This window comes from Pseudoalteromonas sp. 20-92, assembly GCF_030847595.1.
GTDB classification, from domain to species: domain Bacteria; phylum Pseudomonadota; class Gammaproteobacteria; order Enterobacterales; family Alteromonadaceae; genus Pseudoalteromonas; species Pseudoalteromonas fuliginea.
In genome coordinates, this window is record NZ_JANJGQ010000029.1 from 1 (window position 1) to 52,204 (window position 52,204).

Consider the following 52,204-nt stretch of genomic DNA (forward strand, 5'->3'; position numbering starts at 1 on the left):
AGGGATCACCGCTGTTAAAATTTGCGGTGGAAAGTGAGCTTTAGCGCTTGCTGTCCACCTCAGGGCGTGTTGTTAGGTATTTATTAACCTAAACCTATATGACTCTTCCAAGCTGGCTCATCATCAGTTGATTTATATAGTTTCAATATTTCTTCAAACCTAGAAAAGTTGTATAACTCATAACTCTCTACGATTCCTTCTGAAACTGCTTCTTTAGAAGCATCTACCGCAGGAGTTGAAAATTTGTCTGCTGTAGATACATAGATTAGGTTTTTACTTTTCTTTAGTAAAGCCGCCCCCAAAAACTCACGAATAAAACTAACTGATTCAGTTTTCTTCAATTTTTTCCTTCTCTTGACTTGAACTACATTCGGTTTTTCTGAATCAATAAAAAACAAATCAATTCCACCATCACCAGACTTACCCATATGAGTAACGTCACAGTCAAAATGTTCGGAAAAAACAGATTGTACTAATTTTTCCATATTTTGATCGTGAATATGAATTACATCTTCAAATTTATTAGACAAGTATGTTTCAAGAACCTGGATTGGAACGTCTTTTCCACTTAGATCATATTTTCTAAGCACCGCATTTTTGATTTCTACTGAAATTGCATCTATGTCTCCAGTAGTCTCTTTATTGATTGTAGTTCTCCACCAGCCACACGAACTACAAGTACTCACATTTTCTTTAATCTCATAAAAACCACCACTTAACCAGTCAGGCCGATCAAATGATTTATTTGTATATGCAATTGAAGTCGATATTTTACAGAATGGACAAATATCCTTTGGTGTGTTGTAAAATAAATGTCTATTGCTATTCATATTTTGGATTTCAGGGTCTCGATCCTGAAATCCATCTTCCTGGAGAAATTGACTATAATCTAAAATCTTCTTCATACTTTGCTAAATACCTAACAACTTTGTATCCGACATTTGTCGCTTTATAAACCGACAAATGTCCAAATATTACAAAGGTTCTAATTTAACCAGCTAATAAGGACTTGTAAACAACTAGTTAGCCGATATTTAAGTTTCCTTGATGTAGAAATACCCCAAAATGGTAGAGATCAGTAATATCGGACAAAAAAGTAATGAGCCATAAAAATAGGTGTAAGCGATATTATTAATAAGATAACTTACATTTTTCTCTAAGCTTTTGCCTTTAACCTAAAACAAAAAAGCCGCTGTTCATTACAAACAACGGCTTTCGAATTAAGATTTACAAGCTTCAAGCTTGCTTAACTTAAACTTGATTTTTATTGTTTACCAATTACTTCAAGTCCACCCATGTATGGGCGTAAAACCTCTGGCACAACAACTGTACCATCGGCTTGTTGGTAGTTTTCTAGTATCGCTACTAGTGTACGGCCAACGGCTAAGCCTGAACCATTTAGTGTATGTAGTAACTCTGGCTTTTTAACACCTTCACGACGAAAACGTGCTTGCATTCTACGCGCCTGAAAGTCAGCCATGTTTGAACATGATGAAATTTCGCGGTATGTGTCTTGCGCAGGTAACCATACTTCTAAATCGTATGTCTTAGCTGAGCCAAAGCCCATGTCGCCCATACATAAAATTACTTTACGGTACGGAAGTTCAAGCGCTTGTAGTATTTGCTCTGCGTGACCTGTTAACTCTTCAAGCGTTGCCATTGAGTCTTCTGGTTTTACAAGTTGTACAAGTTCAACTTTATCAAACTGGTGTTGACGAATTAAGCCACGTGTATCGCGGCCATAGCTGCCGGCTTCACTTCTGAAACACGGCGTGTGTGCAACTAAACGAATTGGTAAATCGCTTTCATCGTAAATTTCGTCACGGGCGCTGTTTGTAAGCGGTACTTCAGCTGTAGGAATTAAGCTAAAGCCGGCTTGTTGTTCGCCGTCGTCATTTACAAGGCCTAATGTGTGGAATAAATCGCCCGCAAATTTAGGTAGTTGGCTCGTGCCGTAAAGGCTTGCGCTATTTACTAGGTACGGTACATACATTTCTGTGTAGCCGTTTTTATCAGCGTGTGTATCTAGCATAAATTGCGTTAGTGCACGGTGCATACGCGCTACTTGGCCGCGCATTACTGTAAAGCGTGCGCCACTAATTTTAACGCCCATTTCAAAGTCTAAGCCGTTTAGGTCTTGGCCTACATCTACGTGGTCTTTTACTTCAAAATCGAATTTTTTAGGTGTGCCCCACGTTAAAATCTCAACGTTGTCGTCTTCGTCTTTACCCGCGGGTACTGACTCGTCTGGCAAGTTTGGAATTGCTAAAGCAATGTCGTTAATGGCGGCTAATACTTCATCTTGCTCAGTTTTAGCGGCATCTAGCTCACTGCCTAAGTTAGCCACTGCATCAAGTAGTGGCTGTGCGTCTTCGCCTTTAGCTTTGGCTTGACCAATTGCTTTTGCGCTTGCATTACGTTGACTTTGAAGTTCTTGCGTTTTTACTTGTAATGTTTTGCGTTTTTCTTCAAGTGCCGTTACCGTCGCTACATCGAGTTCGTAACCGCGCGCCGCTAAACGTGCTGCAGTTTGTTCGATGTCTTGACGTAAAAATTTAGAATCTAACATGTTAGTTTTTTAACCTTTTTGCATTACTAGCTGAAGGCCCAGCCAAGCCATAAAAATACACACCATCACGTTTAAGATGATATTGAGGGCCATTTTAATAAAGTGACCTTGTTGTAATAACAACAACGAGTCCATTGAGAATGTTGAAAAGGTGGTTAATGCACCTAAAAAGCCAATACCGATAAGGGTTTTGGCGGGGCTTGCGGTGATAATTTCTTTATCTATCAAACCGTACAAAATGCCCATTAACAATGAACCCAGAATATTAACCGTCAACGTGCCAAAAGGGAATCCCCTACCGAGGAGTTTTAGCATGCTTTCGCTAATAAAAAACCGTAAACACGCACCTGAGGCTCCGCCAAGGGCGATCATCATATAAAGTTTAATCATTTTCGTATCGTTTAAGTGGGCTTTGTGCATCGCGCTCTTTTAGGTAATCGAGTTTTTGTTTAATTTTTTGCTCAAGGCCGCGCTCGCTCGGTAAGTAATATTCTTTGCCCTCCATTTCAGGTGGTAAGTATTTTTCTCCTGCGGCAAATGCGCCTTCTTCGTTATGCGCATAACGGTACTCAGCGCCATACCCTAAGTCTTTCATTAAATTAGTTGGGGCATTACGTAAATGCTCTGGTACGGGATAACTTGGCTCGTTTTGAGCGTCTGCTTTTGCTTGATTAAACGCCATATACACCGCATTACTTTTAGGTGCACTGGCTAAATACAATGTGGCTTGTGCAATTGCACGCTCGCCCTCGCTTGGGCCTACTCGCTGAAATATATCCCACGCATTTAAGGCTACTTCCATCGCACGCGGATCGGCGTTACCTATGTCCTCTGTAGCTATGGCAAGTAAACGCCTTGCTACATACAAAGGGTCGCCGCCACCGGCTAAAATTCGGCAATACCAATACAACGCTCCGTCGGGGGAGCTACCTCGTACTGATTTATGAAAGGCCGATATTAAATCGTAAAACTCATCGCCGCCTTTATCGTATTTAGCTAAATGCGTTGGTAGCACTTGGCTAAGTACGTGCTCGTCTACGTTGTATTGACCGTTTTTCTCGGTTGTTAAATCAACCGCTTGTTCAAGTAAATTAAGTACTTTACGCGCATCGCCGCCACTTGCTTGGCACAGTGCCTGTTTGGCGTTGTCGGCAATAGTGATGTGCTTTTGGCTTAGCTGCTCGTCTTGTTTAAGTGCACGTTCTATTACGGTATATAAGTCGGTATCGGCAAGCGATTTTAAAACATACACGCGCGCACGCGACAATATAGCGTTGTTAAGGGCAAACGATGGGTTTTCTGTGGTTGCACCTACAAATATAAAGGTGCCGTCTTCTATGTGCGGTAAAAAGGCATCTTGTTGGGATTTATTAAAGCGATGAACTTCGTCAACAAACATAAGGGTGCGTTGGCCACGGCTTTCTAGGTTGTCCCGCGCTTGCGTTACGCTATCGCGTATATCTTTTACGCCTGCGGTTACCGCTGACATTTGAATAAGTGAGGCATCAGCATGGTTGGCAATTATTTGCGCAAGCGTTGTTTTACCAACACCGGGCGGGCCCCATAAAATTAAACTATGGCATCGCCCTGCGACAATAGCTTGATGCAGTGGTTTATCAGCGCTTAATAAATGCTGCTGACCAATGTATTCATCAAGCGTTGTAGGGCGCATACGCGCGGCAAGTGGGCGTACATCGGGCCCAAAATTAAAACCTAAATTACTCACCTTTACTCTGATCGTCTATTTCAACACCTTCAGGAGGCGTAAATTCAAAAGTGCTTTTATCAAGCGGCGCATTAACTTGTGCATCATTAAATGTAAATGACGATAGCTGCCCTGAATTGTCGGTAACTACTAATTTAGCAAGGCCTTGCTCATTACCTGCAAAGGTTATATCAAGTTGTTCTACTTGGCTTTCTACGCCTTTATTTGGTGTTACGCTAAAACCTGTATTTGTTGCAAGTACGCTGTACTTTTCCCATTGTGCTGGATCTTTTGAGGTAAGTAACACAAACGGTGTTGAATCGATTAAACCGCTGGTTTTCATAATTGTTACTTGTTCAGCAAAGCTGTCGAAGTAATAAGTTTTATCACCGTTTGATACAAATAACGTATCGTCTGGGTTTGTTTGCTGCCAGCGAATCATCATAGGCTGTTGAAGCGCTATTGTGCCCTCGCCTTGCATAACTGCTTGGCCTTCTTTGTCTGTTACTTGTTGTGCAAACTGCGCTTTAAAGCTTTTTAAAGTGGCAAGTTGGTCTTGTAATGCTTGGCTGTCGTCAGCAAAGCTTGGTGCGGCAAGTACGCTGCCTAATACTAATAATAAGGCGTTAACTTTTTTCATGAATTTGCTCCATTAGGCACTAATACATCGCGAGCACCGTTATGACCTGGTGAACTCACGATACCCGATGTTTCCATTTGTTCTACTAAACGTGCTGCGCGGTTATAGCCAACACGTAATTTACGTTGCACTGACGATACCGATACTTTGCCGGTTTCAATTACAAACGACACAGCTTCGTCGTATAACGGGTCTGATTCTTCATCTGCGTTTTCGCTAGCTTCACCTGGTAATAAAATATCTTCACTGGCATCACCATTGAGTATTTCATCAATATAATTTGGTTTAGCACGCGCTTTCCAATCGTTTACTACGGCATGTACTTCGTGGTCGTCTACAAATGCGCCGTGCACACGCTCTGGTACGCTAGTGCCTGGCGGTAAATAAAGCATGTCACCCATACCTAGTAAGTTTTCGGCGCCTTGTTGGTCAAGTATTGTCCGTGAATCTATTTTGCTCGATACCTGAAACGCCATACGTGTTGGGATATTAGCTTTAATTAAGCCGGTAATTACATCAACCGACGGACGCTGCGTAGCAAGCACTAAGTGAATGCCTGCCGCACGTGCCTTTTGGGCTATACGTGCAATAAGTTCTTCTACTTTTTTACCTACAATCATCATCATGTCGGCAAATTCGTCTATTACTACAACAATACTTGGTAATTTACCTAGCTCGTCGGGGCCTTCTTTCATGCCATCGGTGTCTTTAAATAATGGATCAAGAATTGGGTAACCCGCTTCATTGGCTTCAAGCACTTTTTGGTTGTAACCTTTTAAGTTACGCACACCCAATGCTGACATTAATTTATAACGACGTTCCATTTCACCTACACACCAACGCAGTGCGTTAGCGGCTTCTTTCATGTCGGTCACTACTTCACACAATAAATGCGGAATGCCTTCATATACTGAAAGCTCAAGCATTTTAGGGTCAATCATGATCATACGTACATCGTCAGGACCCGATTTGTACAGCAAGCTTACTATCATGACATTAACGCCCACTGATTTACCCGAACCGGTTGTACCGGCCACCAATAAGTGTGGCATTTTACCTAAATCAGCACATACCGGCTGACCGGCAATGTCTTTACCAAGCACCATGGTAAGTGGCGACGGATTTTGCTCAAATTTAGGGGCGTTTATTACTTCTGATAAACGAACTATTTCACGGTGTTTATTTGGAAGTTCAATACCAACATAGGTTTTACCTGGAATAACTTCTACAACACGTACACTAATTGCCGAAAGCGAACGGGCTAAATCTTTAGCCAAGCCCGTAATTTTAGACACTTTAATACCTGGCGCTAAATCTAGCTCAAAACGCGTAACAACGGGGCCTGGGTATACTGCTACTACGGTTGCTTGTACGTTAAAGTCGAGCAGCTTTGTCTCTACTAGGCGCGATACTGTATCGAGTTCTTCTTGCGAAATTGGGTTTTTAGCTTTGTCCGGTCTATCGAGTAAATCGAGTGACGGTAATGGCCCCGGTGGTGGCTCTTGCGTTAATAATTGCTCAAATTTTTCTTTTGCTGTTGGTGGTGGCTGATAGGCTGCTTTTGGCTTAGGCATTGGCCTTGCTGGTGATACAACCGTTGTAACTGGCTTTTCAGGTTCTACAACTTGGCTTTGATCAAGTGCATTTAATGCAGCAGCCGTGTCCATTGGCTCGTCGTCTATGGCGCTAAAGCCAATTTCTTGATCGAGTATATCGTCGAGTTCATCAAACGGCATAAAGTCATCACTAATTTGTGGCTCGCTAAATGGCGTTTGCGGTTTGTTAATTGCTTTTTGTTTATCTGCTTTTTTAGCCGATGTAGGCAGCTCTATTTGCTCTTTTATATCGTCTTCAAAATGGGCGTCTACTTCATCGTTATTATTTACTGTACCTGCAGCGTGTTCTCGGTGCATCCAGCCTTTTGCATACGACACGATAAAACGATAAAACCTAACCATTAAATCGCCAAGATAATCAACAAAATCAACCCACGATACACCCGTTAATAAGGTAAGCCCTGCAAAAAAGAAACACAGCAATAATATAGATGTACCGGTAAAGTTAAATGCAGGCATCATGGCTGATGCAATAACATCGCCCACTACCCCACCAGAAGAGAAGTTATAAATATCGTCAAAGTTGATACTGCTAATAGCGGTAGCTGAGGTAATAAATAAAGCAAAACCAATAACTCGCAGCGCTAAAGTAGTGTAATCAAGCTGTAAAATGCGGTGAGGTTGTTTAAATAACAAGTAGCCAAATAATTGAATGGCAGCAGGTACTAAATAAGCCAACCAACCAAAAGTAAGTAATAAAATGTCAGCTATCCATGCACCAGCTGTGCCCGTAATATTTTTTACGTTTCTAAATTCACCAGTTTGCGACCACGAAGGATCAACTGGATCAAAGCTGATTAAGGCACATAAAATAAATATTGCTGTAAAGGTACTGATAATCAGCCCTGTTTCTAATAGTCTTTGCACACCGTTTAGGCGCATAGTTCCCTATTCCTCTTTATTATTCTATTTTATTCACACTTACTTAGCAGTGAAATACCTTAGCAGGAAATGCAATTTGTTGCACTTTATCTTAACCTTGATGGCCTGATTATGAACACGTTTTTATAATTTAGGCAGATAAAAGCAAATGTCAGCCTATTATAAATACTGTTAAGCAATATACGGGCGAATAATTACACCTTCTTCACCTTTTACTTCTTCCATTACTACATAAGTACGGCTTTCACTTACATTTGGAAGTTTCAATAGTATGTCGCCTAATACGCCACGGTATTCTGACATATCATTTACGCGTGTTTTAAGTAAAAAGTCGAAATTACCCGACACCAAATGGCATTCTATAATTTCTTCATGCTTTTTTACAGCAGCACTGAACTCATCAAATACATCGGGTGATGTTTTGGTAATTGTTACCTCTACATACACCGATAAACCTTGCCCAAGCTTAGCAGGGTCGACCACTGCTTTGTAACCTAATATGTAACCTTCTCGTTCTAGTTTTTTTACCCGTTCGAGACAGGGCGTGGCGCTTAGGCCAACTCGTCTGGCCAGTTCAACATTGGAAAGGCGTCCATCATGTTGTAATTCCATCAAAATTTTCCGGTCAATTCTATCTAATAACTGATGCATAGTACCAACTAGTTTTTTATGCTGTTTATTTTTATTATTTAGATAATAACACTAGAACCCACTTTAAAAAAGGTGAGACACACTGGCTTATGATGAATATAATAGTGAAAAATGTTAATCCGTTCTTAATAAGGCAAATGTTATGATTATTGGTGTACCTAAAGAAATTAAAAACCATGAATACCGTGTAGGTATGGTTCCTGCGAGTGTTCGTGAATTAGTAAACCACGGTCACCAAGTGATTGTAGAAACTGATGCAGGCATGGGGATTGGTTTTACTAACGAAGACTACACACAAGCAGGTGCTGAAATTTTAGCAACTGCTGCTGATGTTTTCGCTAAAGCCGACATGATTGTAAAAGTAAAAGAGCCACAAGCTGTTGAACGTGCAATGTTGCGTGAAGACCAAATCCTTTTCACTTACTTACACCTTGCACCTGATCTTCCACAAACTGAAGACCTTGTAAAAAGCAAAGCTATTTGTATTGCATACGAAACTGTAACTGACTCTCGCGGTGGTTTACCGCTTCTTGCGCCTATGAGCGAAGTGGCTGGTCGTATGTCTATTCAAGCTGGTGCACAAGCGCTAGAAAAATCTAACCACGGTCGCGGCATGCTATTAGGTGGCGTACCAGGTGTTGAAGCAGCTAAAGTTGTTGTAATTGGCGGCGGCATGGTTGGTCGTAGCGCAGCTCAAATGGCTGTTGGCCTTGGTGCTGAAGTTGTGGTTCTTGATCGTAACATCGACGTATTACGTGCACTAGACGCGCAATTTGGTAATAAAGTAAAAGCTATTTACTCAACTGCTGATGCACTAGAAAAACACGTACTAGAAGCTGATTTAGTAATTGGTGGCGTACTAATCCCAGGTGCAGCTGCACCTAAACTAGTCACTGCAGAGCACATTAAAGCAATGAAACCTGGCTCTGCAATTGTTGACGTTGCAATCGACCAAGGTGGCTGTATTGCTACCTCTAAAGCAACGACGCATGCTGATCCTACTTTCATCGTTGATGAAGTTGTTCACTACTGTGTTGCTAACATGCCAGGTGCTGTTCCACGCACATCTACGTTTGCACTTAACAATGCAACATTGCCTTTCATCATTAACCTTGCAAATAAAGGTTATAAAAAGGCGCTACTAGATGACGCTCACTTCTTAAAAGGCTTAAACGTAATTAAAGGCCAAGTAACTTACAAAGAAGTAGCACAAGCGTTCAACATGGAATATGTTGACCCACGCACAGCGGTAGAAAACGCATAATTTAGCGTTTTGTAGTTAGGTTGGTATTAAGCAATGTAGCTACCTAACTACAACCCATAAAAAAAGCAGCTAATTAGCTGCTTTTTTTATATTTAAATTTCAGATTTAGATAAACTGGTTTAGATAAAACGCTTGATTATAAAATCTACTTTTACACGCTTAGCTTGGCCAAGTAGTTTTTTAACTGGCTGCGGGTAATCATCCATCGTTTCTAAATCATCTGGGCCTGTTAAACGGCGACAGTGTTGTAAAATTTCATGCTTTTCGTTATCAATGGCATCCATAATTGTTTGCTCTGGATCTTCTATTAAAATACCATTTTCGATATCAAGGCCCCATGCACGTGGATTTAAGTTATGCCCGCTCAGTAAATGTTTTGTTCTATCTGAACAAATACCTTTTAAATGAAACGAATTACTTCCATCTTTCCACAAATACACATTTAAATTGCCGTTATCGATATGGCGTTTTTGCGTTTTTACAAACTTATGCAAAATAGTTTCGTATAAATAAGGTAGTGCCCCTATTTTACTAAACGGCTCACTTGGCGGTAAATAAAAGTCATTTGCTGTTTTATCGCCTACCACAATAGTCACTTGTTTGCCTTGCTTTAATAAACGGCGCAGTGATCGCATAAGCGGCGCCGGAAAATTAAAGTATGGCGTATACAACACAAGCTCTTGCTCTGTGGTATCAAATAACGCTTTTATTAAACGATTTAATTCGTTATTACGACGGCCAAGCCCCAAAAATAAACGAATACCTAATGCTTGCGTATTTAGTTGCTCTGCTGCGTTATAACTGGCGGCCTTTAAATCACGCATTAATTGCTTTTGGTCAAGTTTGAAGTCGTGTAAACGTTTAAGCGGTCGTGTGTCTATGCGTGGCACAGCAACGGAGCTAATTAGCTTTGTCTCAATAAAATCAACCACTGAGTCACACAGCTCGCTCTGCGTTATTAAAAAGTAACGGTCGAGTCTGTAACGCTCGTTATACTGCAAATACACGTTGTTTAAGCTTGCGCCGCTGTAAAGTAAGGTATCGTCAATGACAAACCCCTTTAAATGCAATACGCCAAATAATTCTTTAGCTTTTACAGGTACGCCATAAACTTGTACGTTCGATTTAAACTTTTCTAAATCGTCACAGTATAAACTTGCATTGCCGTCAGACTTCTCTGCACCAATAAGACCACGTTGCGCACGATGAAAATCCACCAGCACTTTTATTTCAAGTGCTGGGTTTGTTAATGACACACGATGCAAAGCTTCTAAAATTTCGCGACCTGCTTCGTCATCTTGTAAATAAAGCGCTGTGATATAAATTCGTTTTTTTGCGCTACAGATCAAACGTAGCAATTGCGTTCGGTAATCTTGCGCATTGGTTAAGACGTTAACGTCTTTTGAAGTCAACCCGAATGCGGGTTTTTCCTGCCAAAATAACATAGTTGCCTATTCACTTGGGTCACATGATTTATCAGTGACAAATAAAATTAGGTAAAACATAACAAAAAAAATCAAAGTGGTCATGAATTAACGTTGTTTTGTTGCCTGTTAGTCTATTTATTGAGCTACTTTACTTTATTAAACGCAAAAGCCACAATCTCTAGTACACAATACTGCACAGCTTTTCGATTTGCTAAAAAAAATAATCTCGGATTTTGTTTACTTCTGCCTTGTTTTTCTTAGAATCGAGCGCATTAAAGACCGTATCAAACGTTTAGGAAAAAATAATGACTGAAGCAAAACATTGTAAGCTACTAATTTTAGGCTCTGGCCCAGCTGGTTATACTGCCGCAGTATATGCAGCACGTGCAAATTTAAACCCTGTTTTAATTACAGGCATTCAACAAGGTGGCCAATTAACAACCACGACTGAAGTTGAAAACTGGCCTGGTGATGCACACGGCTTAACAGGTCCTGCATTAATGGATCGTATGAAAGAGCACGCTGAACGCTTTGAAACTGAAATTGTGTTTGATCACATTAATAAAGTAGATGTATCTAAGCGCCCTTTCACACTAACTGGCGACCAAGGTACTTACACATGTGATGCGTTAATCATTGCAACGGGTGCGTCTGCTAAATACTTAGGCTTAGAGTCTGAAACTAATTTCCAAGGCCGTGGTGTTTCGGCATGTGCTACATGTGACGGCTTTTTCTATAGAGGTCAGAAAGTAGCGGTTGTTGGTGGTGGTAATACGGCGGTTGAAGAAGCGCTTTACTTATCTAACATTGCTGACGAAGTACATGTTATTCATCGTCGTGATAGTTTCCGCAGTGAAAAAATACTTGCTGACCGCCTTGCTGAAAAAGCAGCAAACGGTAACGTTGTAATGCATTACAACCGCACGCTTGACGAAGTATTAGGCGACCAAATGGGTGTAACAGGCGTTCGTATTAAAGATGCACACTCTGATGCAACTGAAGAACTAGATTTAGCCGGTGTATTTATTGCTATTGGCCATAAGCCAAATACAGATATGTTTGTTGGCCAACTAGAAATGAAAGATGGCTACTTAGTTGTAGAGTCTGGATTGAACGGTAACGCGACTCAAACAAGTGTAGAAGGCGTTTTTGCTGCTGGTGATGTGTCTGACCACATTTACCGTCAAGCAATCACATCAGCGGGTACTGGCTGTATGGCTGCCCTTGATGCAGAACGTTTCTTAGATAATTTATAAGCAATTAAATAAATTATTATAGGGCTGATTATTCAGCCCTTTTTTTATGCCTAAAATATAGTTACACTTTTACGATCAATTATAAGATAAGTACTGTATGAAAAATCAGCTATACCAATTAAGCGAAAACGATATAGCATTCCCCAATCCGGAATACGCATTAGAATCCCCTGATGGCTTACTCGCAATTGGCGGAGATTTAAGTTTACCTCGCCTAAGTAATGCCTACAAAAGCGGAATATTCCCTTGGTTTAGTGAAGATGAGTCTATTATGTGGTGGTCGCCGAGCGAACGCGGGATTTTTGAACTGGATGATTTTCATATAAGTAAGAGTCTGCGTAAGCATTTAAAAAAGCACCCTGTGAGAGTAACCATTAATAATGCCTTTGAAGAGGTGATAGAAGCATGTCGCGATCAACGCCTTGACACTGATGGTACCTGGATCACTTCTGACATGCTCAACGCTTACGTTAATGCACACAATGCGGGCATTGCTCATAGTTTAGAGGTGTGGAGTAACGGAGAGCTTGCAGGTGGCTTATACGGTATTATGCAAAATGGTGTATTTTGTGGCGAGTCGATGTTTCATCATCAAACCAATTGCTCTAAGCTTGCGATGTGGGCACTGGTAAATTGGCTTAAACGTCATAATGCGCATTTTATTGATTGCCAGTTAGAAAACCCTTATTTAATGACCCTCGGTGCACAAGTAATTCCTCGCTCAACATTTTTGACTAAACTAAAAGCTGCACATAGCTATATCGTTAACCCTATTATGTGGGAGCCACAAGAACTTGACGCAATCTATGAATGAACAACTTCCTGCACGTGTTGGTTTAACCCAAGAGTTTGACTGTAGTTATTTGCCCAACAGACAAGAACAACTTTTAGTTATTCTAGATCCTAGTTGCTACAGTACCGACAAATTTGAGTCATTATTAGGTTTGGGGTTTCGTCGCAGTGGTAACCAAATATACCGCCCGCATTGCCCAATATGCAGTGCATGTAATTCTGTACGTGTATTAGCACAAGACTTTATCCCCTCAAAATCGCAAAAACGTAAACTAAACAAAGCAAAAAGCCAGTTTGAAGTGAAATATTCGACGCAAGAGCGACCTGAGTACTATCCGCTTTATAGTAAGTACATAACAATGCGTCACCGGGATGGAAGTATGTATCCTCCTGAAAAAGAACAGTTTCAAAGCTTTTTACTTTGCAGTTGGCTCAAAATCACATTTATTGAACTATGGCACCAAGATACTTTAGTCGCAGTTGCCGTAACTGATTGTATGAATAGCGCTATTTCTGCAATCTATACCTTTTTCGACCCCGATTTTGAACACTATAGTTTAGGCTCTGTGATGATATTAGAGCAGCTTAGATTTGCAAAAGAGCAAAATAAGCAATACGTGTACTTGGGCTATCAAATTGATGAATGCAACAAAATGAAGTACAAAACTCAGTTTTTACCAGCTCAAAAACAGCTTAATGATGAGTGGGTGGCTATTTAATTTGCAAATATAGCCCCTGCGCCTTTACTTATTGGTGTATTTTGGGCAAAATCTGCAGCGTTTAACTATTAAAGAGGTGTTACGCTAAACATGGCGAAAGAAGACGTAATCGAAATGCAAGGGACAGTCCTTGATACTTTACCAAATACAATGTTCCGAGTTGAGCTAGAAAATGGTCACGTAGTTGTGGCTCATATTTCAGGCAAAATGCGCAAAAACTATATCCGTATTTTAACCGGCGATAAAGTAACGGTAGAAATGACTCCTTACGATTTATCGAAAGGTCGTATCGTATTCCGTGCTCGCTAAGTAAGTGCGTAAACGAGATTTAGTTTTTGGCTAGTGTTTTACTAGCTTTAAGCGTTTATTAAATGTAATTGATAGACATTGACTAGCAATTACATTTAATAAACAAAAAGCCCAGTTTTTACTGGGTTTTTTGTTGCCTATAAAAAAGGGCAAAAAAATGGCCCGCTATTATGTAGCGAGCCATTTTATTTAACTAAATTTTTTAATTAACGTTTTACGCTGGTGTTAAGCTACTCTCGTAATCAAACCGAATCTTCTTGTCTTTAACCGATACTTTAACCGTACCGCCATCAACAAGTTCACCAAACAGTATTTCGTTAGCTAATTGCTTTTTAAGCTCTTCTTGAATAACACGTGCCATTGGTCGTGCACCCATTGCTTTATCGTAGCCTTTATCTGCCAACCACTCACGTGCTTTAGACGTAAGCTCAAGGTTAACCGATTTTTTATCAAGCTGGGATTGCAGCTCCACAATAAATTTATCAACCACCATTAAAATAACTTCACGTTCAAGGTGATTAAACCAAATGATGTTATCTAAACGGTTTCTAAATTCTGGCGAGAATACTTTATTAATTTCGCCCATTGCATCATGCGTGTGATCTTGCTCTGTAAAACCAATCGACTTACGTGTGGTTTCTTGCACACCAGCGTTAGTTGTCATTACCACAACTACATTTCTAAAATCGGCTTTACGACCGTTATTATCGGTTAACGTACCGTGATCCATTACCTGTAGCAGGATGTTATAAATGTCTGGATGCGCTTTTTCAATCTCATCTAAAAGTACAACTGCATGTGGGTTTTTAATAACAGCTTCTGTTAATAAACCACCTTGCTCAAAGCCAACATATCCTGGTGGAGCACCAATTAGTCGACTTATAGCATGGCGCTCTACATATTCAGACATATCAAAACGAATAAACTCAACACCCATGCATTTAGCAAGCTGTTTAGTGACTTCTGTTTTACCCACACCGGTAGGTCCTGCAAATAAGAACGAGCCAACTGGTTTTTCTTCGCTTGATAAACCAGAGCGAGATAAACGAATAGCTGATGTAAGCGCGTCAATAGATTGATCTTGCCCAAACACAAGCATTTTAAGATTACGGTCTAGATTTTTAAGCGTTTCTTTATCTGTTGACGATACGCTTTGCGCTGGGATACGTGCCATTTTAGATATAATTAGTTCTATATCTGCCACGCCAATGGTTTTTTTACGTTTAGAACTAGGCTGTAAACGTTGGTTAGCGCCCGCTTCATCAATTACATCAATTGCTTTATCTGGCAAGTGGCGCTCATTAATGTATTTAGCACTAAGTTCAGCAGCTGCTTTTAATGCTTTTTGAGTGTAGCGAATACCATGGTGCTCTTCGTAACGCTCTTTTAATCCATTTAAAATTTTAGTGGTATCAGCAACACTTGGTTCAAGTACATCAATTTTTTGAAAACGGCGTACTAATGCACGGTCTTTCTCAAAAATATTTTTATACTCATTGTAAGTGGTTGAACCCATACAACGTAACTTACCACTTGAAAGAAGTGGTTTAAGTAAGTTTGATGCGTCCATAACACCACCAGACGCTGCGCCAGCACCTATTATGGTATGTATTTCATCAATAAATAAAATAGACCCAGGTTGTGCTTGTAGCTCTTTTAATAAACTTTTGAAGCGCTTTTCAAAATCGCCACGGTATTTAGTACCTGCAAGCAATGCCCCCATATCTAGCGAGTACACAACTGCATCAGCAATGACTTCTGGTACTTGCTCGTTAACAATACGATACGCTAAGCCTTCGGCAATTGCTGTCTTACCAACACCTGCTTCACCAACTAGTAATGGGTTGTTCTTTTTGCGACGACACAATACTTGTACCGTGCGCTCTACTTCGCTGTCACGTCCAATCAAAGGGTCTATATTGCCTTCACGTGCTTGAACGTTTAAGTTGGTTGTAAAGCTGTCTAGCTTGCTTGCTTCTTCATTTTGTACTTCTTGCACTTCTTCATGAATATCATCGGTGTCATCCCCTAACTCATCATCGGCTTTAGAAATACCGTGTGAAATAAAGTTAACAATATCTAAACGCGATACATCTTGCTTTTTAAGTAAATAAACAGCTTGGCTCTCTTGCTCTGAAAAAATAGCAACTAGCACGTTTACGCCAGTAACTTCATTTTTACCTGACGATTGCACATGAAACACCGCACGCTGTAATACACGCTGAAAACCAAGCGTTGGCTGAGTTTCACGTTCTTCTTCTAGATCTGGGATGACGGGTGTTGTTTCGTCAATAAATTCTAATAATTCGGTTTTTAAACCAGAAAGATTAACACCGCACGCATTTAGGGCTTCTCCTGCTGAAGGATTATCTAACAGCGCAAGTAAAAGGTGCTCTACGGTCATAAACTCATGACGGCGAGTGCGCGCTTCACGAAACGCGGCATTTAATGTGAGTTCTAAGTCTTTGTTTAGCATTGGCAACCCCTTACTGAGATAATAATTTATACCACAACAATCGGATGTTTGATCACCCTAATTGGTATTTATTCCTGCTCACAATTACAAAGCAGTGGATGCTCGTTATCACGCGCGTAGCGGTTAACTTGTTCAACCTTAGTATGGGCTACATCGGCGCTGTAAACACCGCAAATACCCTTACCTTTTTCATGAACCTGAAGCATCACGTCGGTTGCTCTATCGCTATCCATATTAAAAAACGTCGTTAAAACTTCTATTACAAAGTCCATCGGCGTGTAGTCGTCGTTATTTAAAACAACTTTATATTTTCGCGGTGGTTGTAGCTTTTGCTTTTCACTGTCGCGAACTGTGTCAATTACACCTGAATCTTTCATACCACTCATAATTAAATATAGTCTTGTCTTTGTAACTCAAGCAAACTTGAATAAAAAATAAATAAAATGTTAAAAAAATAACTCAAAACACTTGACTGGTTGGCTAAATAAACTACAGTCAAACATAGATTGATTAAACCTTAGTCAGTCTAGCAAATTATACGGTTTAGAATAACTAAATTAGTCAACTTATTGAAGGATGTAGAAGTATGGCTTGCGGTAAAGTTAAATGGTTCAACAACGCCAAAGGTTTTGGTTTCATCGTAGAAGACGGCTGCGAGAATGATATTTTCGCTCATTACTCAACTATTGTAATGGACGGATATAAAACACTTAAAGCTGGTCAAGATGTAACTTTCGAGTTAGAACAAGGGCCTAAGGGCCTACACGCTAAAAATATTGCCCCTGATGGCGACATTATAGAGTGAACAATGTTCTGTTCGACTAAAGCGAGTGACCTTTTTAGATCCTCGCTTAATTCCTTAAGCATACTTTTTATCTCTTCACACTTATTTATTGCCCCTTTTTGCCCAAATTCAACCCTTTTCCTTGAATTTATTTTATATACCCCAATGTTCTAAGAGTTAATTGTTTAACTGAGTATTGAGCTCGTTCATACTCTGGCCCTTTTTATTTAAGCTTGTTACACTCTTAATGCTAGAACAGCGCATTAACACAACAGTTATCATACTTTTGCCAGTTTTAAATGTACTAGGCTAAAGGCTGATTTATTTTTGTTGATTTTTTAGCTATAAATACAATTCTAGTTCGTCAGGTGTGACTATTCTGCTTTTATAAAAAAGCAACGCTGAGTACCAACACCTAACAAACTATTCATTACGAGCGTACGTGTTTATTAACTTGTTTAATAATATTTACTCATTAGTAATGATTTTCTTTGCATTGTTGAATAAGACCTTATCGGTCGACTATCTAGGAATGATGATGACATCAAAAATTATCTATACAAAAACGGACGAAGCTCCGGCACTAGCAACTTACTCGTTGCTACCTATCATCCAAGCATATACAAATGCGGCCGGTGTTGAAGTTGAAACTCGCGATATCTCATTAGCAGGTCGTGTAATTGCTAGCTTCCCTGATTATTTAACACAAGAACAACGCATTGGCGATGCACTTGCTGAACTTGGCGAGCTTGCTAAAACACCAGAAGCAAACATCATCAAATTACCAAACATTAGTGCATCTGTTCCACAGCTGCGTGCTGTAATTAAAGAGCTTCAAGCAAAAGGTTATGCGCTTCCAGAATACCCTGTTGAACCTAAAAATGATGAAGAAAAAGCAATTCAAGCTGCTTACGACAAAATTAAAGGCAGTGCAGTAAACCCAGTACTACGTGAAGGTAACTCTGATCGTCGCGCACCAGGTTCTGTAAAAGAATATGCACGTAACAACCCACATTCAATGGGTGCGTGGAGCAAAGATTCAGAGTCTTACGTTGCAAGCATGAGCGAAGGTGATTTCTTTGGGTCTGAGCAATCAGTCACTGTAGATACAGCCACTGATGTGCGTATTGAACATGTTGCAACTAACGGTGACGTTACTGTTCTTAAACAAAGCACACCTCTTTTAGCTGGCGAAGTAATTGATGCATCAAGCATTAGCGCTTCTAAGCTTCAAGCTTTCTTGGCTGCTGAAATTGATGCTGCTAAAGAAAAAGGTGTTTTATTCTCGCTTCACATGAAAGCGACAATGATGAAAGTATCTGATCCAATCATCTTCGGTCACGCTGTTAAAGTATTCTACAAAGATGTATTTGCTAAACACGGTGAGCTTTTTGAAGAGCTAGGTGTTGATGTAAATAATGGTTTAGGCGACGTATATTCTAAAATTCAAACACTAGACGATGCTAAGCGCGAAGAAATCGAAGCAGACATTCAAGCTGTTTACGCTAACCGCCCTGCTATTGCTATGGTTGATTCTGACCGTGGTATTACAAACTTACACGTACCAAGTGACGTGATCATCGATGCATCGATGCCTGCAGCAATCCGTTCAAGCGGTCAAATGTGGAATAACGATGGTAAATTACAAGACACTAGCTTTGTAATTCCTGATCGTTGTTACTCAAGTGTTTACCAAGCAACTATCGATTTTTGTAAAGAAAATGGCGCGTTTGATCCAACAACAATGGGTAGCGTTCCAAACGTTGGCCTTATGGCTCAAAAAGCGGAAGAATACGGTTCACACGACAAAACATTTGAAGCTAAAGCGGACGGTTCTATCCGTGTTGTTGATGCAAATGGTAATACATTACTTGAGCACAGTGTTGAGCAAGGCGATATCTGGCGTATGTGTCAGGTTAAAGACGCACCAATCCAAGATTGGGTTAAGCTTGCAGTAAATCGTGCTCGCGCAACAGGCGTTCCAGCTATTTTCTGGTTAGACGAAAACCGTGCACATGATGCGCAGCTAATCAAAAAAGTAAACAAATACCTACCAGATCACGATACCGCTGGCCTAGATATTCAAATTTTAGCACCGCTTGAAGCAACATTGTTCTCATTAGCGCGTATTAAAGAAGGTAAAGACACGATTTCTGTAACAGGTAATGTATTACGTGATTACCTTACAGACTTATTCCCAATTTTAGAGTTGGGTACGAGTGCTAAAATGCTTTCAATTGTTCCACTTATGAACGGTGGTGGCTTATTTGAAACTGGCGCGGGTGGTTCTGCACCTAAGCATGTTCAACAATTCGAAAAAGAAAATCACTTACGTTGGGATTCTTTAGGTGAATTTTTAGCACTTGCTGCATCACTTGAGCACCTTAGCGTAACTACGGGTAACAACAAGGCACAAGTACTTGCTGATACACTAGACAAAGCGACAGGCACATTCCTTGCTGAAAACAAGTCTCCTTCACGTAAAGTGAAAGAAATTGATAACCGTGGTTCTCATTTCTTCCTATCTTTATTCTGGGCACAAGAACTTGCTAAGCAAAATGATGACAGTGAACTTAATGCACAGTTTACTCAAATTGCTAGCGACCTTGAGTCTAATAAAGAGCAAATCGTAAGTGAGCTTAACGATGCGCAAGGCCCTGCAGTTGATTTAGGCGGTTACTTCCAGCCTAACGATGATGCAGCGTTTAAAGCGATGCGTCCAAGCACTACATTTAACGATATTCTTGCTAAATTAGTATAAATATTGGTTTAAATTTAAAAGCCGCTTACTTGTAAAAGTAAGCGGCTTTTTTATGTCTGATACCAATTCGCTTAATTAAGTGATCTATTTTTAGGATGGAAAAACGTGTTGATAGCTAGGCAAAAAATTTGCTATTTAGTCGTTCTCGGCAATTGCTCCTGCATTGCTCTACCTTCTGCATCCATGCAGTCGTAAATGAGAATTTTTTAACACAGGTAGCGACACGTTTAGCCCCGCAAAATGATTAAGTATTATTGCGGATTGGTATAAACTTTAAAAAAAGGCCGCTATTTAGAAAATAGCGGCCTTTAAAATAATTAAATTTATTTAATTAATTATTTAGTATCATACCAATTCGCTTAATTAAGTGATCAACTTTGAGGCAAGAAAATCTTGTCGATAACAAGGCAAAAATTTCGTTATTTAGTTGCTCTATATCAGAAATTTTTAACGCAGTTAGCGTCAGATTTAATCCCTCAAATTGATTAAGCATTATTGCGGGTTGGTATAAGCACGTGGCATTTTTGAGTCAGTTGTATAGCGGTCACGCAGTTTATCTTGACGAGATTGTGTAGATACCTCAACCCCATTGATAAACATTTTGCTCACATGGCTGCTTAGTTCAAACGGGTCATTACTCCACATTACTACATCAGCGGCTTTACCAACTTCAAGGCTACCTGCATTAATACCAAATACATCAGCAACGTTTGATGTAACCGCTTTTAACGCACCTTCTTGGCTCATACCGTACGACACAGCATTACCAGCATCGAAACGTAGCTGATATATGTTGTGGCTTGCATCGCCACCTACCGTTAATAATACTTTAACGCCCGCTTTTTCAAGCACACTAGCATTATCTAAACTTGCATGAAGCGAATCAAAGCTTCCTGGTAAGCTATCCATTGCACTAATGATCACTGGGATATTTGCTTTAGCAACGCGCTCTTTAACTACAACAGCATCTTGCGCACCGTTAAGCACTAAATTAATGCCAAATTGCTCTTTTACTTTAATGAGCTCAATAATATCAGCCGCACGTGATACGCCAACCACTAATGGCATTTCGCCAGTGAGTACTTTTGCCATGACTTTATCTTCAGTACTTGGTTTGTCGTCATCTTTTTTGGCTTTTTTACCAGCTTTAGTTTTGTGCTCATCAAGCTTATTAATCAGTGTTTGCAAAGTAAAAGCACGAGAGCCTTTGCTGCGCTCACCTAAGTAAACAATTAAAGCGGCCTGCTTTTGTATGTCGCTGTCAAAACTACCACTTAAATCAACAACACTCGCAAGGCCTGAAAAAATGCTATCGCCGCCATGAGGAGTAATTACATCGCGTGTTACGCCGCCTTTACGAGCATAAGGCACTAAGCTTGAATGAGCGTTGTAAGCCAAGCTTACGTCAAAATCGATACCGGCTTTATCCTCGCCTGCATCGCGCGAGCCCGCAACTGCACTTACTTCAACTAAACCAAGTTGGTTAATACTTGCAATAAAGCCAGGGGTTACAATTTGACCTTTTGCATCAATAACCTTATCGGCTTTCACTTCAGTTGGGTTAATCGCGGTGATTTTACCATCTGTCATTACAATGCTTGCCGCTTCTAATACACCTTGATCAGATGACGTATGTAATGTTGCATTAATAATTGCTAGCGATTGTGCGCTTACAGCACCAGATGCTAATAATCCTGCAGCAACCAGAGAAAGCGAAAACGAACGTGATAAATTTTTCATTCTGGGTGCTCCTTATTGTTGACCTAACATAAAATCACTTACTGCTTGATACGCGCTGTCGTTTCTATCGTAAACTTTTGCACCATCAACAAACACTTGTTCAGCTTTAGCATAAACACTAAATGGGCTTTGATTCCAAATAACAACATCGCCCTGCTTACCGGCTTCTAGTGAACCTGTTTTGTCATCAATACCTAACGATTTAGCAGCGTTAGACGTGATCCATTTAATAGCGTGTTGCTCAGAAATATCAAAACCATTTTCGTTTGCGCGGTACATAACCTTGCCCGCTTCTTGGTTTAAACGCTGAATAGTAGTATCTGAATCTGAGTGAACAACTGCACACGAGTTTTTAACCGCATCAACAATAGCCACGTTTTCTTGTACCATGTCGTAGGCTTCCATTTTAAAGCCCCACCAGTCTGGCCAAAGTGCAGCACACGAACCATTTTGCGCAAGTAAGTCAGCAATTTTATATGCTTCTACACCGTGATGAAAAGTACCCGCGTGATAACCAAATTCTTTTGACAGGTCAATCATCATTGCCATTTCTTCAGCTTTATAACAATGATTATGAATCATCACTTCGCCTTCAAGCACACCGCGTAGCGTATCGTGTTTAATATCACGTACTGGTGCTTCTGGGTTTAAACCTGCCGCGTAATCGGCATCGTACTTATCCCATGCACGTTTGTATTCAGCAGCTTCAGCCCATGCCATACGGTAACCAGCCATATTACCCATACGAGTTGAAGGCAGCACGCCTTTGCGACCATAAACACGTTTAGGGTTTTCACCACACGCCATTTTTAAACCATACGGCGCCTCTGGAAATTTCATGCCTTGCATAGTGTGTGCAGGTACATTTTTAAGCGTAACACCGCGACCACCAAATAAGTTAGCTGAGCCTGGTAAAATTTGCAGAGAAGTAATGCCGCCTTCGCGGGCGCGGTTAAAGCCTGGATCTTGTGGCCAGACAGAATGCTCAACCCACACTTCTGCAGTGTTAGGGCTGGTCATTTCGTTACCATCTTGATGCGACTCAACCGACGGGCTTGGGTATGCGCCTAAATGTGAATGTACGTCAATAATACCCGGTGTTACCCATTTGCCTTGTGCATCAATTGTAATATCAGCAGTGGCTGTTAAGTCTTTACCGACTTGTTGTACTTTGCCGTCAACAAGTAATACATCTGTTTCATCTAAACGCTCACCAGTACCTGTTAAAACGGTGGCATTGGTAATTAATGTGCTAGATGTAGAAACTGGCTGGTAAGTACTTGGGTAAGGGTTTTTGTTAATTGTTATTTTATCGTCTTGCGGGCCGTTTTCTTGGCAACCTACAAGTGCAGCAGCTAAGCCCACTGCTAATAAAGAAGGTGCAAATTTTTGCATGTTGTTTGGATCTCCTGTTTTTTTGCTACTTTAGCGAAAGCTAAGGAATAAAGCCAAAAAAACAGGTGAAAACGCAGTTAATTAAGATGAATATCTGTAATTATTTCTTTATATAATTGTTATACAACTTTTCAAGCGCACCTTCGGTGGTAAGCGAGGGGTCTTTGCTTATAAAGTGCTTTACCGTACGCGTTACAAAATCAGAGTTTTGCTTATGTAGCTTTGAAAAATCTTTAATAAGTGTATTACCGTCTTTAGCTGCAGTTACTTTGTCATGACGGTGACGATACTGGCTCAATGCTTTATTAAAATCACCTTGATAGTCTTCAACCAAAATTTTATAAAAGTCACTTTTTTGTACGTTTAAATCATTAATGCAGTAATTTAGCGCTTCTTTAAAGTCGGTAAATATCATGCCCTCTACATCAAACTCTTTCGTTTTTTCACGCACTGCTACTTTGGCATCTTCTGTGGCGTAGCTAAAACCCGTAAAGGCTAAACGCTCAGCGGCTTCTTTTCCTAATTTCATACCCGCTTGAATACTATGGGCAAACTCGTCGCTCATGTCACCAAGTTCGCTTTCTTCCCACATGTTATAAACGCGCAGTGGTTTAGCATATTTATTTGAGAGCTTTTTTTTAAGCTTGGTAAAACGCTCATCAATCGTCATCAGTCTTTCGTTATGTAAAAGTGCATGACACTCATAACACGCAGGGATAGAGATAAAGTCAGCCTCTTCACCTAAATCAACAATACTTTGTAGCATATGCAGTGGCGGACAATGATCGCGCTCTGTTGCTTCACAACCACAATAAAAACACTGGTTAAAATGCTGCTGATCGCAAGCGTATGCTTGCTGATAATAACTGGCTAACGTTTTGCTCACCGTTGCTCCTAAAAAAACACGACTAAATTATGGGGGCGATAATAACAGCCTGAAAAAATAAATCAGCTGTAATAAAAAAATTTATATAAGTGTGTCAAAAAACATACTTAAATTGCTATTAATTCATACATCTAATTATAAGTGTGTATTAATCACATACTTGCTTACAGCTTGTTGCATTTGGTTAACAGCTTTTTTATTCAATTCGTTTAATACTTACCCTGCACCCGCAAATAATGAGGAATAAATTATGAACATATTAAAAGCAACTTTATATACCGGCTTAGTATTAAGCGCGGCACTTATTACAACACCAACTTTAGCAGCAAAATTTGTTGCTGCAGATACAAGCCCAGATACACAGGCTTGTATGGCTGTTGCGTCTAATAAAGCCTATAAATTGCGTGCAACACTGCGTGATTTACGTACCAGTAAAGCCGCCATCAACAAACTGCAATGTAATAACTTACCAATAACAGAGTTTGTATCACTCTATAATTTAAATAAAAGCGCTAATTATCTAAATATTGAAGCGACAACACGCACATCAATTAAAGATTTAGCCAAAGTAAACATGCCTACAGTAACTATTATTACAAGCCCTAAATAAATGGCAGCTAAAAAGCAATTAAGCAGGCTGTTAAACCACTTGCTTAATTCATTTTAAGTTAGATAATCACCGCTATTAAGCCAAATAAACCACCAAACACACCGCCCCACACAACAAGCCAGCCTAGATGCTCGCGGATCATAGTTTGAATAATCTCTTTCACCATTTTAGGGGTAAGCTCATCTAAGCGCTCATCCACTAATTTAAGTACCGTTTTATATAAACTCTCTGCGCTGTTACCTTGTGAAAGTGTTTGGGTTACTAATGCTTTAAAATCGTCAGTTTGAGAGATCTCACCAAGCGACAGTTGCATTTTTTCAATAAACTTTTCACGCATTGGCTCTATTGCCGCTGTACCGCCAAACATTCCTATCATACTGCCAAACTGAGATTGCTCTATTACTTCTAACAAATTGTCAAAAGCAGGGTTTAAATCAACATTGCTAATTATTGGCTCAAAGTCGATATTTGGCTGTGCTTTATTTAGTAAATTATTAATTTTTTGCTCTGAAAAAAACTCCGTTAATATTAAGTTTCTTATGGCCACTTTAAAACTTTCAAATTTAAGTGCTATAACGCCTGAGCCATATAAAAACGGAACCTTTTCGAATAACATATGAATAGCCAATAAATTAGTTACCGCGCCAGAAAGTGCAAATAAACCAACAGATAGCACAATTGCTTGGTTAAACACAAAACCTACAACAACACATAAACCTGCTAGCGAATTGGTTATTAAACTTTTGTTCATTATTACTCCATTACAGTAAATGTAGTTTTATGCAATATAGCCGTTAATTTTACAACGTTTAGATTGTTAAATTAATTCCTTTTTGCCATAGTTTAACTATCTGTTTAAAAGGTGAGCAATTGTTATGTGGAAAACAGTAAACGAGCACATCAGCCAAGCTATTCATTATGATTTTAAACACACCCACAAACGCCAACTACAAAGTTCCAGCTCCGATAAACTATTTCATTTAAGTAACGGTACACAAAACTACTTGGTAAAAGTAGCATTAAAAAATGAACTGGAACGTTTTGAAAGTGAAGCTATCGGTTTAGAACTTTTAGCACAAAATAGTGTATTTATGGTGCCCGATTGCATTGTAACAGGTGCAAACATAGAATTTTCGTTTATCGTTTTAGAATGGCTAGTACTTGATAAACAACCTCATGATACGTGGTCTGCTATGGGTAAAAACTTGGCTAAAATGCACTCCATACATGAACAGGCTATGTTTGGTTTTGATGTAGACAATTATTTAGCTACAACCATACAACCTAACCGCTGGCATAAAAAATGGGACGTATTTTATGCCGAAGAACGTATCGGCTGGCAATTACAGTTACTCGCTGAAAAAGGCATTAACTTTGTTGAACCCGAACGCTTAATAAATACGATAAAAGAACAACTCCATAGCCATCAGGTAGAGCCATCATTGCTGCACGGTGATTTTTGGCGCGGAAACATGGGGTTTATCAATATGCTTCCAACCGTATTTAATCCAGCTTGTTATTATGGTGATCGGGAAGTTGATATTGCGATGAGCGAGTTGTTTGCCCCGCTCCCTGAAAATTTTTATACTGCCTACAATCAGCAATATCCGCTTTCGCAAAACTATCAAAAACGAAAATTGATTTATCAATTATACCCAATTTTAAATCACGCTAACATTTTTGCTGGACACTATCTCACTGAAGCAAAACAACATATAGAAATGCTCACAGCAACCAATGTAAAATAAGTGTCACAATCCTCCAGACCGACTATATTTAGTAAAGTAAGGAGTTCAGCTTTGATCCATTAAGTTTTTGCTAGAGTTATTTGCAACCACTTAATTATTTATAACTGGAGTGATTATGAAAGACTTTTTGTCACAACGAATCGCCTGCCCACATTGCGGACACCACATTCATTTAGACTTAGATGCAAGTATGGGCGATCAAGATTATATAGAAGACTGTGCAGCCTGCTGTAACCCAATTCATTTAAACATGCATATAGACTATGCTAACAATAAATTAGAGCTACACGTAGACAGCGACGACGAACAAATATTTTAATTTAAACCTGATGGCGTAAGTAATTTTCTACCGTGTTTACAATAGTATAAGTTTGCTGATCTACTTCAATATTTAGCTTATCACCTACTTGTGCTGCACCAATGTTTGTAATAGCGAGCGTTTCGGGAATAAGGTGTAACCAAAATCCTTGTTCGTCAATTTCACCCACGGTTAAGCTTGCGCCATTTATAGCAACAAAGCCTTTATATAACACATACTTTTTCCACTCTTTTGGTAAGCTTAATTGAATTTTACAGTTATTCTCAAGCTTCACAATTTGAGAGATTTGTGACGTACAATGAATATGCCCAGACACTATATGCCCACCCAATTCAGTACCAAACGTAACTGAGCGCTCGTAATTAACTAAGCTGCCTAGCTCAAGCAACCCTAAATTAGTTAGCTTTAGGGTTTCGTCAATCACATCAAAATGTACTTGCGCCACCACATCATGGTTACTTAGTTCAACTTGCACAACAGTTAAACAACACCCGTTAATAGCTATACTTGCGCCTAAATCTAGGTGTTTTACATATTCATCACTTACCGATATAACTAAACGTAGAACGCCGGCTGTTTGAGTTTTAGAAACCACTGTTGCTTGCGTTTGCACTATTCCTGTAAACATAAAATCACTTAAAATTATTACAAAGTGATAGTTTAACGTATCAACTAATAAAATCATTCACAACTGAGATTTTTATTTGAAACACAATAGACTACAATTGCGTTCTGTTTTATTAAATAGCTGTTTTTATGACCTTTTGTAATTGGGAAGCTAAACGCTTACTCTCTCTTGCTCTTCCTGTTTTTTTAGCTCAAGTTACCCTTGTTTTAATGTCGGTGGTCGACACTATTATGGCCGGTCAAGTAAGTCCTACAGATTTAGCGGCACTGTCTATTGCCACAGGTATTTGGAATCCTTTGTTACTTGCATTACAAGGCATTTTATTAGCGCTCACCGGTATCATTGCTCAGTGCGCAGGTGCGAATGACAAAAAAGGTATTAGCCATTATTTTCAACAAGCCCTTTATTTAACCGTACTATTGAGTGCTATAGGGTTCGGTATCACTTATCTAGCCGACATAATTATATTAAGGCTCGATACCAGCCCAGCAATTGCAAGCCTCGCTTTTGACTACATTCATTTTGTTAAATGGGGTGTATTCGGCTTTTTAATTTTTACCACTTATAGAAACATGACCGAAGGCATGGGCATGACTAAACCCGCTTTTTACATAAGCTTGCTGGGTTTAGCTGTGAATATTCCGGTAAATTATATTTTTATAAATGGTTTGTTTGGTTTACCTGCCTACGGCGGCGCGGGTTGTGGTATTGCAACAGCAATTGTTTTAACTGTTATGGCAATTGCACAAGTGACTTACTGCCAACTAAGTAAAAAAGTAGACGCTAAAGGCCTACTTACTCCATTTGAAAAACCTAACCTAGCCACCATTGCAACGATTACAAAATTAGGTATTCCAATTTCATTAGCCACCTTTTTTGAAGTAACCTTATTTGCCTGTATTCCTTTATTTATAGCGCATTTAGGCGCTGTAGCTGTATCAGGTCATCAAATAGCAGCCAGTGTAACTACATTATTGTTTATGATGCCGCTAAGCCTTTCTATCGCTATTAGTATCCGTATTGGTAATCTATATGGTCAAAATCATTTAAAGCAATTAAGGATCGCCGTATCGACCAGTTATATTTTAGCGATTGTTATCGCACTGTTTTTAGCACTTATTACATTTACAGGTCGTGATTTAATTAGCCAGTTGTACACAGATAGTCCCGAAGTAATTGCCCTTGCTACCTCAATTATGATTTTAGCCTGTGTTTATCAACTACCTGATGCTCTGCAAGTAGCCGCAAACGGTGTATTACGGGGTTTAAAATACACAGCACCTATTTCCTATATAACCTTTATATCGTATTGGTTAATCGGCTTTAGCTTAGGTTACGTATTGGCAAGAACAGACATAATAGTGCCAGCAATGGGGCCACACGGTTTTTGGGTCGGAATAATAGTCGGGCTAACCGTTGCCGCCGTATTGTTGATACTCACAGTAAATAAGCGCTTTAAACGTGAACCATTCATTACCGAGTAAATTAATAAAGCGCTCACTACCAGTCGTTATATTGCTGCTAGTGAGCGTTTTTACTCTAACTAGTTGCAGTAAAGCACCTAGCTCAATAAATAATACCTACATAACGCGTTTAAGTGACACACTTAACACCTCACCCATTACACCGGTAGTGCTTGAGCAATTAAAACTAACAAGACCGTCAGTGCTCAGCGAAAGCAAAATTACCCTAAGCATAGTTGAACTTGCTGGACTTACCCGCTGTAGGCTTAATGTACTTATAAGCGATCACAATAATCAACTTGGCAAAACAGCAACTGCGGCGAGCCAACTAAAGTACCAAATAAATTTCATTCAAAGCGCTGATAATTGCTTAAATACACTTGATGACAATACCGCTATTTATAGCAAAATAAGTGACGCAAAAAATCAAAAGCAAGCACACTTAATGCACTACTTTAATACCATGCTATTTAAAGAGCCTGAGCTCAACCGTACTTGGTTACTCACATCAAACGAGCTTTCAATGCAACCTGCAGGGTATAGCGACACTGTAGAGGCGCTTACTCAACTTGTTACTATAAAAAAACAGATAAAATCTCAGCAATTTAGTCAAGTTAATACTGACAGCCTGTTTAATGCATTAGAGCAACTCAACAAATACAGATTTAGCCAAGCGCTTATTCAATCCGCTAGGCAACAAATAGCACTCAATAACAGCGCAACACAGTTTGTAAAAACAATAAGCTTCGGCGATCTTTGCCCTACGGGTAAAAATAAAAAAGAAGCTAAAATAATAAGTAATGTATTTCAAAAATATTATTTAAAACAAATTCAGCCATACCAAGCACAACTGACCGGATACCTTGAAGTATTACAACCACTTTACAACCGACTTTGGTTTGAAGAAAATATAACGGTTAAGCAAATTAATTATTTAATAGACGAAAACTCACCCAACAATTTACTAAATCAATTAAAAGGCTCAGCAGTAGATCATGTAGTTTGGTGGCAAAAATTTTATAAAACGTGTGAAATAAGCCCAATATGAATAAAAAAACGGCAAATAAACTCAAAAATAACAAACTTGCTTGATTCACCACCCGCCACGCTATATATTAGCCGCCGTTGTTAAGTAATTAACAACTTACTTAAACAGTAATACGACTGTAGCTCAGTTGGTTAGAGCACTACCTTGACATGGTAGGGGTCGGTGGTTCGAATCCACTCAGTCGTACCAACATTTAAGTTAAATAAAAGTACATCTGAAGGAAAAAGCACTACCTACTCTTGATCACCCGCTCCAAGAGTCAGTGGTTCGAATCCACTCAGTCGTACCAACATTTAAGTAAAAACTTGGTTCATCAAAAAATTGTACGACTGTAGCTCAGTTGGTTAGAGCACTACCTTGACATGGTAGGGGTCGGTGGTTCGAATCCACTCAGTCGTACCAATTCAAAGCAATAAAACCCCCAAAAGAAAAAGTACTACACATTGTGTTCTGCTTTAACGTTTGCTCTAATTATTAGAAACAAATTCGACTTTAAACTCGCCTAAACCTTCATATTTAATTGACGTTATCTCATTTATATCTAACTCCATCACGCCGTTATAAGAACCGGTAATGAAAATTTGATCTGTTTTTAATTCAAAGCCATTAGCCGCTAAGAAATTTATAGCCCAATAAAGTGGCTCCTGTGGCAAGTGAGCTGGGTGTTTACCAACATGGTTTGACTTCCTATCGCCTTGCTTAACAGTAATATGTATATCACTGCTCTCGTATGCTTTTTTAACATCTACTTTAGGGCCTAAATAAACACCTTGATTAGATAATCCATCTGCCAGTTTTTCATAGTGTGTTGCTTGATAACCCACTGGAAATCTGTTTTGAATAAGCTCCAACGCTAAATGGGCGCTACCGATAGCATTATCTATTTCCTCATCTTTATATTCTCCATAGCTTGCTAGGTCTTTGTTTAACACAAATGCAATTTCTGGCTCAATGAGCGCTTTATTATTTTTTGTAAAAAGAGCACAACGCCCCATAGATTTAACAGGTGCATGTAAAAGCGGCGCGAGGGTAATCGTGCCATCATCCGATGGAAGCATACATTTCCAACCGTAAACGGTCTCATCATTTAGCTTTATCATTAATTTTTGAATGGCTAAAACGTCTTCAATCGAGTCAAGCGTTAAACCTTCAGGGAAATCTGATGCACCATTACCACTCTCTCTTTTACTTAATAAGTGTGCTGCTATATGCCTAAACTTTTCTGATTTTTCCATTTAATTGCCTTTAGGTTGTACGCTATCTAGTAATAACGTAAAAGATTATGTTATAGCGTTAAATAATACATTGAACACACTTAAAAACATACTACCTTTACATTTGAGACACCTTTTCTTTCAACTTTATTGTAATCTTTCAAGCAAACGCGCGCGTAATGTAGGGCTACGGATTTGTTCAATTAATTCGTTCACGTTTACGCTGGAAGATCCGGTATAGTCAATATAGCTTTTTATAGCGTAAAACTTCGATTGCTCCCCTTCTAACATATATATCCACTCCCGAGCATCACTTAGCTTGTGTTCTGGCCATTGGCTAATTACAGAATAAGCTAGGTTAGGTTGAAATAATGAAGGGTAACTGTAAAACTCATCCTGTATTTGCTGTGAGTTTTTTTCGATGAATACTTGCGCTAATTGGTGCTGAATAATAATACGTTTGTTAGCTGGTATCTCAGTGTGTACCTCAAGGTAATTTAATAATTGTGTTGGGTCTAATACAGCCCAATTTTGTAAAAGCCTTAATTCTGCCTCTTGTTTAACTTCGTTATTATTTAAACTATTCAACCATTCAAGTCCTTCATAGGGTGATACTGCTACTTGGGTACTTAAGTAGTCGTCTACAATACTTAGATCAGAGTGAAGTGCTTCAAAGTTTGAAACAATGTTTCCAGCTACCGGTAAATTCTCTGCAATTAAAAAGTGTATTACTTTGCTTATGTATAAAGTTTGTTCCGGAGTTTTATATTGATCATCCAGCCAATAGACACATTCATATGGCGCTTCTTTGGCCCAATTAAGTAAATGATTGCTTATGGTTTTTATACGTAATTCTGTGTCTTTTATTAACAATGCTTTATTAAGCATGGTCGTATATGTTGGCTGTTCTATTTCAAAGTCTATTGCACGTGCAGTAATAGGATTAATTGCTATTTTTGATTGCTTTGTATCTTTTATTTCGATGTCCATTTGTACAGGGGTTTCTTTGTAAATCTGCCCATTATCGTTTGTTTTTATTAAGTAAACATAACAACTGATGATGATGAGTAAACTAATACCAATAACCCACTTGCCGTGTAAATTTAATTTTTTCATACCCACTCCAAAGAAGTAGAAGCCTGAGGTCCTACAAGTAAAATGCCTCAATCCTTTGAGGCTAGCTTTAGTTAGCTTAATTCACCGTTATGATTAATTTATCTGTTTTACCTTTATTCTTAGTTTTAGCCGTAATCGTGGCTATGCCTTTATTTTTAGCTTTTACAACTCCAGCACTATTCACAGTTGCCACGTTTTTATTGCTTGATGAATAAATGACTTTTTTGTTGGTTGCACAATTTGGTAGTACTGTACTTAATAGCGTTGTAGATTGGCCGTTTCGTAGCGTTTGTTTTGGTGCGCTTACTTGCACATTGTTAACAGCGACAAAGGTGTTAGGACATGATTGACCTTCGCTTGGATCCGAATTGTTATTGCCAACCTTTACCCAAGTTCTTACATAATCAACCTCCATTGATGTTGGGAAACCTGCTGCCGACTTATTATCTGATGGGTAAAATTGGTTACATTTCCACTGAGTATGTGGCGCGCGTAAACCTTGAGACAATGTTAGATTCATTTGACGGTGCCAGTATAAATTGTCCTTTTCACCCACAACTTCACCATCTACGTACCAAGTGATCTTGTCTTTAGTTACATTTACACCATAGGTGTGGAAATCATTACGTGGATCGAAAGGTAGGTGGTATCCATTGTGATTTGTCTGAGGAAAAGACCCTGGACGCATCCATGTTGGTTTACCATTTTTTACCACAATATTATGTAAATCATGATCAGACTCCCTAACTGCCCTTTTTTGAGTAAGCTCTACTACATCTATTTCACTATATTGAACATCCCCTTCTTGCGTTAAAGAACGGTCAATTGTGCTATACATCCAAAATGCAGGTGATACACCAGGAAATGTACTCGCCCCTTTAATGCGTGCTTCGTAATAACCGTAGTTACCCGTAGCTCTTGATTTTGCAACACCCGATGTATAATAAAGTGGATAATTAGCAATTTGCTGTTGATTACAGCCATCCCAAAATGTACGTTGATGAGACTCTCGCTTAGTAGTCAATTTTAGTTTTCCGTTAGATACTGTCGCATTTTGATTTTTCCACGACCATACACCATAATTTTCGGTTTGAAAGTTCCACTTTGTAGCATCTTTTACGTCAAACTCATCAGAGCGCTTAGCTTGCAAAATCCACGTCTCGCCGGGTTTAGCAATAGGTGGTTGTATATCAGCCGCCTGAGATGCTGAACTTAATATAAGCAGACTTAATGCTGATAAAGGGAAGGTTACTAAATTTATAGGTTTCATTTTATATCCATTAATTGTTTGTGTAAGCTGAGTCAGAACCAGCAATAGTTACAGTGTTATATTTAATATATTGAATTTCACAGATATGCTTCCACAGCTGTAAACTTAACTCTCATACCTGCTAATAATTAAAAGTAAACTTAGCGGGTCGGTATATTTAATATTGATATACAACACCAAACCTCAAGAAATGGTTTTATTGTTCTCTAAAAATGGCTTTTATTCGTTATTTAGTTGTAGTTTTAGCGGGTAAAAGTACTTTTAAATTGCTTAGGGGTACAGTTTGTTCGTTTTTTAAAAACCGTAGCAAAATAGTTTGAGTTATTAAAGCCTACTTCGTAAGCTGTTTCTGTAACAGACTTTTTTAGTAGTACTTTTTTAGCTTGCTCTATTCTTACTTCAATAATTTTATTATTGATTGTCTCGTTAGTTGCTAACTTGAATTGCTTAACAAGACATGAGCGGCTTACACCAACAGAAAGAGCAACCGTGTCTATATTTATATCTTTGAAGTAATTGTTTTCTATATACAAAAGCGCTTTCTTTACGACGTAGCTATTAATGTGAGTCTGCTTTGTCTTATTACTATTACACTGGCTATTATCTTGCTGGTGCAATGTACTCTCAGAAAGCTCTAGAGTTAGCGGATTTAATTGCCTGCTAAAACTAATTTTATTAGTTTCAGGAGTAGAACTAAGTATTTGGTTATTTTTAGAAGCAGCTATTTGCGAAGAAGTAATAGGGTTACTTTTAGTTTCAACAGCGTGATTTGCTGTTTGTACATCTTTAAGCATTGTACCTAACCAAATTAATCCACATAGACTGGTGCCTGAATAGTACGTAACCCAGTGCTCCGCCATACTGCCTAAAACCGCGATAACACCTAAACTTATAGCGCTATATATATAACCTTTGTTTTGTGATTTATGCGTATGCAGCAATAGATAGCTACATGGGATAATTAACAAAACAATAAAGGTGACGACCTGGAAATAGTAAATATGAGTTAGTTTAAGCCAATCAATGGGAGTTATTTTTATCCCAAAACCTTCAAGTACGTTAATTTTAGGGTGTGCTAACTCCGTTAAAACTAAAAAACACACTGAAAAAGCCAACCCAAAGCTGTAACTAAAATACGTGACTGGTTTAGGTAATTTAACATCCGAAAATCTAAAAAGTGCAATTAACAAAGAAGGTAAACCTAACCAAAAAAATAAAATAGTTCGTCCTAATTGGATAAATGGCTTGGCATACTCAATAGGGAGAATATTAAAAGCAGGGCCGCATAAATAAAAAATAAATGTTACAAAAAATACAGCGAAGTAGTTATACGACGAACCAAAGCGGCGTCGCTCTATAGAAAAGTACACAAACGCAGTAAAAAAAACAGTTGCGACTAACATCGGAACTATACAGCGCAAAAATACACCCCACGTCAGCAGATTGTCTATCACACCCTTTTACCTTATACCCAAAAACAATACATAGTATGTTTATATAAATACAACAAATAAACCAGAAATAAATTGTAATCGAAGCGTTAACTGCAAAGCATTTGATTTAAATATTTGTAAATACCTACTTAATTGTCATACCCAGAAAAAGCTAAAGAGATTCTTTACTTGACGCACAAACATATGATGTTTAGATTAATTAAATGTATGGCTACGGTTTTACTATTTATACACTGATCTCTATCTATAACAATAAGGAGAATTACAATGCACAATAAAAAGAAACTAGTACTTGCTATATTAACTTCACTATCAAGTTATTCGTACGCACAGGCTTCAGATGTTTCTGTACCAACTAAAGACAATGACGATACAGAAGTGATTGTAGTGACTGGCGTGCGTTCAAGTCTCGAGGCTGCGTCATCATTAAAACGTTACAGTGATAGTGTTCAAGATAGTATTGTTGCTGAAGATATTGGTAAGTTTCCAGATCAAAACGTTGCCGAATCCTTGCAGCGTATTCCAGGTGTTTCAATTGACCGTGTAAATGGTGAGGGCTCAAAAATAACCGTTCGTGGTTTCGGCCCAGAATTTAACGTTGTTACTTTAAACGGACGTACATTAGCAACCTCTGAAATTGGTCGCTCATTTGATTTTCAAGTATTAGCAGCAGAGCTAATATCGGGTGCTGATGTAGTTAAGTCTCCCACCGCTAAAACGCCTGAAGGCAGTATTGGTGCTTATGTTAACGTTAAAACAGCACGCCCTTTAGATAATCCTGGATTGCATGTGCTGGGCTCTATAAACGCTAAATACAGTAAGCTTTCTGGCGAAACAAGCCCTGAATACTCTGCATTATTTAGCAATACATTTGCTGATGAAACATTCGGTTTTAATATTGCTCTTTCGCAACAAAAAAGTGATAACCGATACGACTCAATGGGTACAACTCGCTGGCTATTACTCAATAATGAGCCAGGTGTTATTGAAGGCGACATTCATAATTTAGATGGAAATGTGGTGACGCCGAGCATGCTTCGCCATGCAGGTCGAATTGAGTACGCATTAGGACAAGAGCATCGCGAACGTATTGGTATTAATACCAGTTTTCAGTGGGCACCAGATTCAAGTTTTACCAATACATTTGATTACATGTATACCGACCTCTCGGTAGAAACTCAAACTCAGGGTTTACAAGCCGGTTTACAATATCCTAATTGGCGAAATGTGGTCGTGTCAGACAACGGTACAATTTTATCAGGCACTAAGTTTTCGGGAAGAACACTGGGCGGAACCGGTGAAAATGTTGATTTTAGAATTGATGGTTTATTTCAAGAGCTGGAGTCAAAATCAAAAACACAGGCATTTGGATTTAATTCTGTAAAAGAGTTTGATGTATTAACGCTTGAGTTTGATATAAGCTATTCAACATCAAAATCTACGCCGCGTAGCGACTTATTAGTTCCTAATTATATTTCACCGGAGCGAAACGACAGTTTAAATTTTGACTTTAGAAACACTGATACCGTTAATTTAGACACAACCATTGATTACGCTTCGCCGACAAGCGTGAGAGCACATTGGAATCAAGTTTCACATTACGAATTAGAAGACACGATTACGGAGCTACAAACAAAAGGGAAATACCTACTCGACTTAGAGTTCGCTGAAAGCCTAACCTTAGATTCAATCGACTTTGGTATTGCGTATTCAGACCGTGAAAAAGTAAGAGATCGCTTTGAAACATTCCATGAAGATAACTGTGGTTTAGTGGCACCAGATGCCGATCTTTGTGGCGAACTTAGAGACATGCCTGATGGCATCTTTTCGGTAAGTCCCTATTCAGATTTTTTAAGTAGTGAGCTGGGAAATTTCCCGCGTACTTTCTTGTTTGCTGATATAAATAAATACCATAGCGCTATTCGTGATATGACCAAAAACCCAAATTGGCCAAACGAGCAATATAACGAAATCGCATCATCAAGCGTCACCGAAGAGAAAATAAGTGCTTACAGTCAGTTTAATTTTAGTGGTTTAGTTAATGATTACGATTGGCGCGGTAATGTGGGAGTCCGTTACGTAAAAACAGATACAAGCTCAAGTGGTTACGGTAAAAGGCGCCTAGGTTATACGGGCGAGCTTGATAATGGCCAACCTTTATTAGTTGTTGATTACACAGGCTCAGGAAGCCTTAAAGCCAAAAATAGTTACACTAACTGGCTACCTAGCGCTAATTTTAGTATTAATTTAAATGATAACTTATTGGTAAGAGCCGCAGCGGCTAAAGTTATGTCGCGCCCCGCCATTGACGACATTGGCGTACAAACAACGTATACCGATATGCAAGCAGGTAGCTTTTCTCAAACAGGTGGCAATCCTTATTTAGCACCCTATAAGGCTAATCAATACGATTTATCTTTTGAATATTATAGTGATAGCGGCGATTCTTACGCGGTTAACTTTTTCAAAAAGGATATATCTAGCACAATTGCACAAATAACTTATTTAGATAATACGCCTGATATTTGGGATGGGTCGCAATACGTTGATTCATCAGTAAGTATTGGTGGATACGGCAATGTAAACGAAACTATTAATACTAAACAAAACCAATCTGGTGGCTCAATTACTGGAGTAGAACTTGCTGTACAACATAATATGGATTATTTACCGAGTTTTTTAAATGGCTTAGGTGTACAAGCAAACTATACATGGGCCGATACAACAAATAAAAACACACAAAAAATAGAGCTTCCAGGTGTCACCGACCCAGGTGATAAATTAGAGGGGTTTGCCGAAAACTCTTATAACATTGTTGCCTACTACGACAAAGGTGCATTTCAAGGGCGTTTAGCCTACAACTGGCGAGATGACTTTTTAAGTAGCCGAGCTGGTATACGCAGTGGTGGATTACCAGAACATACTGCAGCTTATGGTCAGCTAGACTTTAGCATGGCATATGCGGTTAACGATAACTTTACGCTAACAGGCGAGGCAATAAATATAACTGATGAACGTACCTATCAGTATGCCGATGTAAAAGAGCGCGTTATTAATACCCAATATACTGGTCCGCGTTACCGAATTGGTTTACGCGCTAAGTTTTAACGCTTTATTGAAGTAGCCCAAATTGCTATAAAGATCGCTCATCAGCGATCTTTATCATATTCCTACTAGATAACGTTTAAACATATAAACAGCGATTAAAATTAGTTGCAACCCCCTCTATTTTGTACACATTTACATTGACCAACCAAACATAGTATGTTTATATTAAAAATATGAGCGAACTTATATATTACGACCTAAAACAAACATCAGGAATGGCGGCGAGCCTTTCTGTTCAAGTGGCTAAAGAAATTGGCAGACGCATTGTGTCTGGATCATTTGAAGCCGGCAGTTTAATTGATGATGAAGATGCACTCGCTAAACGCTACCAAGTAAGCCGTGTAGTAGTACGCGACGCGGTAAAAATCTTAGTAAGCAAAGGCCTCCTTGATGTACGCAGAGGTATTGGTACGCGTGTACTACCTCGTGATAGATGGAATATGCTAGACGATGACGTATTAGCATGGCATTTATCAGCACCACCTAATCGTAAATTTTTAGAACAATTAATGGACGTGCGACTAGCGTTTGAGCCAAAAGCAGCACGTTGGGCAGCTGAGCGTGCGCGCCCTGAGGATTTAATTGAAATTGCAGCCGCATGCGAGCGCATGGCTAAAACAGATAATAGCGCAGAAGATTTTATTATTGCTGATTCTTTATTTCATAAGGCCATTATAAAAGCAGCGCAAAATAGCTTTTTAGCTTCAATGGAAGGCGTTATTTATTCTGCACTTTTAGTTAGTATTAAAGTAACAAATAAAGACCCCCGCGATAACGGTGCGTCTATTCCATTTCATCGTGAAGTGTACGAAGCCATTGCTGCAAAAGATGGCGACAAAGCCGAATTCCTCACCGAAAAACTCCTAAAAGATGCCAGTTTTCGTCTTTCTGCAACAGTAAATAACAAATAGCCATTGTTTATTGTCGCAAATTCATATAAATAGTACGTATAAATAAATAATACGGACACTAAGATACTATGAGCGAATTAACATACTATGATCTAAGACGCAGCAGCGCCATGTCACCTAGCTTACCTTTACAGGTAGCTAAAGAATTAGGCCGTAGAATTGTTGCTGGCACATATACTCCTGGCACACTGATTGATGATGAAAACCGTTTAGCTGAACGTTTTCAAGTAAGTCGAGTTGTTGTTCGTGATGCAGTAAAAATTCTTGTTGGTAAAGGGCTTTTAGATGTACGCAGAGGTATTGGCACTCGTGTAAAAACCCGTGATAACTGGGCGTTGCTTGACGATGATGTTCTTGCTTGGCATTTAAGCGCCCCACTTAATCCTGAGTTTTTAACTCAATTAATGGAATTTCGTTTAGCATTTGAGCCCAAAGCAGCCAGTGTTGCAGCGCTTCGCGCAGAGCCTGAAGATATTAAAGCCATTGAAGATGCATTAAATGAAATGCAAAGCTCGGTAAGCGATTTAGATAAGTTTGTTATTGCTGATGCACATTTTCATGGCGCTATTTTACGCGCTTCTCATAATGAGCTATTTATTTCGATGGAATGCGTTATTTTTTCAGCGTTGCTTGTGAGTATTAAAGTAACAAACCAAAGTGCACAAAGTAATCATGCTTCTATTCCGTTTCACCGAGAAGTATTTGATGCTATTGCCACCGGTAATAGCGAAAAAGCACAAGCCCTTACAGAAAAGCTTTTAGCAGATGCTAAAGCAAATTTAGCTAAGCTAATGGATATTTAATTTATTTTAAATAGCACCGCTAACTCATCATTTAATGTGAGAGGAATGATGAGTAGCGATGCAAGCACAACAACGTTTTATCGCAATTTAATTAAAAATTAATTAAAGATAATATTCAGCATAATTTTTAGCATTAGTCGTAAATTCTTCTAAACCCATTCCTGCTTTATACAAGCCGCTTCCTAAACCAAAACCCGATGCCCCTGCAATAACAAATTCATCCTGGTTTTGAGGCGATACACCGCCCACAGGGTAAATATCAATACCCGAAAGCACTGTTGTAATTGCTTTTAAGCCTTTTGGACCTGCTGTATCTGCTGGAAAAAACTTAAGCGCGTCTGCACCGGCATGCAATGCAGCAAAACCTTCAGTGGGTGTATAAAATCCTGGTACGCAATACAGTCCTTTTAATTTACTAAAACGGATCAGCTCTACATCGCTATGCGGCGATATAATAATACGGCCGCCCGCTTTAATTACCTGATCAACTTCGTCTTTAGTAACAACCGTCCCCGCACCAATAATGGCTATATCTGCGTATTCATCGCTTAATAACTTAATACTTTTCAATGCATCTGGAGAGTTAAGTGGCACCTCTATAACGCGGTAGCCAATATCAATAAGTACCTTTGCATAATCAAGCACTTCACTTGGTGTAATGCCGCGTAAAATAGCAACCAGTGGTAGTTGCTTCATAGCATCAGTTAACGAAATTAATGACATAATTGAGTTTCCTTTTCAGTGACTAAACCGGCCTGTACAGCTAGTGTAAACATGCCTTTAGTAGATGCAGTTGCACTGCTTAAAATAGAAGAAGTAAAGCCGAGTTCTTTTAATGCTTCACGATACAGAGTGTTTAAACTTGAGTTACCAATTAAATAAACATGCTTAATGTCGTTTAGCTTACTTTTAATACCCGCAAGCTCAGCGCCAATAAGTAAACCAGATAAGTAACTAGGTACGTTTTGCAGCGTTAATTGTTTATCTAGCTTTAAAGTACGCGCACTAAATAATGCACTTAATAAACTGCTCTGAACTTGACTAACACCAACGCCTTTTAAAAAGCTTGGCATATCTGTTGGTGTTTTACCTAGTGCCTGTAATCCTTCACCTAAAATACTTTGTTTAGTCAATAAATCAAACATTTCACCGGTCATGAACGTACTAAGGCTCGAAATAACCGTTTTGTGTTGGGTGTCTTTTGCAACTTGAACCCACTTAGAGTGAGTACCGGGTAGGCAAAACATAGTCTCACCCAAGGTTTGGTTACTTAGCTCACCCGCTGTTTGCTCTACATCTAATACGGCACCAAATACTTGTACTTCTTCACCGCGCATTACATCGCATACATTATTTTCCATAACGTATTTAACACCCGGCACAATACTAATTTGTAAGCCTGCTTTATTATTTGCTTTACAAAGGTTTACGCTCATACTACCGAGATTAGCTGGCGCATTTACATAGCCTGTATCTTGCCAACCAATAGCACCGCCTACCATACCCGCCATAATAATCGGCGTTTTATGTTTTGATAACCAGCCTGATATATAACTAAGTAATACGGTTTCTAAACAGTCGTTTTTAATACAAAGTACGCCCTGCTCACCATTAACAGTATCTAAAATGCTGCCTTTGCCATCGACTAAAAAAGCTCTAAAGTTAGAGCTCCCCCAATCAACCACAATTAATGCTGGTAAGTTGCTTTTGTTATCGCTCATAAGCCTTGCCCTTATTTATTAAATTGATACTTCGTAATGTTTAATAAAATCAAGGTCGGGCTCAATACCAAGGCCTGGACCTTGTGGTAGCGCAACAGTCCCGTTATTATTTTTAACCTGCTCATTTATGTTTAGAGACTCTTGCAGCAACTGCTCCCTAAACAAGTTAGGCGTTGTATCGTACTCAAGCATTGGTTGTACTGGATGTGCAGCACCTGGCAAATCAGGTAACGCAGCTAATAAATGTAGATTAGTACCTACCGCAATAGCCGAACCCCAAACATGGTTTATAACAGGCACAAAATGCGCGTGTGCCATAGCTAATACTTTTTGATATTCGGTAATACCACCGAGCGCACACACTTCTGGCTGGAGTAAATCAACGCAGCGGTTTTTAATTAAGTCTCTAAAGCCCCAGCGGGTAAATTCAGCTTCGCCACCAGCTATGCTCATATCAAGTGCTTCACATAAATCGCGATAGCCTTGATGATCCTCTGGTGCAACCGGTTCTTCAAACCAGTACACGCCTAAATTTTGCAGCTCTCGACCTAGCGGAATAGCTTCGCGCGCTGTATATGCATGGTTAGCGTCAACCATTAGGCGCATATCGCGGCCAATACCTTTACGAACAGCTTCAACAAGCTTAATATCGCGGTCTGGCGAAAGGCCTATTTTCATTTTCATGGCCGTAAAGCCCATTTCTTTAATACGTTGGCTTTCTTCGGTAAAGCGCTCTTCCAGGTTTGGAAATTTTTGTAGCATCATGCCGTAACCATAAGCCGGAATGCGGTCTCTAAAAGCACCCCCTAGTAACTTATAAACGGGTTGATCTAAAAATTTACCTGCAATGTCCCACAGAGCAATATCTACACCAGATAAAGACTGAATAGGCATGCCTTTCTGGCCATGATCGCGCAGTAAGTTATAAACTTTATGCCAAATCACTTCTCTGTCGAGTGGGTCCATTCCCAAAATCATAGGCTGAATTACATGCTCAACAATTGTTTTATTGGCAAACGCAACGCCGCCACCGCCAAAACATTCGCCCCAACCTGTAATACCTATATCGGTACGTACTTCAACTAAATGGGCGGTACGTTTAGCGTAATACTGCTGAGAATAACCAAGTTCTTCTTCTAGGTCGTACTGTAAAACGTGGCTAATAATTTGTGTGATTTTCATAGTCTGTTCCTTAAACCTTTAACGCGCGAGAAACACGTTTATATGCAAGGTAGTCATCTAAAGCTAACAACGAACAATCAACACCCACGCCCGATTGCTTAATACCAAAATGAGGTAAATTAATGCTATATTTAATGCCGTTAACCTGAACTTCGCCAAAACGTAAATGCTTTGCAAAGTAAGAAATCGTGTCTTCGTTACTACTAAAAATAAATGAACTTAAACCAGCGTCAGTATCATTTGCATCACTAAGCACTTGTTCGTTATCGCTAAATATAATAATGCTAATAACGGGGCCAAATATTTCGTCTTTGTATATTTTCATGCTAGAATCAACATTTGTGAGCACGGTTGGTTCGTAAAAATACCCATTAACGCCTGTAGGTTTTTTACCACCTAATTGCAATTGTGCGCCATTTTGCTGTGCATCTTTAACTAGCTCATCAATCCGTTGCCATGAGTTAGCATCCATAACGGGGCCCATATCAATGGCCTCGTTTTTATCAAAACCAACTTTTACTGCTTTTGCACGAGTAAGTACTTTTTCAATAAATTCGTCTGCAACGCTTTCGTGTACAAATACACGATTTGGGGTAACACAAATTTGCCCTGCGTTGGCAAACTTAACACCACAAATTACATCGGCTGCGTTATCTAAATTCGCATCGCTGCATACAATGGCAGGTGCATTACCACCAAGTTCCATTGAATAACGCTTGATTGACGTAGCTCCGGTTGCAATTACATGTTTACCCACATTAGTAGAACCAATTAAAGTAAGTACAGAGGGGATAGTTGACGCTGAAATGGCATCGCCTACGGTGCTATCCATGCCCGAAAGTATATTAACCACACCTGCTGGCAAGCCGATTTGTTCACATAATTCGCCTACTGCATAAGCAGACAAAGGCGTTTTACTTGACGGTTTTACTACAAGCGGACAACCCGCAGCCATAGCCGGCCCTAATTTATAAGCCAAGTTTAATAATGGAAAATTCCATGCTAAAAATGCAGCCGCTACACCAACAGGCTCGCGCGAAAGAACGTGGCTGTGCGTACCTTCATTATCTTTTATTTCTTCATCGGCGATATTAACAATGGCATCGGCGTAAAAATTAAGGCTATCAACTAACATTTGAAAGTCATCAGCGGTTGACTGCCATGGTTTAGCCATTTCTAAATGCACGCATTCACGTAAGTGTTGCTCGTTTGCAATTACTGCATCACGCAGTTTAAGCATCCATTGAGCACGCTCTATTGCAGGCGTTGTTGACCAACTTGAAAATGCTTCTTGCGCAGACTCTAAGGCCATGTTTGCTTCATTAATACCTGCAGCCGAAATTTCGCCTACAATTTCGAGTGTTGCAGGATTAATAATTTCGGTCGTTGCGTCACTCGTTATTAATTTTCCACCGATATACAGTTGTTTAGAAAGCATTCTGTCGCTCCATTATTATCTACAACACCCTAAGGGCTAAATGACTAAAGTAAGACACACAGGCCTCAATACATAATAACTATTTAAACATATGATGTTTGATTGAGCAAACACAAAATACATTTAGTTAACAAAAAAACTCATATGCCAAGATTTATGAGCATTGCCTTTAATTAATCCTTCCTCTTCACTCGCCATGGCTTTGTGTAAAGAATCGTTACTACCTATACAAGGTTCTATCCCAAGTACAAAAGGGGGTAGCTGCTCATTGGCAGACCAACCGTTGTAATTAAACCAAAGCCCTAAGTGACTTATGTTTGTTGATGAAAATTCAAACCCGCAGCTTTGCTGAGCTTTATCATCAACCAGTTTTACAATTATACTTTGATCTTTATGAGTGCCCGTATTTAAGTGTTTGCTAAAAATCTTACTTGCAAAACTACTGTTATAGGGCATAACTTTATTTAGCGGAGGGACTTTAGTTGAGCACTCACTCCAATTAATAAATGCACTATTAACGTTATAAAAACGACTAAGCCCTTCATCAACTTTAAACTCCATATGTTTGTTATTTATTAAAATACGCATCTCTGGTTTTATGGCAAAAATAGGATGCGCTGACCAAACAAAAGGGAGATTGTGAGTTGTGTTATTTTTTACGTAGTAATCAACAAGCAGCCGCTTACTGTGTTTTTTTAAGGTAAACGTTCTTATAAATGTAAAAGTAGAGTCAAAAACCTCAGCTTGTAAGCTGAGTATTATTTCTTCATCGCTAATATGGGTATTAGTTATTTTCCATGCTTGGCACCACAACTCTCCATGATCATGTGAGAAATACGTTTTATTGGGGATATGTTCGTACAACTGAGAAGAAATACCCGGAAAACATTCATCCCAACCACCGCTATCATGCTCTGAAAAATCATTGCTTTTTGTAATTTTTAAAGTGATTTGTTTATCGTGAGCAAGCCACTCTCTATTGTGTTTTAAGCTTACAATAGAGGTGACTTTTGCACCTAACTGAGGAATAACTGTAATAGCAAGCTCACTATTTTTTAGCAAAATAGCCTCAAACCCATGAGCTTTACAGTGTGTTAAGTTAAGCACCTTAATCGTGATAAATTACAGAACGGCCACCATCGATGATTAAGCTTTGCCCTGTCATAAAACTCGAATCTGAACTGGCTAAAAATACTGCTGGATAAGCGATTTCTTCAGTTGTTCCATTTCGTTTTAAAGGATGTACATCGCCCATTGCTTTGCGTGAAGCTTGCGGATCGTCTGTTTGCTCCCACGACTTAAACGCCATAGGTGTTTCTATCATGCCTGGGCACAGTGCGTTTACTCGTATGTTGTGCTTTGCGTATTCAACGGCCAAGTTTTTAGTTAACCCTATAACCGCATGCTTAGTCACCGCATACGGAAAATATCCTGGTACAATTTTATAAGAATGCACAGAACCTACATTTATAATACTGCCCCGGCCTAAGTCTTTCATATGCTCAAGTACAGCTACAGCACACTGCCACATTCCTTCAACATTAACCGCAAAGCTATCTCGCCACATTTGTGGAGTAACGTCATCTACATTTCGCCCAGGGCTAATTAAAGCCGCGTTATTAACTAAAATACTGGGCTTGCCGATCTCATTAACTACTTTTTCAACCATGTTTTTTATAGCCGTTTCGTCACTAATATCGGTATGAGCAAAAATAGCATCAAAACCTTTGCTTTTTAGCTCTGCTACAACACTTTCACCCATTTCTTTATTTATATCAGCAACACACACTTTAGCACCTTGCTCACAAAATACGCGTGCAACTGTTTTTCCAATACCATCGGCTGCGCCAGTGACAATAGCAACTTCGTTTAATAATCGTGATGACATAGTCATATTCCTTATTTATTGAACCCAGGGACCAAATCGCGTTCAATGGCCTCAATAGACTTGCCCTTAGTTTCGGGAAGTATGAATGCCATAACAATACAGCCTACAATAGCGACGCCTCCGTAATATAAAAACGTATTTGCTGCGCCCATGTTTTCTAATTGCCAAGGGAAAAATTGCTGAATACTCCAGCTAGAAATACTCTGTACTAAGGCGGCAAAGGGTAGCGCGACACTGCGTACTCGGCTTGAAAATATCTCCGAAAATATCACCCACATTATTGGCCCAATCGACATATTAAAGGCGGCTAAAAATGCAAATAATCCAAATAAAACATACGCTGGGCTAATATTTATAGAGGCATTAATAATTGCACCGGTAACAACTGGTAGCTCTTTTTTACTGTAAATAGTGGCTAAATCTGCTTTTAGCGCAACATCGGTGCTGTATATTTTATTTTCGAAAACGTGCAGCTTTGTAATATCTACTTTTTGCTCTGCAACTTTGGTTATTGCTTCACTGTTAAGTGAGTACGTGGCATTTTCAAAGCCATACCAAATTGATACATGCGCAACAGCAATAAGCAGTAAACCGGTAATCGTTAATGTTCTTCTGCCAAGTTTTTCAACAAAGAATATGGCGACCAATGTAAATAATACCGATACCGCACCAAGTACTATTGTTTGTAAAAATGAGTTTTCGACGCTCATACCTATTTGTTCAAATACCGTAGGTGCATAAAACAATACCGCGTTCATGCCGGTTGCGCCCTGCACTACTGCGTAACATACAGCAAGTAATACAACAAAACGCATAGGCTTACTAAATAATACTTTAAGTTGTTCAAGCGCACTGTTTTTTGAATCTTCTTGAATGGTTGCTTTAATATCATTAAGTACTACTTCGGTATCGTTGTTATTGATTCCCATACCTTTGAATACGGCGCGTGCTTCTTCATCACGTTTTTTGCTCATTAACCAGCGCGGAGATTCAGGAATCGTCATTAATAACGAAAACCAAATAATATTAGGCACAATTTCAAAGCCAAGCATATAACGCCAAATATTGGCTTCATTTAACCATTCAATTGAGCCCATGTTTTTAACAAAAAAGTAATTAACAACAAACGCAAATAAACTACCTAACGTTATAAGCAACTGATTAACTGATACAAATTGGCCTCGTTTATTAGCGGGTGCAATTTCACCAATATACATGGCTGAGACAGTTATAGAGGCAAATGCGACCCCTCCTATAAAGCGTCCAACAACCAGCATGGGGTAACTTACTGCAAAAGCAGAAATAACCGTAGAGAGTGAATAAGTTAAAGCGATGCCGATAAGTACCTTTTTACGACCAAATTTTTGGCATAAAGTACCTGTAAAAAACAGTGCGATGATTACGCCAACAATGGCGCAACCCACTACATTACCTGTTTGTAAACTGGTCAGCTCAAACTGCGAGCTAACATAGCGTAACGCCCCCGATATATTGGCCGCGTCTAGGCCAAATACAAATCCGCCAAATGCTGCAATGAGGGAGTACTTAATTGCTTTTGTTGATTGTGTGTGTGTGTCTTTCAATGTATTACCCTTAGTTTTATTTTTATACTTTTACTGTGTTGGTAATGAGTGCTCTACAACATATAAAAGAATAACATTGATAGAATTAGTAAAAACAATATAAACATATGATGTTTATCTGTGCAATGTGTTTTTCTTCTCACATCTAATTAATGTAAGAGGAAAAAACACAAAATTAATATTTAAAGTGAATACTTAAAACTAAAAGCCGTCTATTTTAACGCAAGGCTCAAACACGCCTTTTACCGAATTTTTAAATGCAAGCGTAGTGCCGTGAGGTATGGCATCAAATGGGGTATCTTCTAGGCCACATTGTGCTGACGTTACGTAAAGTGTTGTACCGTCGTCGCCAAACGCTGGGCAGGTAGGGCGAGGTGTTTGAGTCGCTAAGCTTTCAATTACCTTTGCTTCGGGCGATATGCAATCTACACGCGCGCCATCCCAAAGTGCAATCCACATGTTGCCTTCGCTATCAATTACAGCCCCATCAGGTGATACAGCTGAACTTGAGTAGTCAAAAAACAACACACTCTCCCCTATTGGCGAACCCGTAAGTAAGTCGACGTCAAATCGGTAAATTTTTTGCGTTTTTGAATCTGCGTAATAAGCTCTAGCACGCGACTTATCAAAACAAATACCGTTGGGTATCGTTAAATCACTAACAACCTGAGTAAGTACTCCGTTGTGAAAACGATATATAGCCCCTTCGTTTTCTTTAGCATCGCCATGCATTGTGCTTATCCAAAACCCACCCCACGGATCGGCACGTCCGTCGTTACTTCTGTTGTCAGGTTTATCTGCTTCAACACTGCACAAGAAAGTTTGCTTATGCGTACTGGTATTATAGGCACTTAGGCCTTTATCACCTGCTAGTAATAGGGTTTCCTTGTTTACCCAAGCCAGAGCGGTAACCATATCATCTAAGCGTTGCCCAACTTTATGGTCGCCTTTTTTGCTGTGCAAAATATGGTTTGGAAAATCAATCCAATAAAGCGTTTGTGTGATCGGGTGCCACAAAGGGCCCTCGCCGACAAAATTTAGTGTGTTATCAAAAACAGTCGCTGTAAGTGTATTCATTTAATTCTCTAAACTAGTTACCAGTTGGTATGTGAACCATCACGCTTTGATAAATGCGGCGCTTCGGTTTCTACAGGGGTTGCCAATCTAAAGGCGACTTCGTTCACTTCAACACCTAAACCAGGTACTTCAGGAATAGTAAATTTATTGCCTGTTAATACATGCTGCTTAGGAAAAAGAAGTGGATCATGGGCGCCAAATTCACTAAATGGACCTTGGTGTGTTTCCATTAAGCCTAAGTTTGGTAGTGATGCTGCAAAGTGATTTGTTGCTGCTGTACACACAGGACCAAGCGGGTTGTGTGGCATAACATCTATATAATGTGCCTCAGCCCAACCAGCCACTTTCATTGCTTCTGTTAAGCCTCCAATGTTACACACATCCACACGTAAATACTGCGTAAGCCCCTGTTCTATATAAGGCTTAGCTGCCCATTTAGAGCTAAACTCTTCACCAATTGCAAAAGGAATATGCGTTAAAGTACGCAGTGTTTTATAGGCATCAGGGGATTCATGACGAATCGGTTCTTCAATAAAATCGAGTGTGTCGCGCTTTAAACGTTGGCAAAACGAAGCGGCCTCAGCTACGCTTAATCTGTGATGGTAATCAATACCGAGTGTAATATCAGGCCCAAGAACTTTACGCAGCTCATTTAAGCAGCGAGCTGTGCGCGTTATAGATTCTTGTGGTTCAAAAAAAACAGGGTCGTCAAAACGACTCGGTATGACTCTTATTGTTGTCCAGCCGAGCGCGATAAGCGCTTTTGCTTCTTTAACTAAATCGTCAAATTTATCAGGATCTGCTTCTGTATAACAACACGCAAAGCACGCTATGTGCTCGCGTTGTTTACCCCCTAACAACTGATAAACAGGCACTTGTAATGACTTACCTAAAATATCATAAAGTGCAATATCAATTGCCGAAATAGCAGCTGTAATTACACGGCCCCCTTCAAAATAATGACTACGATAAAGCTCTTGCCAAATACGGCCTATTTTACGCGGATCTTGCCCTTTTAAAAAACCCGAAAAGTGCTGTATTGCGCCAATAACTGCCTGCTCTCGATTTGACAAACCCGATTCGCCCCAGCCAACTATGCCACATTCGGTTACTACTTTTACTAATAGCTGATTACGTTTTCCTACGCAGCCTAAAAGCGCTTCAACGGATTCTATTTTCATTATTATTACCTATGCGTTATTAAGGTTGAGTTGCTGGTAAACGGTATTTATCCATGCGGTCTATATCATATTTTTCATATTTTCTTTTTAATAACCAGCGCGGGCGCTCTAACGTTAATTCCCATTCAAACAATGATTTAAACATAGTTTTAACACGTTCAGGATTTTTTGCTGCTAAATCTGTTTGTTCACTAATGTCAGAGCTTAGGTCGTATAGCTCTGCTGGTCTGTCTGGGTAACGAATGAGTTTCCAATCGTTATCGCGTATTACAGCTCTGTTTTCTTTTTTCCAGTACATCACTTTATGTGGGCGTGCTGTGTTTTCACCTTGAATATAAGGGAGTAAATCAACGCCATCAATATCACTACCTAACGCTTTACCTTTAGCTGCACTGTAAAAAGTAGGCAGTAAATCGAGTGTGCTTACTGGGTAGTCGTAAGTCGAACCTGGTTTAATATGCTTTGGCCAACTAATTAAAAATGGTACACGAATTCCCCCTTCTAACTGGTTTGATTTAGTACCTGCAAGTGGTGCATTATTTGATGCGTTTTTATCAGATGGACCACCGTTGTCGTTTGAAAAAACTACAATAGTATTGTCATCTAAGCCTAGCTCTTTAAGTTTATCAAGTACGTAACCACTGGCTCTGTCTAGACCTAGGGTCATTGCAGCAAGTTCTTTACGTTTACCCGTTAAGTTTGGAAACTTAGCTAAATCTTTAGGATCTGATTCAAGCGGAGTATGTACTGCATTAAAAGCTAAGTAGATGAAAAATGGTTCGTCTTTGTTTTGTTCAATGTATTTAGCGGCTTCTTTACCTAACACATCGGTTAAGTACTCTTTTGGCTCTTCGTAATTACCAAAGTCGCGTTCTAATTTTTTATCAAAAAAATGTTTGTTTCCATTTTTCATTTCTTGTTCTGAATAGTTAAAGTAGCTTCTGTCGCCACCTCTAAAACCTAAAAAGGTATCAAAACCACGTTTTAAAGGATGAAATCTGTCGGCGTCACCTAAATGCCACTTACCAAATACCGCTGTTTTATAACCCTGCTCCTTAAGGTAATCGCCCATTGTTTTTTGATCTAATGGCAAGCCCATATCTGCACCTTTAAGTGCCGAGTTACCGCTCATAAAACCAGGTACATTAATTTCTTCGTAACCAAAACGTTGCTGGTATTTACCTGTCATTAAACCTGCGCGTGAAGGACCACAAGTAGAATCACTCACGTAACCTTGGGTAAAACGGACACCGCTTTGGGCGAGTTTATCTAAATTAGGTGTTTTAAGCTGCGTACTACCTTGAAAGCCAAAATCACCAAAACCTGCGTCATCAGCAAAAATTAAAACAATATTAGGTTTTTCTGTTTGTGCTTTTGCCATTGCATTAGCACTAACGCAAAAGCCTAAACATACAGAAAGAAGAACAAGTAGCTTATTCATCACAGTTTCCTATTTAATATAATAGTTAAGCACATAGCTAAAAAATATTAATTACACCATAGCTAACATATTGGTTATATTAGACTATTACGGCTAGTTAATTTTATGGTTGAGTTGTAAATAATGCGTTTATAAATCACAATATCGCTACACTAAACAAAACATAACAATATTGCAAACATATGATGTATGATATTTTAAAATTAATTTTTCAATTTCTCACTATTACTTAAGCCTAATAACAGTATCAGCTTAAAGGTAAAGCCCATTTATTAAGTGCTTAGCTGCGGCCCGTTATTTAATTTTAAGTATGCATTCGTGAGCTATTAAAGGTGGATTCTAAAATGATAAATATAAAAAACAGCCTTTTTGTTGTTCTTTTTTTATGCAGCTGTTTTTCAACGATTGCAAACGATGAGTGCCAGTCTTGTCATCAACCACAAACCCGTGATTGGAAACAATCAGATCATGCAAGTTCAATGGCTTTAGCCAATAAAGATACAGTGCTTGGGGATTTTAATAATGTAACTACTACCCACTTTTCCCAAAAAGCCGTGTTTTATAAAGAAAAAGATGCCTTTTTAATTGATTTGACCGAGCAAGGCACTAAAAAAACGTACACCGTAAGTTATGTATTTGGCTTTGACCCGCTGCAACAGTATTTAATTGAAGTTGAAAAAGGTAAGTACCAAGTATTTCCTTTTGCATGGGATAGTCGCGCCAAAGCACTTGGCGGGCAGCGTTGGTATGCAAACTATGCTAACGAGGATGTAAAACCCAACGACCGCCTCCATTGGTTGCAACCACTGCAAAACTGGAACGGTATGTGCGCCGATTGCCATTCGGATAATTTAAAGCGTAATTACAATACTGAAAAAGAAAACTTTGATACGCACTTTTCAAATATAAATGTGGGCTGTAAATCTTGCCACAACGATATAACGGACGAACATAAAACTAAAAAAATCATAAAGGCAGCTCAAACAAGCCCGACCAATATGTCGCAGTGGAAAATTATCGGTGATGATAAAATTGCCACTTGGCAAGGTGAGCCCCGCGATAACAGCTTTATGCAAGGCTGTTATGCGTGCCACTCGCTTAGAAGCCCGCTTACTGATGGTTTTGATAA

Annotated in this window: 45 protein-coding genes and 2 tRNA genes; 18 read left to right on the forward strand and 29 right to left on the reverse strand. The window is 39.3% G+C overall.

The features are described from left to right. Positions 1-83 precede the first annotated feature (83 nt). From NRL14_RS18430 to lrp, 7 genes are all read right to left on the reverse strand, one after another. Positions 84-905 (reverse strand): restriction endonuclease, encoded by an 822-nt coding sequence (locus NRL14_RS18430; protein WP_306725326.1) that lies wholly within the window; start codon positions 903-905, stop codon positions 84-86. A gap of 359 nt (positions 906-1,264) precedes the next feature. Then, positions 1,265-2,569, reverse strand: a complete 1,305-nt coding sequence (gene serS / locus NRL14_RS18435; protein ID WP_002962971.1) for a serine--tRNA ligase — start codon at positions 2,567-2,569, stop codon at positions 1,265-1,267. A gap of 9 nt (positions 2,570-2,578) precedes the next feature. After that, positions 2,579-2,959 (reverse strand): fluoride efflux transporter CrcB, encoded by a 381-nt coding sequence (gene crcB / locus NRL14_RS18440; protein WP_021032117.1) that lies wholly within the window; start codon positions 2,957-2,959, stop codon positions 2,579-2,581. Then, positions 2,952-4,295, reverse strand: a complete 1,344-nt coding sequence (locus NRL14_RS18445) for a replication-associated recombination protein A (RefSeq protein ID WP_306725327.1) — start codon at positions 4,293-4,295, stop codon at positions 2,952-2,954. The genes crcB and NRL14_RS18445 overlap by 8 nt, the downstream gene beginning before the upstream one ends. Further along, positions 4,288-4,914: an outer membrane lipoprotein chaperone LolA gene (gene lolA / locus NRL14_RS18450; RefSeq protein ID WP_149605851.1), complete on the reverse strand. Its 627-nt coding sequence runs from the start codon at positions 4,912-4,914 to the stop codon at positions 4,288-4,290. The genes NRL14_RS18445 and lolA overlap by 8 nt, the downstream gene beginning before the upstream one ends. Then, on the reverse strand, positions 4,911-7,412 hold the full coding sequence (locus NRL14_RS18455; protein ID WP_306725328.1) for a DNA translocase FtsK: 2,502 nt from the start codon (positions 7,410-7,412) through the stop codon (positions 4,911-4,913). Before NRL14_RS18455 ends, lolA begins: the two co-directional genes overlap by 4 nt. 171 nt (positions 7,413-7,583) lie before the next feature. Beyond that, a complete protein-coding gene (gene lrp / locus NRL14_RS18460; protein ID WP_033014887.1) occupies positions 7,584-8,063 on the reverse strand; it encodes a leucine-responsive transcriptional regulator Lrp in 480 nt (159 codons plus the stop codon). 142 nt (positions 8,064-8,205) lie between these two features. Between lrp and ald the strand changes: the two genes are divergently transcribed. Then, complete coding sequence (ald, locus tag NRL14_RS18465; protein ID WP_007375670.1) at positions 8,206-9,327, forward strand: alanine dehydrogenase; 1,122 nt, start codon at positions 8,206-8,208, stop codon at positions 9,325-9,327. Between the two features lie 119 nt (positions 9,328-9,446). Here the strand turns inward: ald and pssA are convergent, their stop codons facing one another. Beyond that, positions 9,447-10,772: a CDP-diacylglycerol--serine O-phosphatidyltransferase gene (gene pssA, locus NRL14_RS18470; RefSeq protein ID WP_306725329.1), complete on the reverse strand. Its 1,326-nt coding sequence runs from the start codon at positions 10,770-10,772 to the stop codon at positions 9,447-9,449. A gap of 287 nt (positions 10,773-11,059) precedes the next feature. Between pssA and trxB the strand changes: the two genes are divergently transcribed. From trxB to infA, 4 genes are all read left to right on the forward strand, one after another. Beyond that, positions 11,060-12,010 carry a thioredoxin-disulfide reductase gene (trxB, locus tag NRL14_RS18475; RefSeq protein WP_149605848.1) on the forward strand — a complete coding sequence of 317 codons (951 nt, stop codon included), beginning with the start codon at positions 11,060-11,062 and terminating at the stop codon, positions 12,008-12,010. Positions 12,011-12,107: 97 nt separating this feature from the next. Beyond that, entirely contained in the window at positions 12,108-12,824 is a 717-nt protein-coding gene (aat, locus tag NRL14_RS18480; protein ID WP_306725330.1) for a leucyl/phenylalanyl-tRNA--protein transferase, read from the forward strand. Continuing rightward, complete coding sequence (locus tag NRL14_RS18485) at positions 12,817-13,521, forward strand: arginyltransferase (protein WP_149605846.1); 705 nt, start codon at positions 12,817-12,819, stop codon at positions 13,519-13,521. Before aat ends, NRL14_RS18485 begins: the two co-directional genes overlap by 8 nt. Positions 13,522-13,611: 90 nt before the next feature. Next, positions 13,612-13,830, forward strand: a complete 219-nt coding sequence (gene infA / locus NRL14_RS18490; RefSeq protein ID WP_002962494.1) for a translation initiation factor IF-1 — start codon at positions 13,612-13,614, stop codon at positions 13,828-13,830. A 214-nt stretch (positions 13,831-14,044) separates the two neighbouring features. Here infA and clpA read toward each other — a convergent pair whose 3' ends face one another. Both clpA and clpS read right to left on the reverse strand, forming a co-directional pair. Beyond that, positions 14,045-16,306, reverse strand: coding sequence for an ATP-dependent Clp protease ATP-binding subunit ClpA (gene clpA, locus NRL14_RS18495; RefSeq protein ID WP_306725331.1), 2,262 nt, complete (start codon positions 16,304-16,306; stop codon positions 14,045-14,047). 68 nt (positions 16,307-16,374) lie between these two features. Further along, positions 16,375-16,683 carry an ATP-dependent Clp protease adapter ClpS gene (gene clpS / locus NRL14_RS18500; protein ID WP_149605845.1) on the reverse strand — a complete coding sequence of 103 codons (309 nt, stop codon included), beginning with the start codon at positions 16,681-16,683 and terminating at the stop codon, positions 16,375-16,377. 209 nt (positions 16,684-16,892) lie between these two features. Here clpS and cspD point away from each other — a divergent pair, with 209 nt between their 5' ends. Further along, complete coding sequence (cspD, locus tag NRL14_RS18505) at positions 16,893-17,111, forward strand: cold shock domain-containing protein CspD (protein ID WP_002962500.1); 219 nt, start codon at positions 16,893-16,895, stop codon at positions 17,109-17,111. 517 nt (positions 17,112-17,628) lie between these two features. Then, positions 17,629-19,851 carry an NADP-dependent isocitrate dehydrogenase gene (locus NRL14_RS18510; protein ID WP_149605844.1) on the forward strand — a complete coding sequence of 741 codons (2,223 nt, stop codon included), beginning with the start codon at positions 17,629-17,631 and terminating at the stop codon, positions 19,849-19,851. A gap of 492 nt (positions 19,852-20,343) precedes the next feature. Here the strand turns inward: NRL14_RS18510 and NRL14_RS18515 are convergent, their stop codons facing one another. The 3 genes from NRL14_RS18515 to NRL14_RS18525 all read right to left on the reverse strand — a co-directional run bounded on the left by NRL14_RS18515 (position 20,344) and on the right by NRL14_RS18525 (position 23,872). Next, positions 20,344-21,591, reverse strand: a complete 1,248-nt coding sequence (locus tag NRL14_RS18515) for an amidohydrolase family protein (protein WP_007375661.1) — start codon at positions 21,589-21,591, stop codon at positions 20,344-20,346. 12 nt (positions 21,592-21,603) lie between these two features. After that, positions 21,604-22,986 carry an amidohydrolase gene (locus tag NRL14_RS18520; RefSeq protein WP_008136198.1) on the reverse strand — a complete coding sequence of 461 codons (1,383 nt, stop codon included), beginning with the start codon at positions 22,984-22,986 and terminating at the stop codon, positions 21,604-21,606. Positions 22,987-23,086: 100 nt separating this feature from the next. After that, positions 23,087-23,872, reverse strand: coding sequence for a hypothetical protein (locus NRL14_RS18525; RefSeq protein WP_002962505.1), 786 nt, complete (start codon positions 23,870-23,872; stop codon positions 23,087-23,089). Between the two features lie 250 nt (positions 23,873-24,122). Between NRL14_RS18525 and NRL14_RS18530 the strand changes: the two genes are divergently transcribed. Then, positions 24,123-24,482 (forward strand): DUF3718 domain-containing protein, encoded by a 360-nt coding sequence (locus NRL14_RS18530; protein ID WP_149605843.1) that lies wholly within the window; start codon positions 24,123-24,125, stop codon positions 24,480-24,482. Between the two features lie 58 nt (positions 24,483-24,540). On the opposite strand, the gene NRL14_RS18535 is transcribed toward NRL14_RS18530, so the two are convergent. Then, complete coding sequence (locus tag NRL14_RS18535; RefSeq protein WP_149605842.1) at positions 24,541-25,233, reverse strand: DUF445 domain-containing protein; 693 nt, start codon at positions 25,231-25,233, stop codon at positions 24,541-24,543. Between the two features lie 124 nt (positions 25,234-25,357). Between NRL14_RS18535 and NRL14_RS18540 the strand changes: the two genes are divergently transcribed. Further along, positions 25,358-26,230 (forward strand): fructosamine kinase family protein, encoded by an 873-nt coding sequence (locus NRL14_RS18540; protein ID WP_096793241.1) that lies wholly within the window; start codon positions 25,358-25,360, stop codon positions 26,228-26,230. A 115-nt stretch (positions 26,231-26,345) separates the two neighbouring features. Then, positions 26,346-26,549 carry a CPXCG motif-containing cysteine-rich protein gene (locus tag NRL14_RS18545; RefSeq protein WP_007375655.1) on the forward strand — a complete coding sequence of 68 codons (204 nt, stop codon included), beginning with the start codon at positions 26,346-26,348 and terminating at the stop codon, positions 26,547-26,549. A 1-nt stretch (position 26,550) separates the two neighbouring features. On the opposite strand, the gene NRL14_RS18550 is transcribed toward NRL14_RS18545, so the two are convergent. Then, positions 26,551-27,177 (reverse strand): riboflavin synthase, encoded by a 627-nt coding sequence (locus NRL14_RS18550; RefSeq protein WP_033015721.1) that lies wholly within the window; start codon positions 27,175-27,177, stop codon positions 26,551-26,553. A 128-nt stretch (positions 27,178-27,305) separates the two neighbouring features. On the opposite strand from NRL14_RS18550, the gene NRL14_RS18555 reads away from it, so the two are divergent. The 4 genes from NRL14_RS18555 to NRL14_RS18570 all read left to right on the forward strand — a co-directional run bounded on the left by NRL14_RS18555 (position 27,306) and on the right by NRL14_RS18570 (position 30,090). Then, a complete protein-coding gene (locus tag NRL14_RS18555) occupies positions 27,306-28,661 on the forward strand; it encodes an MATE family efflux transporter (protein ID WP_149605841.1) in 1,356 nt (451 codons plus the stop codon). After that, positions 28,639-29,688: a DUF3080 family protein gene (locus tag NRL14_RS18560; protein ID WP_306725332.1), complete on the forward strand. Its 1,050-nt coding sequence runs from the start codon at positions 28,639-28,641 to the stop codon at positions 29,686-29,688. Before NRL14_RS18555 ends, NRL14_RS18560 begins: the two co-directional genes overlap by 23 nt. A 112-nt stretch (positions 29,689-29,800) precedes the next feature. After that, a tRNA-Val gene (locus NRL14_RS18565) sits at positions 29,801-29,877 on the forward strand. Between the two features lie 136 nt (positions 29,878-30,013). Beyond that, positions 30,014-30,090, forward strand: a tRNA-Val gene (locus tag NRL14_RS18570). A gap of 65 nt (positions 30,091-30,155) precedes the next feature. Here NRL14_RS18570 and NRL14_RS18575 read toward each other — a convergent pair. From NRL14_RS18575 to NRL14_RS18590, 4 genes are all read right to left on the reverse strand, one after another. Then, positions 30,156-30,923, reverse strand: a complete 768-nt coding sequence (locus tag NRL14_RS18575; RefSeq protein WP_149605839.1) for a 2-keto-4-pentenoate hydratase — start codon at positions 30,921-30,923, stop codon at positions 30,156-30,158. 126 nt (positions 30,924-31,049) lie between these two features. Next, on the reverse strand, positions 31,050-32,018 hold the full coding sequence (locus NRL14_RS18580; protein ID WP_149605838.1) for a hypothetical protein: 969 nt from the start codon (positions 32,016-32,018) through the stop codon (positions 31,050-31,052). 76 nt (positions 32,019-32,094) lie between these two features. Continuing rightward, entirely contained in the window at positions 32,095-33,288 is a 1,194-nt protein-coding gene (locus tag NRL14_RS18585) for a family 16 glycosylhydrolase (RefSeq protein ID WP_306725333.1), read from the reverse strand. 242 nt (positions 33,289-33,530) lie between these two features. Further along, positions 33,531-34,742, reverse strand: coding sequence for a helix-turn-helix domain-containing protein (locus tag NRL14_RS18590; protein ID WP_149605836.1), 1,212 nt, complete (start codon positions 34,740-34,742; stop codon positions 33,531-33,533). 267 nt (positions 34,743-35,009) lie between these two features. Between NRL14_RS18590 and NRL14_RS18595 the strand changes: the two genes are divergently transcribed. The 3 genes from NRL14_RS18595 (at position 35,010) to NRL14_RS18605 (ending at position 39,564) form a co-directional block, all read left to right on the forward strand. After that, the gene (locus NRL14_RS18595) at positions 35,010-37,850 is read left to right on the forward strand and encodes a TonB-dependent receptor (protein ID WP_149605835.1); all 2,841 of its coding nucleotides are present in this window, start codon (positions 35,010-35,012) and stop codon (positions 37,848-37,850) included. Between the two features lie 173 nt (positions 37,851-38,023). After that, positions 38,024-38,761, forward strand: coding sequence for a FadR/GntR family transcriptional regulator (locus NRL14_RS18600; RefSeq protein ID WP_149605834.1), 738 nt, complete (start codon positions 38,024-38,026; stop codon positions 38,759-38,761). 68 nt (positions 38,762-38,829) lie between these two features. After that, on the forward strand, positions 38,830-39,564 hold the full coding sequence (locus NRL14_RS18605) for a FadR/GntR family transcriptional regulator (protein ID WP_188085509.1): 735 nt from the start codon (positions 38,830-38,832) through the stop codon (positions 39,562-39,564). Between the two features lie 102 nt (positions 39,565-39,666). Here the strand turns inward: NRL14_RS18605 and NRL14_RS18610 are convergent, their stop codons facing one another. The 10 genes from NRL14_RS18610 to NRL14_RS18655 all read right to left on the reverse strand — a co-directional run bounded on the left by NRL14_RS18610 (position 39,667) and on the right by NRL14_RS18655 (position 51,075). After that, a complete protein-coding gene (locus NRL14_RS18610) occupies positions 39,667-40,287 on the reverse strand; it encodes a 2-dehydro-3-deoxy-6-phosphogalactonate aldolase (protein WP_149605833.1) in 621 nt (206 codons plus the stop codon). Further along, positions 40,278-41,285, reverse strand: coding sequence for a 2-dehydro-3-deoxygalactonokinase (locus NRL14_RS18615; protein ID WP_149605832.1), 1,008 nt, complete (start codon positions 41,283-41,285; stop codon positions 40,278-40,280). Before NRL14_RS18615 ends, NRL14_RS18610 begins: the two co-directional genes overlap by 10 nt. Before the next feature lie 18 nt (positions 41,286-41,303). Then, the gene (locus NRL14_RS18620) at positions 41,304-42,467 is read right to left on the reverse strand and encodes a mandelate racemase/muconate lactonizing enzyme family protein (RefSeq protein WP_024594150.1); all 1,164 of its coding nucleotides are present in this window, start codon (positions 42,465-42,467) and stop codon (positions 41,304-41,306) included. 10 nt (positions 42,468-42,477) lie between these two features. Beyond that, the gene (locus tag NRL14_RS18625) at positions 42,478-43,905 is read right to left on the reverse strand and encodes an NAD-dependent succinate-semialdehyde dehydrogenase (RefSeq protein ID WP_149605831.1); all 1,428 of its coding nucleotides are present in this window, start codon (positions 43,903-43,905) and stop codon (positions 42,478-42,480) included. Positions 43,906-44,028: 123 nt separating this feature from the next. Continuing rightward, positions 44,029-44,967, reverse strand: a complete 939-nt coding sequence (locus tag NRL14_RS18630; protein ID WP_188085508.1) for a hypothetical protein — start codon at positions 44,965-44,967, stop codon at positions 44,029-44,031. Between the two features lie 46 nt (positions 44,968-45,013). Next, entirely contained in the window at positions 45,014-45,793 is a 780-nt protein-coding gene (locus NRL14_RS18635) for a glucose 1-dehydrogenase (protein ID WP_149605829.1), read from the reverse strand. An 11-nt stretch (positions 45,794-45,804) separates the two neighbouring features. Continuing rightward, positions 45,805-47,376 carry a sugar porter family MFS transporter gene (locus tag NRL14_RS18640; RefSeq protein ID WP_149605828.1) on the reverse strand — a complete coding sequence of 524 codons (1,572 nt, stop codon included), beginning with the start codon at positions 47,374-47,376 and terminating at the stop codon, positions 45,805-45,807. Between the two features lie 201 nt (positions 47,377-47,577). Further along, on the reverse strand, positions 47,578-48,453 hold the full coding sequence (locus NRL14_RS18645; RefSeq protein ID WP_149605827.1) for an SMP-30/gluconolactonase/LRE family protein: 876 nt from the start codon (positions 48,451-48,453) through the stop codon (positions 47,578-47,580). A gap of 17 nt (positions 48,454-48,470) precedes the next feature. Next, a complete protein-coding gene (locus tag NRL14_RS18650) occupies positions 48,471-49,634 on the reverse strand; it encodes a mandelate racemase/muconate lactonizing enzyme family protein (protein ID WP_149605826.1) in 1,164 nt (387 codons plus the stop codon). 19 nt (positions 49,635-49,653) lie between these two features. Beyond that, on the reverse strand, positions 49,654-51,075 hold the full coding sequence (locus tag NRL14_RS18655) for a sulfatase (RefSeq protein WP_149605825.1): 1,422 nt from the start codon (positions 51,073-51,075) through the stop codon (positions 49,654-49,656). Positions 51,076-51,419: 344 nt separating this feature from the next. Here NRL14_RS18655 and NRL14_RS18660 point away from each other — a divergent pair. Then, on the forward strand, positions 51,420-52,204 hold a 785-nt coding region (locus NRL14_RS18660; RefSeq protein WP_306725334.1), incomplete at its 3' end, for a multiheme c-type cytochrome.

Excerpts from the sequence above, each read along its gene's own strand:
- NRL14_RS18430 (WP_306725326.1), bottom strand. The coding sequence starts at position 905 with ATGAAGAAGATTTTAGATTATAGTCAATTTCTCCAGGAAGATGGATTT.
- serS (WP_002962971.1), bottom strand. The coding sequence starts at position 2,569 with ATGTTAGATTCTAAATTTTTACGTCAAGACATCGAACAAACTGCAGCA.
- crcB (WP_021032117.1), bottom strand. The coding sequence starts at position 2,959 with ATGATTAAACTTTATATGATGATCGCCCTTGGCGGAGCCTCAGGTGCG.
- lolA (WP_149605851.1), bottom strand. The coding sequence starts at position 4,914 with ATGAAAAAAGTTAACGCCTTATTATTAGTATTAGGCAGCGTACTTGCC.
- NRL14_RS18455 (WP_306725328.1), bottom strand. The coding sequence starts at position 7,412 with ATGCGCCTAAACGGTGTGCAAAGACTATTAGAAACAGGGCTGATTATC.
- lrp (WP_033014887.1), bottom strand. The coding sequence starts at position 8,063 with ATGCATCAGTTATTAGATAGAATTGACCGGAAAATTTTGATGGAATTA.
- ald (WP_007375670.1), top strand. The coding sequence starts at position 8,206 with ATGATTATTGGTGTACCTAAAGAAATTAAAAACCATGAATACCGTGTA.
- pssA (WP_306725329.1), bottom strand. The coding sequence starts at position 10,772 with ATGTTATTTTGGCAGGAAAAACCCGCATTCGGGTTGACTTCAAAAGAC.
- trxB (WP_149605848.1), top strand. The coding sequence starts at position 11,060 with ATGACTGAAGCAAAACATTGTAAGCTACTAATTTTAGGCTCTGGCCCA.
- aat (WP_306725330.1), top strand. The coding sequence starts at position 12,108 with ATGAAAAATCAGCTATACCAATTAAGCGAAAACGATATAGCATTCCCC.
- NRL14_RS18485 (WP_149605846.1), top strand. The coding sequence starts at position 12,817 with ATGAATGAACAACTTCCTGCACGTGTTGGTTTAACCCAAGAGTTTGAC.
- infA (WP_002962494.1), top strand. The coding sequence starts at position 13,612 with ATGGCGAAAGAAGACGTAATCGAAATGCAAGGGACAGTCCTTGATACT.
- clpA (WP_306725331.1), bottom strand. The coding sequence starts at position 16,306 with ATGCTAAACAAAGACTTAGAACTCACATTAAATGCCGCGTTTCGTGAA.
- clpS (WP_149605845.1), bottom strand. The coding sequence starts at position 16,683 with ATGAAAGATTCAGGTGTAATTGACACAGTTCGCGACAGTGAAAAGCAA.
- cspD (WP_002962500.1), top strand. The coding sequence starts at position 16,893 with ATGGCTTGCGGTAAAGTTAAATGGTTCAACAACGCCAAAGGTTTTGGT.
- NRL14_RS18510 (WP_149605844.1), top strand. The coding sequence starts at position 17,629 with ATGACATCAAAAATTATCTATACAAAAACGGACGAAGCTCCGGCACTA.
- NRL14_RS18515 (WP_007375661.1), bottom strand. The coding sequence starts at position 21,591 with ATGAAAAATTTATCACGTTCGTTTTCGCTTTCTCTGGTTGCTGCAGGA.
- NRL14_RS18520 (WP_008136198.1), bottom strand. The coding sequence starts at position 22,986 with ATGCAAAAATTTGCACCTTCTTTATTAGCAGTGGGCTTAGCTGCTGCA.
- NRL14_RS18530 (WP_149605843.1), top strand. The coding sequence starts at position 24,123 with ATGAACATATTAAAAGCAACTTTATATACCGGCTTAGTATTAAGCGCG.
- NRL14_RS18535 (WP_149605842.1), bottom strand. The coding sequence starts at position 25,233 with ATGAACAAAAGTTTAATAACCAATTCGCTAGCAGGTTTATGTGTTGTT.
- NRL14_RS18540 (WP_096793241.1), top strand. The coding sequence starts at position 25,358 with ATGTGGAAAACAGTAAACGAGCACATCAGCCAAGCTATTCATTATGAT.
- NRL14_RS18545 (WP_007375655.1), top strand. The coding sequence starts at position 26,346 with ATGAAAGACTTTTTGTCACAACGAATCGCCTGCCCACATTGCGGACAC.
- NRL14_RS18550 (WP_033015721.1), bottom strand. The coding sequence starts at position 27,177 with ATGTTTACAGGAATAGTGCAAACGCAAGCAACAGTGGTTTCTAAAACT.
- NRL14_RS18555 (WP_149605841.1), top strand. The coding sequence starts at position 27,306 with ATGACCTTTTGTAATTGGGAAGCTAAACGCTTACTCTCTCTTGCTCTT.
- NRL14_RS18575 (WP_149605839.1), bottom strand. The coding sequence starts at position 30,923 with ATGGAAAAATCAGAAAAGTTTAGGCATATAGCAGCACACTTATTAAGT.
- NRL14_RS18580 (WP_149605838.1), bottom strand. The coding sequence starts at position 32,018 with ATGAAAAAATTAAATTTACACGGCAAGTGGGTTATTGGTATTAGTTTA.
- NRL14_RS18585 (WP_306725333.1), bottom strand. The coding sequence starts at position 33,288 with ATGAAACCTATAAATTTAGTAACCTTCCCTTTATCAGCATTAAGTCTG.
- NRL14_RS18595 (WP_149605835.1), top strand. The coding sequence starts at position 35,010 with ATGCACAATAAAAAGAAACTAGTACTTGCTATATTAACTTCACTATCA.
- NRL14_RS18600 (WP_149605834.1), top strand. The coding sequence starts at position 38,024 with ATGAGCGAACTTATATATTACGACCTAAAACAAACATCAGGAATGGCG.
- NRL14_RS18605 (WP_188085509.1), top strand. The coding sequence starts at position 38,830 with ATGAGCGAATTAACATACTATGATCTAAGACGCAGCAGCGCCATGTCA.
- NRL14_RS18610 (WP_149605833.1), bottom strand. The coding sequence starts at position 40,287 with ATGTCATTAATTTCGTTAACTGATGCTATGAAGCAACTACCACTGGTT.
- NRL14_RS18615 (WP_149605832.1), bottom strand. The coding sequence starts at position 41,285 with ATGAGCGATAACAAAAGCAACTTACCAGCATTAATTGTGGTTGATTGG.
- NRL14_RS18620 (WP_024594150.1), bottom strand. The coding sequence starts at position 42,467 with ATGAAAATCACACAAATTATTAGCCACGTTTTACAGTACGACCTAGAA.
- NRL14_RS18625 (WP_149605831.1), bottom strand. The coding sequence starts at position 43,905 with ATGCTTTCTAAACAACTGTATATCGGTGGAAAATTAATAACGAGTGAC.
- NRL14_RS18635 (WP_149605829.1), bottom strand. The coding sequence starts at position 45,793 with ATGTCATCACGATTATTAAACGAAGTTGCTATTGTCACTGGCGCAGCC.
- NRL14_RS18645 (WP_149605827.1), bottom strand. The coding sequence starts at position 48,453 with ATGAATACACTTACAGCGACTGTTTTTGATAACACACTAAATTTTGTC.
- NRL14_RS18650 (WP_149605826.1), bottom strand. The coding sequence starts at position 49,634 with ATGAAAATAGAATCCGTTGAAGCGCTTTTAGGCTGCGTAGGAAAACGT.
- NRL14_RS18655 (WP_149605825.1), bottom strand. The coding sequence starts at position 51,075 with ATGAATAAGCTACTTGTTCTTCTTTCTGTATGTTTAGGCTTTTGCGTT.